Raw genomic sequence first — 43,889 nt, forward strand, 5'->3', positions numbered from 1 at the left:
TTGTTTTTCGAACCAGCTGCATAACCCACTGCGGTATTATTGTCGCCATTACTGGCTTCGAGCGCCAGGCTTCCTATAGCCGTGTTTGAAATGCCTGTTCCATTAGCCATTAGTGTATGAGTACCCACAGCTGTATTGTTTGATCCTACCGTATTAATGGCCAGGGCCTGCGAACCAAAACCACTGTTGTTGATCGCACTAAAACTGCGCTGTAAAACCTGGTAACCAAAAGCACTGTTTTCGTAACCTGAAATGTTTACAGATAATGCTTCGCGCCCGAATGCACTGTTGTAAAAGCCCGATACATTGGCGGTAAGTGTTTTATAACCGTAAGAAATATTGTTTTCGGATGAGTTGCCTAAACGGCCAGATTTTAAACCGTTAACCAAAAAGTTAATGGCTACATCATCTGTATTGCCTAAAAAATTATTGACTTGATCGGTATTACCCGTATTCCCTTTTAATGCCCATGCATTAGCATTTGCAAATAATGTCCTGCTGATTAATTCGGGTTTACCTGTTGTTGCGTTGGTGATGTACACTTTGTTGGCATCGCTCAGGCCATCGGTAGTTAGTTTAGCTAGGGTAACCGAAGCATCCGCCAGCTTTGGGCTGGTTACCGATCCATCGGCTAGTTGAAGCGTATTGACGGCCAAATCGTCGATATTAATATTTTTAACTTCTTTATTCCCGATTTTTATAGAGGTTACAGCAGCATCAGCCAGTTTTGGCGTGCTTACCGAAGCATCTGCAAGCTGCAGTGTGTTAACAGCTGCATCGTTTATATTGATATTTTTAACTTCTTTGTTTCCAATTTTTACCGAGGTTACGGCAGCATCGGCTAATTTTGGCGTTGTTACTGATCCATCTGCCAGTTTAAGGGTATTAACCGCTCCGGCATTGATATCAATGACCACATCTTTCAATAAAGCCGTAGCGCCATTAGCGCTAATGCTTAAATCGGTTGAGCTTAATGCCTTAGCACCTGATAATTGACTCACATCCAATGTTACGGGTTTCCAGGCTGCCCCATCAAATAGCAACACCTGATTATTAACTGGTGAAGCGGCATTTAATGTTTTTCCCTGAAGATTAGCTAATGTAGGGTTTGGGTAATTGCCTGTTAAGTCGCCTCCGGCTACGCCTGTAGATGGACCAACCGGGCCGATGTCCCCCTTATCTCCCTTATCGCCTTTTATTCCGGGTATCCCCTGCAAACCTTGTAATCCCGTAGCTCCAGTTGCCCCTGTATCTCCTTTTGCTCCCTGCGAGCCTGTTGCACCTACTGCCCCCTGTGCTCCCGCCGCTCCAGTTAAACCAATTGGCCCCTGAACACCAGCGGCGCCAGCAATACCGGCAGGCCCCTGTGGACCAGCAATACCTTGTGCACCGGCAGGGCCAGCTACACCCGGATCTCCTTTGGGTCCGACAGGCCCGTTGGCAGCATAAAGTGCATACGGAACACTTAGCAATTGTGCGGTTCCGGCCAGGCTAAAATTTGTACCATTATCCGGATCGATTTCAACCTTAACAAACTTTAATCCGCTTGCCCAGGTTACCCCAGCTATTGTACCATTAACCGAACTTGCACCCGAAGCGCCAATTACTAAGGTATATAAACCTAAAGCATTGGTCGTTATATTTCTTACTTCCGAATATTGAACGGTCCCTGTTGAAGAGGCATCCAAAATACTAATCCGCAAGGCTATATTTTTATTGGCCAATGGAGTACCGTTGGCATTTCTTGCCGCTCCCTGATAGTTAAATTGTTGTGGTGCCTGCGCTTTAACAGCCAAGGTCAAGCCCATGCTTAACAAAGCAATTAGTAAAAGTTTTTTCATGAATCGGGATGAGATCTAAAGTATCAGGCCTAAAAAATAAGGAGCCCAACGATCAAATCTAACAATTAGTACAAGTTACTGCATTCGCTTTACACGAAAGGCGAATTACAAATACTAAAACGATTTTAAACAACTACAAATCAACAACTTAAATAAAATTTAATTTTATAATTTTACACAAACACCGAATTTAAGGCTTGCTTAAGCCTCGAAATCAGAAGAAAAACAGCGCCTGACTGCGATTAATCGTAGGTAAAAAGCAAAATCAGATTTCTTAGGTTTCTGAAGGAAAGGATATCCCTTTAATATTGCGGTATAAATCAACTGCATACAAATCTGTCATACCCGAAACAAAATCCAGTACACTCTGTATGATCGAATAAATATCGGTCAAATCAGTATGGTATTGTTTGGGTATAAGTTTAACCAGTTTTTTGTAATAGTGTGTATTGTTATGAATAAGTGCTGGGACAAACTCTTCCAATAAACCAGCCATAATTTTATAACCGGCAACCTCTTTTTGTATCACTGATGAGAAATTGTAGATCCGCTCGACTGAAATTTTTTCAACAGCTTTCCAGGCCGAGATATAGGGTTCGGGCAGTAAATCGGTTAAACTATGGTTCAGCTCTCCCTTTAATAATTTTTCTTGCTCTCTAAAAAATATGGCCGCGCATTGGTTTGTTAAAGTATTAATCGCTTTGGCCCGCAACAAACCAATTTTAGCATCATCGTCTTCATAGTCGTGCTTTAACCGGTCTTCTATGGTGGTAGAATTGGCAAATGGTAACAGATAACTTTTTACTTCTTCGTAGGAAAGGATCTTTAAGCGGTGTGCATCTTCCAAATCAATGATGCTGTAACAGATATCATCGGCAGCTTCGACCAGATAAACCAAAGGATGGCGTTTATAAATGAGGTATTCGCCTTCTTCTTTCTCCAGCTGAAGTTCGGCTGCGATCTTTTTAAAAGTTTCTTCTTCAGACTGAAAGAAACCGTATTTTTTGCGATGCAACAATCCTTTTTGTTTACCAGCAATGGAGGCGCAGGGATATTTTGCAATCGAAGCTAAGGTTGAATAGGTTAAGGCATAAGCATCATTCCCTTTTCCTTTTAAAGGGTGGGTAAGAATCCGGATGGCATTGGCATTACCTTCAAAATTAATTAAATCATGCCACTGCGATTTGTTCATTTCTTTCTGATAAACCTTTCCGTCACCATCGGTAAAATATCTTGAAATGGCGGCTTCACCAGAATGCCCAAAGGCTGGGTTTCCCAAATCGTGCGCCAGTGCAGCGGCAGCTACAATATTACCCACTTCATTAATTAATGGAACATCTTTAATCAGTTGGGGCTGGTGTTCTTCCACGCTTTTTAAAAATATATTGGCCATGGAGCGGGCTACACTGGCCACCTCTAAACTATGCGTTAAACGGTTATGTACAAAAACACTTCCCGGTAATGGAAAAACCTGGGTTTTATTCTGCAACCTTCTGAAAGGAGACGAAAAAATCAACCGGTCGTAATCGCGCTGAAAATCTGAACGTGCCCGATCTGTGCTGGCACCGTATTGCTCTTGTCCGTATCTCTTATTCGAAAGTAAATATTTCCACTCCATTATCGCGTTGGCATTTAAAATTTGGCGCAAGTTAAACAAAACGCGAAAATGGTTAAGCATAAAAACATAGGTAAATTTTACCATTAAAATTGTGCTTCAAACTATTTCTAAGCTCATCTGTTTAATGTAAATAGACAATACTATGAAAACGAACATATATAACAAGGAAGAGCATATTGAAGGTTATGTAGGATCAGGCGATGAGCAATCAGAAAAGTCTGATGTACAAAAGGCTTATGAAGCTGCTAATGATACCGATGTCGTAACCAGTTATGGTAAAGAACCTAGCGAATTGATTAAGGGAAATCCTTTAGCAAAAGATGGCCTGGATAATTCAGGTACACAAGGTAAAGATTCCCTTAGTGACGATGCCTACAACAGTTCAGATAAGAACCCAAGCATCCAGAGTGCCGCAAGCCATACCGGAAGTTCATCTGACGATTTCAAAACGAATAACGGCATTAACGAAGCTGATGAAAATCATGCCTTAAATACAGGAATATAAACAAATAATTATGGGACTATTAAAATATGCCATTTTAGGCGCAGCAGCCGTATATGGTTTTAAATATGCTACAAAAAAGCGGGCAACTGACGGAAAATCGTTAATTGATGACTTTAAGGAAAAAGCTCCAGGGTATGTGGATAAGGTTAAAAATTATTCTGAACAAATAAGGCAGGACTATCGCCAGACAAGCGATTTATACTGACAATTAATCGGGTACAGAAAGACATCCGTAATTGACATATATCAATATGTTAATGCCCTACGGTTTGTAAATTGACAATAAGTTCTTGAAATTTGCAGGGCTGTAGGATTCGCGACAAAGATTAATAAAATCAGAGACTAAACTATTTAAGGGCATTTGCTACTTGATTAACGCATTTCAGTTGTGGAATCCTAATTAATTTCCATCTACCGGAAAATGCATAGATCTTATAAAGGGATTATTCTACATGAATAGTCTCTTTATAAATAGATCATAAATCTTTCCCACTCAAACCTTTTTCATTATTCTTGTTTCTATTCCCAATGTCTTCACCCTGGCTTAAATTCGAATTATTTAAATTTTCATTTACGGCATGTTTAGGATCATTTTCTGTTTTCAATAAGTGCGACTCTTCAGGTTGATCTTTGCGTTTAAAATCGGCGCGTTTATGTCCATAAGTAGCCTCTCCATTATCCCATTCAATATCTTCCTCATTCCGGTTAATCTCCGAATTAGGGTCTATATTTTTATTCTCATTCATTTCCATAGCCATCATTTTTTGTAGATACTATAACAACAATTTGTACGATAAAAAAGTTTACTTCAAGTATTAATAACCTGAGTTAGATTGGATAATGTCCTTTTATTTAACCCTGTATGAACATTTTGTATGAACAGGCGTCACCTTACAATCCATTCTCAGCTACTTTACACCTTTACTCTGCTCTAGCTGCGTTCCACTATCTAAATCGTCTTTAGACGATCCATTTTCATCGCGGTGTTTTGGTGGATTTTCCATTCTACTTTCTTCCAGTTCAGAAAAATCACCATCTTTTTGATTGCCCACTTCGCCATGTGAAGAGGGTTTTTCTTTCCGTTCTTCTTTAGGATCAGCAAAATCCTGACCTTCAACCGGTAATCCTTCGTGCTTTTTATCTTCCTTAGTCATATCAGTACAACCAGCCAGGCCTGCTTTTGTTTTGGAATTTAGGTGCATAAAAAAAAGGCCCCGATTTGCATCGAGACCTTTTCTGTTCTTTTAAAATCAATTAAACTTTGATTTCAACTTCCACACCACTAGGTAATTCAAGTTTCATTAAAGCATCAACTGTTTTAGAGTTAGAGCTATAAATATCCAATAAACGTTTGTAAGCGCACAATTGGAACTGCTCTCTAGCTTTTTTGTTTACGTGTGGAGAACGTAAAACAGTAAAGATTTTTTTCTCTGTAGGAAGTGGAATTGGTCCACTTACAACTGCACCCGTAGGTTTAACAGTTTTTACGATTTTCTCAGCAGATTTATCTACCAAGTTGTAATCGTAAGATTTTAATTTAATTCTGATTCTTTGGCTCATCTTATTTTTAATTATGGTTTCCTGTTAGAGCTATTAACAACAGAAACCGGATTTATTTTTAAAAAGGTGGAGGGTTTAGGGTGTAAGGCTTAGGGTTTAAAACCTTTAACCTTACGCCTTTTACCTCATTCCTTATTTAGTCTTCAGATTTTACTCTTCCTTTAGATTTAGCAACTACTTCATCCTGTACGTTTTTAGGCGCAGCTTCATAGTGGTCAAATTCCATTGTAGAAGTTGCACGACCTGAAGTGATTGTACGTAACTGCGTTACATAACCAAACATTTCAGAAAGTGGCACAGTAGCTTTAATTACCTGAGATCCGTTACGGGTATCCATACCTAATAATTGACCACGACGACGGTTCATGTCACCGATTACATCACCCATGTTTTCTTCAGGGGTTAAGATTTCGATTTTCATGATTGGCTCCATCAAAGTAGGTTTACATTTCGGTAAAGCCTCACGATATGCCATACGGGCAGCAAGCTCGAATGATAAAGCATCTGAATCGACTGCGTGGAATGAACCATCAATCAAACGTACTTTCATATCAGGAAGCGGATAACCAGCTAATACACCGTTAGCCATTGCAGCAGCAAATCCTTTTTCTACTGAAGGGATAAACTCACGTGGAATAGAACCACCTGTAATTTCGTTTACGAACTGTAAACCACCTTTTTCGAAATCAGCATCAATTGGTGAAATAACCACCTGGATATCGGCAAATTTACCACGACCACCAGATTGTTTTTTATAAGTTTCACGGTGTTGAGTACTACCAAAAATTGCTTCTTTGTAAGCTACTTGTGGCGCACCCTGGTTAACCTCAACTTTAAATTCGCGTTTTAAACGGTCAATTAAAATATCTAAGTGTAACTCACCCATACCAGAGATAACGGTTTGGCCAGTTTCCTGATCAGTTTGCACTCTGAATGTAGGATCTTCTTCAGCTAATTTAGCCAAGCCCATACCTAATTTATCAACGTCAGCTTGAGTTTTAGGCTCAATAGCTAAACCGATAACCGGCTCAGGGAAGTTCATAGACTCAAGAACGATTGGGTTTTTCTCTTCACAAAGGGTATCACCAGTTTTGATATCTTTAAATCCTACTACTGCAGCAATATCACCAGCAGCCACATTAGGCACAGGGTTTTGCTTGTTAGCGTGCATTTGGAAGATACGGGAAATACGCTCTTTACTTTCTGAACGGGTGTTGTACACGTAAGAACCAGCTTCTAAGTTACCCGAGTAAACACGGATAAAACATAAACGGCCTACGAATGGGTCAGTTGCAATTTTAAATGCTAAAGCTGCAAATGGCTCATTGATACTTGGTTTTAATAAAACTTCAGCACCTGTATCTGGATTAGTACCAGTTACACCTTCTGAATCAAGAGGTGAAGGCAATAATTCCATCACATAATCCAACATGGTTTGAACACCTTTGTTTTTGAAAGATGAACCACAAACCATAGGAACGATTTTAGCATCTAAAACAGCTGCACGTAAAGCATCTAAAATTTCGCGCTCAGTGATTGAGTTTGGATCTTCAAAGAATTTCTCCATTAAAGACTCATCATAATCAGCAACTGATTCTAGTAATTTCTCTCTCCACTCCGCAACCTCATCTAACATATCTTCAGGGATTGGCACTTCAGTAAAGGTCATACCTTTATCATGCTCATTCCAAACGATACCACGGTTGTTGATCAAATCAACCACACCTTTAAAGTTATCTTCAGAACCGATAGGTAATTGTAATGGAACTGCATTACTACCTAACATATCTTTAACTTGTTTAACAACTTTTAAGAAGTCAGCTCCAGAACGGTCCATTTTGTTAACGAAACCGATACGGGCAACATTGTAGTTGTTAGCCAAACGCCAGTTGGTTTCTGATTGAGGCTCAACACCATCAACTGCAGAAAACAAGAACACTAAACCATCTAATACACGTAACGAACGGTTTACCTCTACGGTAAAATCCACGTGTCCTGGTGTATCGATAATGTTCATGTGGTAAGCCTGACCTCTGTATTTCCACTCAACCGTAGTTGCAGCAGAAGTGATCGTGATACCACGCTCTTGCTCTTGTGCCATCCAGTCCATTGTTGCAGCACCTTCGTGCACTTCACCAATTTTATGACTTACACCAGCATAATAAAGAATACGCTCAGTTGTTGTAGTTTTACCCGCATCAATGTGAGCCGCGATTCCAATATTTCTTGTAAATTTTAAATCTCTTGCCATTATGTTTTTAGTATTGATTTCACCGATTTAAAAGATTTCACCGATCATTTTACATAATCGGTGAAATCAATTTTATCTGTGTAATCCTATAATATCTGTGTAATCTTACTAATCTGTTAATCCTAAATTAGAATCTGAAGTGAGAGAACGCTTTGTTAGCCTCAGCCATTTTGTGCGTATCTTCTTTCTTCTTAACAGCAGCACCTTCACCTTTAGCAGCAGCTACGATTTCACCAGCTAATTTCTCTTTCATGGTTTTTTCGCCACGTTTACGAGCATATAAAATTAACCATTTCATACCTAAAGCTGTTTTACGCTCTGGTCTAACCTCAGTTGGAACCTGGAAGTTAGCACCACCAACACGACGAGATTTAACCTCTACAGCTGGCATAATGTTAGTTAAAGCACGTTTAAAGATCTCTAAACCGTTTTCGCCTGCTTTTTTCTCAGCAATTTCAACAGCATCGTAAAAAATTGAATAAGCGATAGATTTTTTTCCATCGTACATCATATTGTTTACAAAACGAGTTACCTGAACATCATTAAATTTTGGATCAGGAAGAATAATTCTCTTTTTTGGTTTTGACTTTCTCATTTCTTATTTCCTCCCGATTATTTCTTTTTACCTTTTGTTGGTGCCGCAACTACCTGTCCTGGTTTAGGACGTTTAGTACCATATTTAGAACGACGTTGGTTACGACCAGCTACACCTGATGTATCTAATGCACCACGGATGATGTGGTAACGTACACCTGGTAAATCTTTAACACGACCACCACGGATCAATACGATTGAGTGCTCCTGTAAGTTGTGACCTTCTCCAGGAATGTAAGCATTCACCTCTTTACCGTTCGTTAAACGAACACGGGCTACTTTACGCATTGCTGAGTTTGGTTTTTTAGGGGTAGTGGTGTACACACGTGTACATACACCTCTTCGCTGTGGACAGCTGTCCAACGCTGGAGACTTACTCTTGAACTCCAGTGCTACTCTACCTTTTCTAACTAATTGTTGAATGGTTGGCATTGTGCTTTTTTATGTTTTTTATTTAAAAAATTTACCGCTCCCCCGGCATCCTTGCAGATAGCCCATAAAACGGACTGCAAAAGTAGAACAATTCTTTTTAAAAATCAAGGGGTTAGCGTAAAAAGTTTTGAGTTTGCAATTATCAGTTTTCAGTTGAAGATTAAGGCGTTGCAGTTCCGTTTTCAGTTTTGAGTTTTCAGTCAACGGTTCTCGCTCTAAATCCCCTGGCGTGATCGTCATGCTGAACTTGTTTCAGCATCTGATTGAGCTGTTCAAATAATTTTTGGAAAGCAGTTTCAGTCATCCTTAGGCTGGCTTCGGCCCTGCTAATGTTACAAGCTCGCGAAAAACTCGCTTTCCACGTATATCAGGTTTAGTTAGCAAGGTAAACCGAGCGTGTTAACGGACTGATTTTCCGAAGCTAATTTCCATATACTCAAAACCACACCTGCCTTAATTCATAAAAGATTGTAGTAAATACTTTATCTTTAATAAAAATCTAAATTATATGTTCTTAAGTATTGTTGGAATTATTATCATTTTTATCGGCTTTGCCGTATCAAGCCAAAATAACCTTATTGGTCGTTATAGCAGTATCACTAAAATTATTGGTGTAGTGTTCGTGATCATTGGCTTATCATTTTCTATGTTTAAAGTTATCGATGCAGGCGAGGTTGGGGTTAAAACCGTTTTCGGAAAGGTTGATAACGAAGTTTTATATAGCGGCTTAAACGTAATTAATCCCATTGCCGTAATTACCCCTTTTGATGTTAAAACCCAAAACTACACCATGTCTGGCGTGCATGATGAGGGCAATAAGCAAACTGATGATGCTTTACGTGTTTTATCGGCAGATGGCCTGGAGGTGATCATCGATCTCTCCGTACTCTTCAGGGTAAAGGGAAGTGCTGCTCCAAATATCTTAAGGGAAATAGGCACCGATTATCTGGAAAAGATTGTTCGCCCGGTTTCCCGTACCGCCATACGCGATAACGCCGTTGCTTATGATGCCGTTGCATTGTACTCGAGTAAACGGGATGAATTTCAATCTAAAATATTTAACACCATAGAAAAGAGTTTTGCGAAAAGAGGTTTAGAGCTAGAACAACTTCTGGTGCGTAACATTACCTTGCCAGCATCAGTAAAAGCCAGTATCGAATCTAAGATAAATGCCGAACAGGATGCACAAAAGATGACGTTTGTGCTTCAAAAGGAACGCCAGGAAGCAGAACGGAAAAGAGTAGAAGCACAAGGTATTGCTGATTATCAGCGCATCCTTTCTACCGGATTAAGCGATCGCCAGCTCCAGTACGAATCGATTCTGGCTCAAAAAGAAATTGCGAAATCGGCCAATACCAAAGTGATTATTATGGGTAATGGCAAAACCGCACCGATTATTTTAGGTGGCAATTAATTCATGAAAATTCAAAAAAAAATCGACTATAGACTAAAAGTCCATAGGTTTAATGATGAATGAAATTAGTTGTTAAAAAAAGCCACAGATTCGCAGATTGTAGTTAATCTGTGTCAAAAAAATAAAATTTGCAGAAAAGAAAGTCTTGCACTAAGAGTGCATAGTTTCAACTAATGGATAAGACCAATGAAAACAAAAATCATCACCATCATATTTTGTAGCATCGCATATCTGTGTAATGCGCAAACATCATCAGCTACCAAAAGAAAGGCCAATGTAGATTTTGATGCTTACGAGAAACTCATCCCCGAGGTTAAAGCCCATCGCAAAAGTAAGCTCATTGATTTACCAACGTTTTTAAAAATGGCGCAAGAGAAAGGCACTGTTATTTTAGATACCCGTTCTGACAGTCTATTTAAACGGAAACATGTTAAAGGCGCCATTCATTTAAATTTTGCTGATTTCACGCAACAAAATCTGTTAAGGATTATCCCCAATGCGGATACCAAAATATTAATTTATTGCAATAATAATTTTATTGATGACCAGGTAAATTTCGCCAGTAAAGTAGTTATGCCTGTTTTAATAAAGAAAAAAATAGCCCCTATTTCGTTGGCCTTAAATATCCCTACTTACATTAACCTATATGGCTATGGATATAGAAATGTATATGAACTTTCTGAATTAGTAAGTACACAGGATAAACGAATAACCTTTGAAGGAACCATCGTTAAAGCTGTTATTAATTACAATCCTTAAAGTTATCCTTAAGTACTTTTAACCGCGCTACTGCTGCCTCTAGTTCTTTAGGTGCTTTACCATACTCGTAGGTAATTTTGTATTGTTTACCATCGGCATTGATGGCAATCCATTCTGCTCCTCCGTCTGCGCAATCAGGGCAGCCAATTACTTCTGGCAAAGCTGAAATCTTCTCCAGATTTAATTCGTTTTTAATGGCATTTACATCAGCCTCAGAAATTGTTTTGCTGCAAGTTTTGGTATCAGCTGTCTGCCCGTTTTTCGATTTAGAAAAAGTAAGTTTCAAATCGCTGATAAGTAAATTATTGGAACAATAGCCCACACACATCCCAAACGACGATCCATAACCAATGCTGTTTAAGTTTTTAATTTCGCCTTTTTTACATGCCGAAAAAGACAGGGTTATTAAAATTGCAAAAATGAGTGGTAAAGTTTTATTCATATGGTTAAGGTTTTAAATAAGGGCTTAATTGCTCCGAAGTTACAAATATCCCCCTATATGCAGGCACAGATGCTTCCATTGTCCATAACAATATACCTTTTCTATCCGTGAGTACAACAATGTGTCTTTTTGAGCTGCAGCACAATATATTGTCCTTATTAATCATGTAAGCGCTTCCCATGCGATCGTTATAGATTTGTGGGGGCAGCTGAATATGCATATCTAAACTTGCGCTTTGCGTCTGCTCGTTTAATTTAAAAGCATAAGCTCCTGATCGGTGTTTTTCTATTCCATTATCAAAAAACATTAAATTACCTTCAGCATTAATATGCACTGCATGGGCCTGGGAGAAATCTGTATGAGCTGGCATTTTAATGTTACCACCTTTGCCAAATTTCCAGATTACTTTGCCTGTTTTGGCATCAACTTTCCAAATTTGCCCATTATTGTAAAAGGAAATGATGTAGTTCCCGTCTTTATCATAGTTTAAGCTATTGGCATGCATCCAGTCTTTTTTGGTTTTAAGTAAAGACTTGTCACTAAAAGGATCAAGGCTATCAAACACACTCCATTTCCAGATCTGTTTACCTTTTTTATCCATCACTAAGATACCATCACCATTTATTGTATCCTGTTTGCTACCGCCGATATGGCTTAAATCGGTTATTTTCTGATCAACAAAAAGTGTAACCAACTCTCCCTTTTGATTTTTTAAAATCTCGTGGTGGATGGTCTGCTTAAAATCGCCCTGGCCTTTTTTTAAGTTTAAAACCGTATCTCCATCTAAGTTAATTTCCAATATCTGGCTACCGTAGCTTGTTGGTTCATCATTGCCGCCCAAAATAGAAAGCAAGGTTTTATCTTTTGTAAAATTAATTACTTTGAAACCTACATTATCAATCATATGGTACCACCGCAGCCTCCCTTTATAATCGACCAGATAGGCCATCCCAGGCGAATATCGTTTGTTAACCAGGATTAATCCGTTCTTAAGTTCTTTGGGAATTAGTTTATCATCGGCACTTTTTGCTTTAAACTGGTCTTTAAGCCATTCAGGCAAATCGTTAGAAACGAAAGTGTAAGTCTTACTTGTTTTTTTTGCCCCGTTTTTTACGGTAATAATCTGATAAGCATAACTTGTTTTGGGAATAATATTGCATAGCACAAATTTGTGACTGCTTTTATCTTTAGATAGCGCAGTACTTTCCTTTTGTGCGTTTGCAATTTTATCTGGCCAATATTCTACATAGGCATCTACGGCAGTATTGGCCGTTACATCAATCTGTATTTTTAATACATTGTTATTATGTAGTCCTACCTTTATTTCTTCGATGCCATCGCTCGTGTAACATCCATAAAAAGCAAATATTAACAGTAAAGCAACAAGTTTTAAAAAGTATCTCATAAATTGAAAATATTAAAATGCAGGAGCGTTTGTAAATAAAAAAGAATATGCAGTAAAAACTACATATTCTTTTTCATTAATAATAATTTCTGTCTTAATTTCTTCGGCCAGCATTATTCAAATTAGGGTTAATGCTAACCTGACTCGTAGGATAAGGGAAAAATTGATCTCTTGGCATTTGTATAGACGGGCTTTTACCTATTCTAGCCAGATAGGCATTAACGACTTGCTCGTATTTGCCCATTCTTACTAAATCAGCCCTGCGTTTACCTTCATAAAATAGTTCCCAGCCTCTTTCCTGTAAAATTGCATCTCTAAATGTGCTTTGATTCAAGTTAGCTAAAACCAGTTCAGTTGCATGAGAACGGCGTTTAACTTTATTCACCAACTCTATACTTTCAGTTGAAGGGCCTCCATTAATTTCATTTAATGCTTCTGCTCTACTCAACAAAATGTCTGCATAACGAAGGATATTAACACTGTGACCATCGTAATATGTGTTGGCTCCGTTCGGATCAGCATATTTTGATGTAGCAACATTAGGCATATATAACACTCCAGCCGGAGCAATAGCGCCTAAAGTAGGGGCTTGTTTGTGAATCAAATTATCGGTACCCGTATATTCTGCAAAAAACATTTTTTTCCTATCGTCGGCATTATTGAAACTATTATAGAAATCCCATGTAACGGCATAATATTGCCACCTTTCGGTAAGCACTGGGTGCTCTAATGGCCCAAAGTGATTTAATAGCTCTGTTCCGTTTACATTTGCATCGCTTAATACAGAAAAAATATTTTCTACGCACCAGGTATTGCTTTCCGCGAATAATCCAGCGTAGGTTGGGTATAAATCATACACTTTTAAATCAATCACCTGCTGGCAATAATCTGCTGCTTTTTGCCATTGATGATCGCGTAAATATAATTTTGCCAACATTCCAAGAGCCGCTCCTTTGGTTGCCCTTCCCACATCATTATTTGGATAAATAGGATTATTTACATAGTTCAATGGTAAATTGGCAGCTGCATATTCTAACTCGCCGATTAAATACTTGTTCATGTCGGCTAAGGAAGTTAGCTGTGGTTTGGCGCTATAATCTTTAGCAGCCATTTCTTTTTCAGTTATTAATACAGAAGGACCCCATATATCTGTTATATCCATGTAAGCAATAGCCCTTAAAAACCTAATTTCCGCTAAAAATTTACTTTTTTCAGCATCCGTAATGCTTTTCATAGGTGTAATATTTGAAATTGCCACATTTGCATTTGCAATTAACTTATAAATCTGCCTCCAATCTTCTAAAATTAACCCATTTGATGAGTTCCATTGGATGTTTGAAAGTTGACCTGGATCACCCCCATAATCGCAATGACCAAGATCTGTGGTTAAATCTGTTAAGGCAAAATGACGAACCGTCCAATAGTCATAATTATCGCCAACTGAAGGTCCTTTTAATCTCGCATAAACCGCATTTACACCAGCAATGGCATCCGATTTCGTGACGAAAGCATTTTTTTCAGTTAGAATACTGTACACTTTTGGCTCTAAACTCTTTTTACAAGAAAATTGTATAACAAGTGCAATTGTCAGTAAAAGAATGATATTATATTTTTTCATGATGTTAAATTTAAGGTGTTCCTGTACAAAATACATTAATTAAAAGAGGCTTTAATTCCAAATGTTACTGTTTTAAAGGCAGGGAAAGCATTAAAATCCAATCCACCACCAGTGTTCGAGCCAGAATGCGTATTTACTTCAGGGTCTGTTCCAGTATATTTTGTAATGGTAAACAAGTTTTGAGCCTGCACATATACATTTAATCCGCTGATTAACTTAGTTTTTGAAAATAAAGATGCCGGTATTGAATATCCCAGCGAGACAGATTTCAATCTTACATATGCGGCATTTTCTACAAACCGGGAGTTTACATAACCGCCATACTGACTTAGAAAGTAACCTTCTCTGGGAATATCGGTATTTTCATTTTTACCTGCTACAAATCTATTTAACGCATCAGCACCGGTTGTTGATTCTAATACCAAACGATTCATATTATATAAGTAATACCCAAATGCGCCCTGAAAAAAAACATTAAGGTTAAAACCTTTAAAGCTGAAATCATTTGCCAAACCTGTACTAAAACGAGGAGTGGTATTTCCTAGATATTGTTGGTCATCAGGAGTAATTGCACCATCGCCATTAATATCAGCATATTTCGGGTCTCCAGGTTTTGCTGCTGGTTGTGGTGCATAAACTTCGCCCGATTTAATTACACCTGCATATACATATCCTCGTAATTCACCCAATTCTCTGCCCGGCAATACCCGGGTAAACTCTCTTCCGGAAACCGTACCACTTGGATTGGCTGTATTTACCGGGATATTATCGATTTGATCGCCTAAAGAAAGTACTTTCTGTCTGTTGTAAGAAATATTGAATGTAGAGTTCCAGTTAAATGCCGGGCTGGCAATGTTTGTTGTATTTACAGCTAACTCAATACCTTGATTTCGTAACGAACCGGCATTTGCCAATTGAATCGTTTGGCCATAATAGTTTCCAACAGGTACATTCAAAAGCAGGTCGGTTGTTTTTTTATTATAATAATCAATCGAAACATTCAATCGGCCATTAAAAAAGCCCATATCTACACCAGCATTCAGTTGTGCAGTGCTTTCCCATTTCAAATCAGGATTGGCTAAATTTTTAGCTTCAATTCCTGAGACTAAGCCGCCATCGGCATCTATTGCGGTATTATAACTACCAAATTGAGCTAAGTAGGCATAATCTAGAATCCTGTCATTACCAGTTACACCATAACTAACCCTTGCTTTTAAATTAGAAAAAGTATTAAGATTTTTAATGAAATCCTCATCAGTAAACTTATAGGCTAAAGACCCTGAAGGAAAATAACCCCGGCGGTTATTCTCTCCAAATTTAGAGGAAGCATCGCCCCTGAAAGTAAATGCAGCTAACAACTTATCTTTAAAAGCATAGTTTAACCTTGCAAAGTAAGAATTAAAACTGGTTTGGGTTTTATTACTACCATATCCATTTGGCAATGCACCAGCAGTTAGGTTATAATACAGAAATTGATCCGTTGAAAAACCTTTTGAACCCACGTTTACCGACTGTGCAACATCTTTTTGGGCAGAAACCCCGCCTAATAACGTAAAATCATGATCATTAAATTTATATTTATAGGTTAAATAGTTCTCGATTAACCATCTAAAAGTTGATGAGCTCGTAATACTAGCTAAACCCTTATTGGCAACGCCAGCAGGTATGGTTTGTGGAGTATAAGTTCCTAAATCAGTCTGCGAAAACTCACCTCCTGCACCTAAATGATAAGTTAGATTTTTTATTACCTCATAATCAAGTCCAACATTAGCGTTAGCCAATTTATTGTCTCTATTATTAGTTGGCTCCAATAAGTTCGCTATTGCATTACTCTTACCGAGATAATTGTAATATGAACCATCTGCATTATAAACCGGTAAATTAGGTAATGAAGTTATAATACCAAAAAGTGGTGGTGTAATCCCGTCGCCATACGATTGTTGCTTTGACTTGGAACTGGCACCATAAAAATTGGCATTCAACCTTACCCTTTCGTTTAGTTTTTTATCAGCCCCGATTCTCGCCGTGTATCGGGTAAATCCAGTGCTTTTTAATACACCAACCTGATCAATATAATTACCAGATACATAGAGCTTTGAATTTGCATCTCCACTGCTAATACTTACATTCATATTATCAACTATCGAATTTTGGGTAGCCTCGCTTAACCAATTGGTGTTTGTAGGTATAAAGCTGGCAGGGAAAAGTGGCGATTTGCCATTTTCAGCATAAGTTGCATTCTGTATATCTGTATATTGCTGACCTGTTAGAAGCTCCGGTTTGTAGGTCAAAAATTGACGACCAGTTGAGTAATCGGCATCAATACTTACTTTACCCATCTTTCCTTTTTTGGTCGTGATTAATACCACACCGTTCCCCCCTCTGGCACCATAAATGGCTGCCGAAGAGGCATCTTTTAAGATTTGAATATCTTCAATGTCATTTGGATTAATGGTACTTCCGTTTTCAGAAATAAAACCATCGACTACATATAGTGGGCTGTTGCTGGATTGAATGGAATTCCCACCTCTGATGGTAATTTGAATCCCGGCACCTGGAGCAAAACTGGTTTGCTGCACCTGTACACCCGCAGCCTTACCTTGTATGGCCTGGCCAATGTTACTTGTACTTCCGCCAAGGTTCATTTCGCTTGCCTTAACTGTACTTATGGAGGCAGAAATGTCGCCTCTTCGTTGTGTACCATAGCCCACAACCACAACTTCATTCAGTTTATTTAGGTCTTCTTCTAAGTTTACATTTACCACATTTGAAGCACCTACGGTAACCCGCTGGGTTTTATAACCTACAAGTGTAAAGTTTAAAACCTTTAAATTACCTTTCAAGGTGATGGTAAACTTACCGTTAGCATCAACCGATGTTCCGTTTTTCACATCAGTTTCTGTTACTGATGTTCCAACAGCCGGCAGTCCTTTTTCATCTTTCACCGTCCCGGTTACAACCGTCTGCGCACTGGCTGCAATAGGGATTAAAATAAATAAAGAACAATAAAAAAATTTAAAAAGAGCATTAAAAAATGAGCGGTTTAGTATAGGAACAGTTGTCCTACAATCCCCATTTGTTGGTTTGTAAATTGTAATCATAGCGGTTTTGGTTATAGCTGATTGTTGCTAAAAGGATAAAATGACTTTTAATTCTTAGTAGTATAATATTAGGAATTAAAAGGTGCATTTATATATAAAAACACTGCGCAATCGATTGACTAAACCTCTTAAATGCGATAAACTGGATAAATTAGAATTAAACCGATATAAATTAAGCCAATACTGCTTAATAATTAGGTAATTAAGCCTGGGTTTTGATTTTAGAAATGATCTCCAGAAATAGCTTATCCCTACTCTGAACAGGGCTTTCTGTATTGGTTTTGATAATGAGATGGGCGTTTAAGGCAGGCTCGAACCTGGCACTCACGCCTGTAAAATTTGAGATCAGGTTTCGGTCTGCGTCTTTGTATAAACCTTTTACATCTCTTTCTTTGCATACAGCCAGCGGGCAATCTAAAAAGACTTCAAAATACTGTTCTCCAATAATCTGAGCAGCCAATGCCCGATGTTCTTCAAGAGGGGTGATAAATGAACATATGGTAATCACATTGTTCATCATCATCAGTCTGGCTATTTCTGCAGCCCTTCTGATATTTTCTGCCCGATCGGCTTCGCTAAAGCCCAAATCTTTATTGATACCTTCCCGAAGTACATCTCCGTCTAATGTTATCGCGAAAAACCCTTCTTCTTCGAGCTTTTCCTTTAATAAAGTCGAAATGGTGGTTTTTCCGGAACCCGACAATCCAAATAGCCAAACCACTATTCCCTTTTGATCTGGAATAACAAAACCATTTTTAGCTGTAGTTTGAAGCGACATAATTTATTGTTATGATCATTAATCTACCTTACACAAAAAGCCTTCGTTTAGCAACGATTCTTTATTGTATAACATTTCGCGACCAGTTAATGTACGGATATTACAGCCGCTAAATAAAATAATGGCATGACCGGCAGCGGTATCCCATTCCATGGTTGGTCCGGTGCGTAAATAAATCTGAGCCTTACCTTCTGCTAACAAACAGAATTTAAGCGAACTCCCTACCGAAATAAAATTTACTATCGGATATTTGCTAAGAATGGCTTTTTCTTCACCATCCGCATGCGATCTGCTTACTGCTGCTGTCCATTCGTCGTTCTTCTTAATGGCTTTAATTTGAATAGGATCTTCTCCAGGGATTTGTTTCCAGCTTCCAGAATGCTCATCACCAAAATATAACAGGTTTTGTACCGGAATGTAAATGACGCCCAGCACCGGCACCCCATTACGGATTAAAGCAATATTTACCGTAAATTCACCATTTCGCTTGATAAACTCTTTGGTTCCATCCAGCGGGTCGACGCACCAGTATAGCGCCCAGTTTTTCCGCTCTTCATAAGGAATATTTTTCCCTTCTTCAGATATAATTGGAATGGCCGGGTATAACTGTTTTAAATCGCGACAAATAATATCATTTGCTATTTTATCTGCCTTAGTTAAAGGAGAAGAATCGCTTTTGGTTGATACCTCAAAATCATCCCCATCATAAACGGTTAAAATTGCTTTCCCCGCCTCAACAGCTGTTTGCAGTATGGCATTTATATCAATGGTATCTATCATTTCATTCTATACTTTTGTGGCTAAATGCCTGGCCTTTATTTCTTTTAATATCTCCAGCTGAGGGCCCCGGTTGTCGAGGTCAGATTGACGGGCACTTAACAGGATATTTTTCTTGAGCAAATCGTTTTCAAGGTTATATTCTTCTATATCCTGGGCAGAAATTAATTTATCCTTATTCTCCGGGCGATCTAAAGCATAACCCAAATCAGTTAAGGTCTGGTGGTTAATACATTCGAAGATATCAATTTCTGCTGCGCTCAATTCTTTACGGAATTTACCGCTATTGTCTTTAATGATTGGCTTGGCCAGATTTTCCCACATTTCGCCTGCATTGGCCGTAGCCAGCGATTCTTTTGAGTTATGAAAATCGAGCATGGTTTCAGCATAATCAATGGCCAGAAACCTGCATAAACTTTGAATAAGCTTTGCCGGATCTGCAATTAATTCCTCATAATTTAAAGAGAAAAAACGATCACTACCGATTCTTTTCGACAGTTCGATACAGGCACTTTGATCTTTATACCACTGTTTAGCTAAATGATAAATATGCTTTTCGCCAACAATTGCTTTTTTAAAAGAGAGCGCAACATCTCTCCCGTCACGGTATAAATAAATATATTTCAGATTGGGCGAATGCGCTTCCAAATCAGCAGCATAATGCACATTAGCCATACTCTTGCAGCACCAGTATTTAGCTTTTTTTGCTATTGCTGCAGTTTCGTATACCAATCGGTTAATTTCGAAAAGGCTGTAGCTTTTTGAGTTTTCATAAATCCAGGCCTCATCCAGCTCAACGCCATCCCATGGTACAGGGTTAGCCCTTAAATAATTTACAACATCGCTAATTAAGGTTTTATATTTTGCTTCTGTTAAAAAACCATACAAACCCAACAATGGCACAAAAGTGACCAAAATATGAGGTGGGTGCGGAGAGGCAATCTGATTAGATTGATCTAATATTACCCTTAGCAGATTGGAACCAGATCTTTGCGTTCCGATAATCTGAATACCGTCTGGTTTAAAAAAACTTTCCATTATAAAAAATTGATACTGTTCCCAAAAAAATAGCACCGAGGATTAAATATACCGGGCTGAGTTTATACTTATAGCTTAATATTAAAGAAACAACACATATAGCACCTACCAAAAGTGTTCTTGGTTGCAATAATAATATTTTTAAGGCTGATGATATAATTAACCCGACAACGACCACCTTAATTCCTGATATCATGCTTTTGATAAGGGGATGATCTTTTGTTTTATTGAAGATTTTAGAAACAACAATCATTAAAATAGCCGATGGTATAAACATACTGCAGGTAGCAACCAAAGCGCCTAAAAAACCAGCTAACTTAAAACCAATAAAGGTTGAACTCACTAGAATCGGCCCGGGTGTAACCTGACTAAAAGCAATCGCATCTATCAATTCTTTCGCACTCAACCATTGCATATCTTTGACCAGTAGCGACTGCATAATGGGGATAACGAGGTACCCACCACCAAATAAGGAAATACTAATGCCCGAAAAAACGGTTCCGATCTTAAAAAAGATGTTCTGATAAGACTTAAATGCTCCCGTAATAAATAAAATCTGATTGATGAATAAAATGGCAACCGCAATAAACGAAAATGAATTTAACCTAAGTTTAAACTTCTGCTTAAAACTAGTTACCACTTCAGCATAATTATTTTTTTTCTGGTCAAACATCAGCCCGGCAATGGCTCCTATGGCAATAAGAATGATTGTTATCAGGTAGTTCCCTTTAATCAGATCGAGTGTGATGGCGATCAAAAAAACAAAGATTTTGCCATAATGAAGCGAAATTTCTTTTTTAAACAACTGTAATCCTGTCGATAAAATGATCATACTTACAATTGCGCCTACATATTGCATCATTAAGCTCCAGGATATATTGAGCCCGTTTGAAAAATAAACATAAGCCAGGCAAAGCATTAAAATACTTGCCGGCAGTAAAACGGCGAACATACTCACCGCAGCACCTAATTTACCCTTTAAAGCATAACCTATATTGGCAACAACATTTACCGCCATGGGGCCAGGCATAAAAGAAGCTACAGTTACACTATTTAATACATCCTCATTATCAATGGTTTTATCCTGCTCAACCATAATGCGCTGAATCAGCGAAACCAAAGCCATATGTCCACCAAAGCTTACACAGCCAATTTTAAGGAAGGTGAAGAAAAGATATTTTATTGACACCTTTTCTTTGGCTATATCGCTTGGTACTGATAACTCCATTTGTTACGCTTAAAGATCAATTTGAATAATAAAAACAATATAACACTAATTTTCGCTGCTTATCAAGAAATATTGCCTGTTGTTTGCGGTTTAAAAAAGACCTGGTTTAAAAACCTAATTTATGCCATTTAACAGGCATAAACATGGCAAACACTACGCAAACGTTTGTTTAAATCCATCAATCATCTAATTTCATATACGCTAGCCAACGGAGATATAATCTATATATACATCCAGATTATTAATTTGATTAATTAAAAAATTAGTCCATTAATTGGAAAGTGTTTACTTAGACAAAACCTTAACAACGTTTCTGTTAAAATTTTTGGTAATCAGGAAAAGAAAATTCCTTAACATTTACTGCTAAGAAACAAATGCCAAGGACTTGATTAAAATTTTAAACATTTTTTTAATTAACCGTACTGCGGGGATTGCTTCTCTCGTTGTTCGCTCCTACTTTGGTTAATTTGTAATTTAGGGATAGGTAAAAATAACGGGTAATGTTATTGTACCGCACATCTTCAATCCGGCTGCTGTTTACAATCCTATCGATATTGGTATTTTGATTCAAAATATCAAATCCTTTTAAACTTAAAGTTACCCTGCGTTTCATTAAATATTTATTTATCCCGGCATTAAGCAAGAAATAATTGTTATTAAATCCATCCGCACGGCCCGCTGAGCCGATATGATCCAAATCAGCTTCCACCCTTAAATCTTTAATGAATTCGTAACTCAGATTTAAAGAATTGTTTAGCGTAAAATATTTATTGTCAATCGCCGATTCATCTGTATTATTTACTTTGGTATAAGCTACATAAGCATAAATCCCTGCGTTAAATTTATCATCAATATCGTAGCTCCAATTGATGTTTGGCCCAATTTCGAACCTGTTGGTGATGTTTTTATTGCTGCTGATAAAATTTGTTCTATGCTCGGTAAAAAAGTTCATCCCATAATTCATCCTCAAACCTTTAAGTTTTGAGGGCATTCCAAAAAATGTTCCGGCACGCAGGTAATAGTTGCCGTTTACATTAATGGGTTTAACGGTCTGGATCCCGTTATTATAGGTAATATCATTTCCGGTATCATCAAAAGACAAGTTATATAAGAAATAACCATTCCAATACCGGTTATTATCCGGGCTAAACGTATTGAAATTTACCGATAACCGGTGGTTTTTTCTAGCCTCGAGATCTGGATTTCCGATTCGTTGATATAACGGGTTGGTATTGTTCTGCACAGGCTGTAAATCGGTTACCGACGGCAGGTTAACGCTCGCCCTATAGTTTATAGCGATGGTTTGATTGGCCTTATTCTTAAAATTGACCGTTAACCGGGGTAATAAATTGTAGTATGATTTTTCAATATTGCCGATGTTAGCCCCCACATTATTAAATACTTGTGCATTTAATAAACTTTGCTGTCCATTCAGTCCGAAATTATAGGTCCAATCTTTTCCAGTGTAGATAAAACCCAATCCGGCTGTTTGCAAACTGTTACGGTTATCGAAAGTATTGGTTAACGATGGAACAACGGTCTCGTAACGGTCGGTAGTTGGGTTATAATCAAAAGTGATCTGCTGCGCATCAACCAAGCTCCGTGTAAAACCATAAGCAATATTGGCGCTCCATTTTTGATTTAATGGGCGGGCATAATTTCCATTGATGGTGTATGTTGTCGAGGCATTTTCCTGATTGGCCTGTTGGTTGATTTTGGTAACAGTATTACTCCCGTTTGCATATTGGTTGAGCAATGATTGATTTAGCCAGTCAGAATTATAGGTATTTTGCGTACCATTTAAACGGAGCGAAACCGAACCTTTCTTATTTGGTAATCTTCTGAGCACAGTAAACTCTCCAAATAAAGAAGGCGTAAAATTATGCTGATTGTAATACTGGTTTCCATCATTGGCCTTTCCTGTGGCATCAAAATTAGCATTGAAAGTGCGGTTATTAATATTGGTGGTATTGTTCAGGATCACATTCGGGCGCAGTACAATATCGGTTAACGAATCGGGATGATATTCTGCCTTGAAGTTAAAACGATGTGCCTGATTATTGCTGTTTCGATCGGTATTGTCTAAAGTGCGCAAAATATCACCTGAGCTTAAATCCTGGATATTGGATAGTTTATTACCTAAACCAGAAGAGAAATAGGTAAAATAACTTCCACTAATGGCCAGTTTATTGTTTTTGCCCCAGGAGTTACTGTAGTTTACCCCTCCACTATGTGTAGTATAAAGTCCTATGGCACTATTATCAAAAACACCGCTCCCACCTATCGTTGTTTTGCCATTATTGCTATTGATAGAGAAACTTCCTCCGGCAGGCGGGGCAAAAATATTCCCGATGTTTCCGCCACTGAAGCTGCTCAGGTCATCATAGCCAAAACTGGCATCGTTGGTATTATTGCTCATGCCCAAAACTGCAAATTGCAGGTTTTTATTAAAGTGGTTAGCACTTAAATAACTTCCGTATTTATCGGTTGTTCCGCCCGCGAGGTTGGCATTTCCGAACCAACCTTTTTTCTTGTCTTCTTTAATCGTTAGGTTTAAAACCTTCTCCCTCTGCCCGTCATCAATTCCGGTGGCTTTAGCTTCCTGTGTTTTACTATCAATTAACTGCACTTTTGCAATGGCATCAGCGGGCAGGTTTTTGGTTGCCGTTTTTGGATCAGTGCCAAAAAAGTCTTTACCATCAACCGTTAACCGGGTCACTTTCTGCCCCTGCACCAAAATACTTCCATCCTTATCAACCGTAACACCAGGTAGTTTTTTCAAAAGATCTTCTACTGCTGCATTAGGCCTGGTTTTATAAGCATCGGCATTAAATTCTACGGTATCTTTTTTAACCATTGCGGTAGCATAACGGCCACTCACGGCAACATCTTTAAGTGCAATGGCATCTTCTTCTATTTTTAATGTCCCCAGGTTAATGGCCTTTCCGTTTACATTTATATTTTTAGTGATGGAATGATAACCCATTGCGGAAATCCTGATTTTATAATTGCCGATGGCCACAACATTAAAAGAAAATTCTCCGGCTTTATTGGTTACTACACCTACTTTTTTGGTCGAATCAGACTTACCTGACAAAACGATACCCACATATTCAATTGGCTGGTTTGTTTTACCATCGATAATTTTTCCATTAATACTACCGCTCTGTTGTGCGAAGACTTTCGTAGATAATATGAACAGCAACATCAATAAGTAAGTTTTCATAGCTGAAATTTTGATTTTTAGTTTGGTTTTTATTCAACCTTTTCTTCAAAGGATTCAGCTATAAGACACAAAAAGAACCAAAGTGTGACAGAAAAAGATATTTTTTTTTAATAAGCCTAGTCGAAGACCGACTTATGAAATCTCAAAGGCAAGTGCAGGGGCAAACTTCGGAAGTCTGAGTACTTTGATGATCAACAAAAAAGTCTTTCAGTTTTACCTGAAAGACTTTCTATTTTTAAGCTTTAGCAACTTTTTTGTGCTTTTTATGATGTTTTTTATGACCTTTTTTAGTCTGAGATTTTTCTGTACCTGTTTTTGCCGGAACAGTGGTTTGAGCGCTTACGGTATTAATGGTAAAAGCGGCTACTAATGCGATTACTAAAACTTTAATTGCTTTCATTTTCAAATTGATTAATGATGAATAAACCTGGTTATTTTGTTTATTAAATCTCAAAAATCAAGATGAAGATTTTATGAATTTAAGGCAAGTCGAAAGCGTAAGTATACTTTAACTTTTTTCCGCTCAGCACATACTCAGAAACGACCTTTCCGTCAACCCATATCTTATATTCACCTTTAGATTTTGTCTTAGCAATGGCAAAAGTTGTAAACTGAACGTGGGTTCCTGATTTTAAGGTAACGCTTTTTTCCCAGGCGCCATTTACTTCTTTTAGCTCAGTTTCTTTTCCACTTTCATTGGAGTAAGTTACATCTGCTTTTAAACCATCGCCAAAGCTGGCCTGATAAACAACCTCGTAACTTTCTTTTTTAGGAACATTTAATTTGCCTTTCGACATGGAATAGAATGTCGTCATGGTCTGAATCGAACAACTGCCCAGCATAAGCATGAACAAAAAACAAAAGGAAATATTTTTCATTTGATAGGGTTTAGATCGAGATGACGACTGCGCTTAGATAAAGGTTGCAAGGAGGCTGGAAATTATTGAATAAGCGAATTAGAGAATGGTTAAATCCTGGAATTGATTGCTAGGATATTCACTCATTCAAAACTCACTCATTCTCATTTATGAAAGGTATCCAGGTATAATTCCTCTACTTTTTTACGTGCCCAGGGCATTCTTCTTAAAAACTTCAAGCTCGATTTTATCGTCTGGTTATTATTAAAGCAATCGATCCTGATGAGTGATCCCAGTTTTTCCCAACCATAGTGCACCTGCAGATCGGTTACAATTTTCTCTAAGGTAATACCGTGTAAAGGGTTATTTTTTTGCTGTTCGGCCATGCCGCAAAGTTAAGGCAAAATTATCGGGGTTTATATTGTGCCATCCAAACATTTGCGCCACCACAAACAGGATCGTTTATTTTATGGACAAGCACTTCAAAATGATTAGATTTAAGCAATGACAGATATTCATCAATACCTAAAGAAGCATGAAATAAGTTTTCACCATTGTTCAGTCCCCAAACCTCTCCTCTACCGGTTCCTGAGGTAAACAACAAAACGCCGTTTGGTTTAAGATGGCGACTAAAAATACCGAACATACCAGGCTGATCGGCTGCCGGGAGGTGAAAAAAACTATGCCAGGCAATGATCGCATCGAATTTTTCATCCAGGTCTAGTTTACGCATATCTTTCAGCATAAACGGCGTACCGGGAAAATTTAGTCTGGCCATTTCGAGCATCTGCTCACTGGCATCAACCCCCAGCACTTTTACATTTTGACTGATCAGATATTCGAGTATGGGTTTTCCACTACCGCAGCCCAAATCTAAAACACTTGCATTTGGAGGCAGTTGCTTAAGTAAATCGTCCAGATAGGTTTTCTCCCCTAAAAAAGAATAGCGGTTTTCGGCGAACCACTTTCCGATTTTATTGTAAACTTTATATACGTTTTTGCGTTCTCCTTTTTCCATATTAGAGTCTTTTAATTAGCCGATAGCTGTGGCATCAATTTCAATCAGCATGCCGTTTAAAGCTAATCGCTGTACAGGAATGAGTGTATTCACCGGAAATTTCAGATCCGGCCATATTTTCGTAGATTCTTCTATTAAGATATGGTGTTTCTCCTCATCATAATCTACCACCAGGGTCGTGAGCTTAGCTATACTGGCCATGGTTAAACCTTTGCTTTTTAAAGCCAAAGCTATATTTTCGAATACAATACTTACCTGTGTCCGAAAATCGGCACTGAGTACACCATCCATCCTGCTACCACCCTGGCCGGCAACAAATACCAGCAGGCTTTCGGCCGGAACAGAGGCTAAATGAGAATAACCATGCGGACGGGGATCGTATATACCTTCGGGATTAGTGATTTCTAAATTTGGTTTTTCCATCTGCTGTAAATTTAACAGGTGCTAAATTATTCGATAAGAAATAGTAAACCGTCGGTTGTTTGCAATAAAAAACCTCCTGATCTTTTAAAATCAGGAGGCTATAATTATGGTGCCCAGGCTAAACTAATTACCTGTAGCGGTCCAGGTATTATTATCTGTATTCGAATCTGGTAATACTTTATTTGGATCTAAAGTAACTGATTCGATCTCTTCGCTAGTTGGATAACGTACCAACCAGGTTGCGTTTTTCATCCAAACATCAACCGGAACTTTTACGATCTCTGTTTTACCGCTTTTGGTTTTAACCTGCAGGATGATTGGCATTGGCATTTTTTCCAGGTTTACTACTTTAATCGCGTAACCCACCAATTTATCATCTTGCTTAACAGCTTCAACACCAGCAATACCCTGGTCCATTTTCCAGTTGTTTAACCACCAGCTTCTCCAAAACCAGGCTAAATCTTCACCCGCACCATTCTCCATCGAACGGAAGAAATCGAAAGGTGTTGGATGTTTAAATGCCCAGTTTTTAATGTATTGACGGAAAGCATAATCAAAACGGTCTTCACCTAAAATCTGATTTCTCAAGATGTCTAAGCCCCATCCTGGTTTATAGTATAAATTCACACCAATATTACGCTCTGCCATACCATCGGGCATTAACATCATGTTTTCATAAACCGGGTTTCCAATATTCGTTTTACCAACTTTATTCATATCGGTTGGCGCTGCAGCATACTCGCCTTTATTAAAACTACTTTTAGAAATACCATTGATAAAGGTATTAAAGCCCTCATCCATCCAGCCATATTTACGTTCATTAGAACCTACAATCATAGGAAACCAGGTATGGCCAAATTCGTGATCGATTACGCCCCATGCACTTCCTTTTTTAGCTTTCCAGCCACAAAATACAATGCCAGGATATTCCATACCACCAACATTGGTAGCCACGTTAACAGCCATGGGATATGGATATTCGAACCATTTTGTAGAATAATGCTCAATGGTTGATTTTACATATTCTACTCCACGGCCATAGGCATCTTCACCATTGCTTTCTACTGGTTGTGCAGAAACGGCTAAAGCTTTTTTACCACTTGGCAAATTAATTTTTGCGGCATCTAACACAAAAGATTTAGATGAGGCCCAGGCCGCATCGCGTGCATTTAGGATTTTAAATTTCCATGTTAGCTTGTCTTTAGCCGGACGTGACTGAGGGTTGGTAACCTCTGCTTCGGTCCGGATATGAACAGTAGCATCGCTGGTTTTAGCTGCATTCCATCTTTGTAACTGCTCTGGTGTAAAGACTTCGGCCGGATTTAATAATTCACCTGAACCCATTACGATGTGGCTTGCCGGTGCAGTGATGGCAAAGTTAATATCGCCATACTCGCAATAAAACTCACCACCGCCCCAGTATGGCAAAGTATTCCATCCTATCACATCATCATACACACACATGCGTGGAAACCACTGTGCCACGGCAAAAATTTCACCGTTTTTTGTAGTTAAATGTCCGGTTCTGTCTGATCCTTCTTTTGGTAAAACAAAAGAATAATCCATTTTAACTGTTACAATATCGCCATTAGCGGCCAGTGGCTGGTCTAAACGGATCTGCATACGTGTATCTTCTACCAGAGAAGTAAATTTTACTGCTGCAGCTTTTTGCGAAACACTGATGTTCTGGATTTTATAACCACCATCAAATTTTTCGCCCTGGGCACCATAACGGCTTTTCGACGGCGTAATGGCATAACCCCGTGAAGTTTCTTTAAAGGTATTCTGATCTAATTGCAGCCATAAATACGGCAATTTATCGGGACTGTTATTTTTGTAAGTAATGGTAACGGTACCAGTAACCGTATTTTTGGTTTCGTCGAGACTAGCTGTAATGTTATAATCAACGCGGTTTTGCCAATATTTTGGTCCTGGTGCACCAATGGCAGAACGGAATTCATTCCCGTTTTGCGTATAAAATAGTGGTCCAAAGGCTTCAGCAGGGTTATAATTGTTAGCTGGTGCCGGTGTTGTAGCTTGTTGAGCCGATGCAGAAAAGGCAAAAGCGCAACCAACCAAACAAAAAGTGATTAGTTTAGTCAATTTCATGATAATAATAAGGTTGTAATCAGGCGGTAAAGATAAAAAATAACCACATATGGATTTATATGTGGTTAGAATGTTACCAATAATGGTTATAATACAGTTAAAAATGCTTTTTTAAAATTTAATTCGATCAATACATATTCTTATTTATCAATATAATTGACTTTCCTAACGCGAGCCGTCATGCTGGCCTGTAACGAAGTGGAAAGCTTCGAAGTAAACCGAGCTTTAAGCGAGCTCACCGAAGGTAATTTATTTTACAGTAGAAATAGTATTTGTAATTATCTAGTAGCTACTATGTGGTCGGCATCTTTCCTGTAATAGACCTTGATCCAGAAGTTTCGGGACAGGGTGACGAGTCTTTGTTAATTCGCTTTCAATTTGGGTAAATCCTGCAGTTTTCTTTCCTGTGGCGTTAGTTTTTTCCAGGCTACAAAGGCGCGTGAAATATAATAAGCATAACGGTATGGCCTTTCTGCCTTTACTGCCTCTACCGAAGGGCGATATATAATCATGAAGTTTTTAAGTTCTTCACCCTCTAGTTTGGTCATATCTGTAATGGCCTTTGCGGTAAAGTTCTCATCAATTTCTTCGAGATACATTTCCTTTTCCTCTAAATCGGCCTCTTTTCGCTGTTGTCTTCTGTATTTACCATAGCCAAGGTTTAAGTTTAAGCCGCCAACCTTATCGGTCATGCGTTTACGGTTTAGATTTCCGCCCGTACTCAATAGCGTATATTTTTCGGCCAGTGGATCCTTCGCATCTGTAACCTGACTATTCATTCTTACAGCTGTAATATCGACATCTTTTAAACTATTCGTTTTAACCGGAAGATAAATTGTTCTATTTAATAAATTGGTTAGATACAAAGTATCGGTATGATAACCAATGGCTGAGAATTCAATCAGATCACCAATATTGGCGCCTATAGTGTACTTGCCTTCTTTGTTTGTACTGGTTGTTTTTTTACTGTTCAGATTTCTGATGGTAACACCAGGCAGAGAAAGCGTTTTTTTCGAATAATCGAAAACTGTACCTGTAGTTACCGTTTGTGCAAAAACGCCAATAGGTAAGGCAAGCAATAGAAAAATGATCAGTTTGTACATACTCAAAAGTAACTTAGTTCGACATTTAAAAGCTGCATTTAACAAACTTTAACATTAGAACAATCGAATCAGGCGAGTGTTTTTAAATAATTGTCATCATCAAACCCAATTAATATGGCTTTGCTGTTTTGCTCGATAATCGGGCGTTTTATGGCACTGGTATTTTCTTTTAAGTAAGCAATTGCCGAATCCTGGTTATCAATTTTAGCCTGCTCCTCTTTAGTTAGTTTTTTCCAGGTTAAACCTTTTCGGTTTAATACGGTTTCCCAACCGAAGGTATTACACCATTCATTTAGCTTTTCTGTGGTAATGCCTTTTTTCTTGAAATCGTGAAATTCAAAATCAACCTGATGTGCTTTTAACCAATCGAGCGATTTTTTAACTGTATTGCAATTTGGAATTCCGTAAACGGTCATATAAATTATTGAATTTTGAATGAGTGTTGAACGCAAGAAGCAAAGTTAATAAACTGTTTAGCTTTATACTTAATATTTTGAAGATCGTTGTTTTTATTGTGGAGCGTATCAAAAAGGCGATTTCAACTGAGATGCTGTCTTGTTGAGCCTGCCGAAACACCTTATAGCGTATTTAAATGAAATGAAACCTTCAACAGGCTCAGGATGACAAATCTATATTTATGATACAACCTCTAATAGTAATCATTAACTCCAGTGATGAGAACACCTGTACACATTATCCAAGCGTTGTCAACATTTTAGCGAGGGGGCTATGAAAGTTGACAACTCTAAAATCCCACAATTCTAAAAATCTTATTCGTTCGTCACATTTTTAAGCTCATCCATCACATTTTAATTACCGATGTAAATTCTCTTCGTAAAATTGTGGCATAAACAAAACACTATGGTAATTCTTTCAGGTAACCCATCCGCAACAAAAACCAAAAACATCAACCAGCTTGAGTTTTGGATCTCCACAACGCTATATATCCTGGCATTGATCAGTATTTGTTCCTCTACCGTTTACAGCAGGGGTAATTCTTATCGTTTTGAAGAAAGCCAAATTGTTTATAGTGTAATATCAAATTTCTTTGTACCCGAAGTATTTAAGATCAGCATATTATATGTCAGCTTTTTATTGTTCAATTTTTGCTTCATGCCTCAGCTGGCAAACAGAAAAAATATCGCACTCAATCTTATTCTTACCATTTTAGTTACATCGTTTTCTGTTGTAGCATGGATGGTTTTTAATACTTATTCTCAAGCTTACCGATTGTTAGAATATGATAACATGGATAACGCTTATGGTATCTTTTTTGGAGAGGCCTTTACCTATATCTTTTTTCTCTATCTGCTTTTTAATGCCTACGCATATTTTAATGAGCGGGGTTTAGAATTACTCAAAAGAATTCCCTTTTTAAAGCATTATAATAACAACATCATTCCAGAAATTTTTATTTCAACTAGAGTCTGGTTGATTTCGCTCATGGTATTTGCCGCAATACTTTCATTAAAGATCGATCACGAAATATTAATTATCTGGCTCATTGTACCACCCGTAAATATTTTCTTTGCCTTTTGTGCTATTTATTACATCATTCCAAATCTCAGAAAGAATTTTAAAGGTTTTGGCCGGTATTTTTGGGGAAATGTAGGTTTAACCATTATCATTTCACTGCTGCTGATGATGATACTCATTCCTTTTATGCGCAACGGCGAAGCTGTACCCATTGCCTTAATTTTAAATGCCATATGTTTAATGTGCATTACCACGCCGTCTGCCTGGTACATTTACAAGCATAAATTTGAAAAACTCAGCGAAATCCAGATGCTTAAAACGGAGTTGGGTAAATCGGATGCGAACCTCAATTTCTTAAAATCGCAAATCAACCCGCACTTCCTGTTCAATGCTTTAAATACATTATTTGGAACAGCTTTGCAGGAAAATGCAGAAAGAACAGGCGAAGGCATCCAAAAACTGGGCGATATGATGCGTTTTATGCTCCACGAAAATACACAGGACAAAATTTCGTTAACCCGCGAGGTAGAATACCTGAATAATTATATCGATTTACAAAAGCTCCGCACCTCCCGCTCTGCAGAAATCAGGATTGATACCCATATCGAAGAACAGCTAAATAACCTGCAGATTACGCCGATGTTGCTGATTCCATTTATCGAAAATGCATTTAAACACGGTATCAGCTTGCAACAACCTTCGTACATCAAGATTACCTTGCAAACCAAAGAAAAAACCTTATATTTTGATGTAAGCAATAGCATTTACATTAAGGCAGATAACGACCCTGAGAAATTAAAAAGTGGTATCGGACTTGAAAATGTTAAACAACGCTTATCATTGCTGTATTACGGAAAACACGAATTAATTATCCGCGAAAGTGCTAACGAGTTTTTTGTTCATTTAACTTTGCAGTTGGATTAAGGCGATAAGTTCCCCAAGAGAACAATTGATAAACGAATATTGGCCTAACCAGAAATTTGTTTGTAAAAATCCCTATTATTGATCTTGAGATGTCGTCATTCGAGCGCAGTGCAACGAAGCGGAGAAATCTATATTAGCAGATCTCTCCATTTCATTTCACTTCAGTCGAGATGACGATTGCATGTTACTTTGGAAATGCTTCCTTTGTTAGCATCACAAAAAGAAAAAAACGTAAAGAAAAGAACAAACTCAAAATGATTGCCATTGCTATAGATGATGAACCGATTGCATTAGAGATTATAAAGTCGCATGCCTCAAAAGTTCCATTTGTAACCTTACAGCAAACTTTTACGGATGCTTTTGCGGCCATCAGTTACCTCCAGCATAACAAGGTTGACCTCATTTTTCTGGATATCAAAATGCCAGATATCAGCGGTATCGATTTTTTAAAAAGTTTGAGCAAACCGCCCATGGTTATTTTTACCACTGCTTATACGGAACATGCAGTACAAAGTTTTGAACTCGATGCTGTCGACTACCTGTTAAAACCCTTTTCTCTTTCGCGTTTCTTAAAAGCCTGCAATAAAGCACAAGAGTTGTTTAACCTGCGCAACCAGAAGCAGGAAACAAAAACGGAATACATTTTTATAAAAGATGGCTACGAACAAATTAAGGTGGAGTTAGGTGAAATTCTTTACGTGGAGGCCTCTGGCAACTATACCCAGATACAACTCAAAGACAAACTTTTAAGCTCGAGGATTACCATTAACGATTTGGCTGAACTGTTGCCAAAAGCAGATTTCATCCGCTGTCACCGGGCATTTATTGTCGCTAAAAATAAAATATCCAAATTCGACCGCAGCCAAATTTGGATCGGAGAAAAAATTATTCCTATTGGTGCAACGTATATCAATATTAAACTTACTTAATTCGATTTAAAAAGTTACATCATAAAGGCGATTCAGCTCAGATGATGTCATGATGAGCCTGCCGAAACACCTTAAAGATTTGGGCAGGTTCTTCGACAAGCTCAGGGTGACAAATCTATTTTATGATATAACCACTTGCACTTTGTTCATTTAGACCCTGAAATAAATTACCTTCGGTGAGCTCGCTTAAAGCTCGGGCCACTGCGTAGCTTTCCACTGCGCTACAGGTCAGGGTGATGGCAATATACTAGGGTTTTACATTTACCCTTATTCCTGCGGAGTGGGTGGTAAACTCTGGCGCATACATACTTTGCAAGCTGGTAATTCCATTCGAAAAATTCCCGGCATGTGTAACCCGCAACGGATACTCGAATACATAGGTTCCTTTTGGCATATAACTGATGAAGAAATTAGTGGAAGCATCTTTTGTACTTTCATAATAACCCAATCCATCCTGATATTTGTAGCGTGAGATGACATTTACAGGTTCAAAACCCGATGACCGCATATCTTTCAAATGAAGATATTCCATATTTCGATCACAATAAATCTCTATGCGCACCTTTAATAAATCGCCCGGCGCTAAAATATTTGTTGCTGTTAATGGCGTTAAAACATCTCCTTTAGTGCTGGTTTTTTGAATAAACAACTGCTTTTTGATCTTAATACCAGTACTGGCCGTGGTTATTTTATCCAATTGCTCAAAATACTGCCAGTAAAGTGCTCCCCAGGCAATTGTTTGGTTGTTATTTTTAACCTGTACTTTACCCATCTCTGGTTTTACGTCAGTACCTGCAATGCTTACCTTTTGATAACCTGTTCCGGCTTCTTTTGTGGCGTTTGGCTCCTGTAAATCGGCTAGTTTTTGATTTCCGATCATAATTTCAGGCGCATTACTTTCACTTAACAGATCGGTACCTTTCATTAACAATGCATAACAGGCGGCGGCAGTAGCTTTGGTTGTTTGCCAATCATTGGTTTGTTTGTTTTTCAGCAGCCAGATTTTCATTTCTTCTACCGCTTTGGTATCATTAGCCACTTCGTCAAATGCCTCAATCAATAAGGCTTGTGTTTCAACCGGACTTTGGTACCACCACCAGCCGGCTCTATTCGTAGCCCAGTACATACCCATTTCATCATTCTGCTGGGCAGTTTGATTTAACAATGTAATGATCTTCTTTGCTTCCCCATGATTACCATTTCTATTTAAAACCAGGGCAGCCTGAGCCAACTGATAGGTATCAAGGGTTTTCCAGGTGGCAGCTAATTTTTTAAGGTAAAAATCTTTGGCTTTGGTAAAATCGGCAGTTGTATTCTTTTGATTGGTATAACTTCTGGCAAAAAGGTAGTGGAGCGGCAAGTATCCAAAACGTTTGCCTTCAACTTCATCCTTATAGTCTTTTACCAATCGCCCGTCAGAATAAATAATGGCTTTATTTAACATGGCATTAAAATTTGGATAAGCTTTTTCGTCGATCAGTTTTAGTTTTTTTAGCTGCCCCATCCCCAAAACGATGTGTTGGGTAATGTATCGATCTTCCTGCATACCATTAAACCATGGAAAAGCCCCGTTATTAAATTGCATTTTCTCCAGCTTTTCGAAATTGTCCTTCAATTCGTAAGTCATTCTGTTTAAATCGAAAAGCACAGCCAAACGTTTTTTACGTTCGTTTTCGTTATCCGCTTGGCGTACCCATGGTGTTTCTTCTAACAAAATTGATTTAAACGCTTGATTTTTTTCCAGGTTAGATAAAAGTGCCTCGCCGTTATTGGTATTTTGCCATTGCTCAAAAACAGTTTTAATTTTTGGTGATGAATTAATGATACCCGTTGCAAAACTATTGGCGTAAAACCGGCTAAACGTTTGTTCAGCACACTCATAAGGGTATTCCATTAAATAGGGTAAGGCCTGTACGGCATACCAAATTGGATTTGAAGTAAACTCGAAAGTTAAACTTTGGTTCCGTAAGGTTTTTGATGCTCCTGATTTCTCCAGTTTCTCAAAATCGAAAGTTTTACTCGTGTTACCACGCACATTTATAGGCATACTTTCTGTAACCAGCATGGCATTTGCCAAAACCGGAATGGTATTTTCCTCCCCATCGCTAAATTTGCCGCTTTGGGCTAAAACTTTATAAGTAATGGCACTAAGGCCTGATGGGATAATTAATGTCCATTTTAAAACGGTATTGCCTGCATCATCAACTTCGAAAGTTTTTTCTGTTTTTTCGTTTGCTCCAAAAATCCGGATGGGTTTTGCCGTTAAGGCATCAGTAAGTTCTAAACTGGCATTGCCAATGAGTTTTTTGCCTGCCAGATTATTCAGTTTGGCACTTAATAGAATAGTATCTCCTTCCCTAAAAAAACGTGGGGCATTGATGGCAATGGCTAACTGTTTTTGCGTAACCAATTCATTGGTGATGTAGGCGGTTTTTAAATCTTTGGTGTGTGCAAAGCCCATCATCTTATATCGGGTTAAACTTTGCGGTATGGTAAATTCAATTTTAATTTCGCCTTTGGCATTGGTTAACAATTGTGGATAGAAAAACGCCAGTTCATTAAAATTGGTACGGGCTGTGATGTTACTGGTTTTTATTTTTCCGCCAACCAACACTTCGCTTAAATTATTACCCTGGTTAGTCGTTCCTGAAACATTAATGTTGCTTATTCCTCTAATCATGACACTACCTCTTGCACCTGGTACACCAGTATTGTTTTGGATATTTAAACCTGCTACTTTACCCTCTAAAGGCGCACTAGCAAGTTGAGTAACAGATCCCGCCAACATTTTCTTTTGCTGTACGGCAGAACCTACAACAACCACTTCATTCAAAGCATTTCCATCTTCTTTCAGGGTTACATCAATCCGCTTTTTATCGCCTATTTTTATAGAATGGCCCTTAAAACCTAAATAAGCAAAACTCAATGTCTCTCCTGCTTTAGCATCAATAGTATAAATCCCCAAAACATTGGTAGTGCTTACCTTTTTGCCAGATTTTACCTGTACACCCGGCAATATTTCACCATAACTGTCGAATACCACACCATAGGTTAATTTGCCATTGGCCAACTCCGCTAATTTCTCAACAGCCTCAGGAGACAGACCTCTTTTTTTGGGTCTTTTCAAATTGTTTATGTAATTGTGGTAACTATAGTTGTAGCCGCCATAATAATTGTAACCGAATAAATTAAGGTTCTCATAAGCCCGTGTAACCACTGCATAATTCCGGTTAGGTCTTAAAAACCATAAATAACTTTGATTTGTGATATCGTTGGCATTATAATTCCAGTTGTAATAATAGTAGTTAAAACCTGTTTGTAAATGCGTATTCCAATCCATTCTTTTCAGATCATCTAAACTTGCATCGTAAAGCGTAGCCACCATTTCGGCCATCTGCTTTTCACCATTTTTATTACTGATCTGCAGTTTCCAGCTTTCTTTTTCGCCAGGTTGCAGTTTATCTCTAAAAGTTAAAAACTTAATATTCAATTCTTTTTCAGGGTCAATAATTTTAACCTGCTGCATCGAATTGTAAACCATACCCTGATGTATCATGGTAAACTGTACCGCGAAACCATCTTCGTAATTTGTCTTTGGCTTAATTTTAACGATGTTTTGTTTAGGAGATAAATCGACCCACACCTTTTCGGCAATGCTGTCCCGGTAATAAACTTCATAATAAGCTTTACTGTTATTGGCCAAACCAGCCAGGCGAAAAACAGCACTTTCAGTTGGTTTAATTACATTTAATTCAGGCGAAATCCATTCGACATTCGATTGTATTACAGCAGGCTGGTCGTTATAAACCACTAAATACTTGTCGACTTTAATGGTATCCTTCTGCTCATTTACAGCCAGCAGGCTTATTTTATAGTAACCTGGTTTTAGGTTCTTTTGACTAAAGGTTAAGTTCCCACGACCATCAATAATCGATAGGTTTTGTTTCAGTTCTACCGATTTTACCGGCCACTTAGCCACTTCGAGTTCGTTGTTATAATCTTCATCAGGAAAATTTTTGATAAACTCATCTTTATTCATGGTATAACCCTCCGCATAAAAAGGGCTTTTATTCATCAACCTGGATGGCGACTGCAATAAACTCCATTTTGCCTGGATGTTGGCTTTTATAGGTTCGTTATTTAAATTGCTTACCCAAAACGCGATGCTATCTGTTTTATTGCTGGTATAAATAACCTGTTCGGTACTGATATTAAGGTTAATATCTTTTTGTCCGACATTAATGCTGGTACTTTTTGTTCGGGTTTCGCCGTTCAAATCCGTTACCTCAATTTCAATATCGTAGCTATAATTTTGTTTGGTATCAGTCGCTTTTGCAAAAAAGGTGATATCAAACTTACCACCTGCTTTGGTACTTGTTTTACCAATGGCAATTTGCTTCCTATCGAAACTACCTGAACCATAAACAGCAATACGCTGTGCATAGTTTAACCGATAATCGTAGATTGCCTTGCGGAAAACCTTATAATTTATTTTCGCATTGTTTATTGAATATCCCGAAAAAGCACTGGCCCTACCTTCTACTTTAATACTATCGTTTAACTTGTATTTTTGAATAGGTTTATCAAAAACAACCTCAAAAGTCGGGCGTTTATATTCCTCAACCTGTACATAAATACTTCCATAATCAGTTTCGATCTGCATATTGCCGTTAAGCTTTCCCATTGGGATACTAAACGAGCCCTGGAAAGTCCCGTAATCGTTACTGGTAACCTTAGCTGTTGCTATTTCTTTTCCATTCGTATCATTTAAAATAACCTCCAGTTCCTTATTTACCTCAATTTTATTTTTGCCCTTTTCAAATTTCATATAGAGGCCTTTGTAATAAATGGTTTGGCCAGGGCGATATATCGGCCTGTCGGTAAAAAGAATCACGCGCTCTTTATCCTCATCATCCTGATAGCCATTGTAATTATTGATGTTGAGTTTCAATTCATCTTTTCCGTGGGTAACCACTACGGAAGACACATTCCTGTCCGTTTCGTTTGTACTCGCATAACCTTTGTCGTTCGTCGTAATTAAATCACCCTCAATAAATTTCCGTGTATTGTAATCGTATCTCCGTTGTTGAATTTTAACATTTTTTAGAGGGGCTCCATCGCTAAGCTGATTCACAAAATATTCTTGTTTTTCAATATTTCGCCTGTTAATCACCGCTATTCCCGTAACCTTAAAGTTAACGTTGCTATAAACGCTATCTTTTTGTTTCCGGTTAATGGTTTGGGCAATTAAGGTATAAGCACCAAATGGCAAACCCTCTATTTTATCAATTAAAGTATGGCCTTGGTAGTCGCCTGTTTTTGGCGTAATTACAGTCCATTGTTTGATTATTTTATTTTTATTGAAAAAAGTCAAAAAATCTGCCTTGTTTTTAAATTGCTCGTACTCAAATTGAGACTCAGGGGTTTTAAATAACCTAAACTGTATGGTATCTGCATTTTTATACGATAGGTGCAGCTGGATTGGTTTATCAGGCAAAACATATCCTTTGGTTTTAGTTGATAATTCACTGCTCTCTATTTGCTGTATTAAATTTCTGGCGTTTTGTGCACCGATACTTTTTGGGTAAGCCTTAACGGCTTTTTCAGCTAAGGCTATCGCTTTAATCAGGTGCTGTTTATTGGTATCAATTGGTAAACCTGCATTTTTCCGCATATTGGCCTGTTCATATAAAATGTCAGCATAAACTTCCGTTTGAATGCTTTGTTCTGCTAACGCGCTTAATGCATTGTAATACAATTCCTGGTTATCGCCTCCGAAATTTTGCTGTACAAACTTTAAACGTTTTAAATCAACATCGGCCAATGCCGATAAATTATTGTTGCCCTGATGAAATGTGATCAGGTTTCTAAACAACAACAGATTCTGCAGTTTAAACGAAGTGCTGTCTGAGGGCAATTCAGCGGTAAGAAAATGCTGTCTATCGCCAAACCAAGTTATATTGTCCGCATCAAACAGTTCATCATCATGTTGAGTGATGTTAATTTGTGAGTTGCTAAAAACTTCGATGGCCCGGTGTGCCAATAGATCGTATAAGGTAGGCCTGAAAACCCGGTTGTTTTGATCACCTGCTAAAACAGCGTCCAAAACATCAACTTTAGTTTGTTGCAAAAGTTGAACTTCCTTTAACGATAAGAGATAGTATTTTACGGTTTCATCGCTCAGTTTTTTAATATTCCAGGTTTTAATATCATCACCAATATCGCCCTGCACCGATGTACGCTGGCTAATTTGCCACCTGTTTTGCTGCAAATAATTCCAATAGGTTTCGGCTAAAAGAGATTGTAAAATACTTTTTTCGGGCTGTTTGGCCGTGCTAATGTCTTCACGAAGATTAATCAGGATTTTATCAAAGGCATTCTCTACCAAATAACCCTGAAACATCATCCTATAAATAACCGATTTAATCAGCAATGGGGTATTACGCTCCTGGCGTGCCTGTTGATTTATTTTTTCAATCAAAGCCAGCGCATCCTTGGGTTTGCCCTGGTTGGCGATAGAATCAATCCGATAAAAATCTGCCTGGGTATACTGGTGCTGTGCTGCCGCCTCGAATGAAAACCAAATGATAAAAAGCAATAAAGCGGAAAAGCGTAAAGATGGGTTCATAAAATAACGTTGAGTTTTAATAGAGATGGGGCAAATACTAAAATTCCATAAAAGATTAATATTTTAAGTGATTATTTACGAATCTAATTATTAATACATTAAATGTTACAAGCCGCAAACATTAACGTTTTTAACATTCGCAGCATAACATTATCTTTGCCCCATGTCAACACAATTAAAAAATCTATCTGATTTCTCTCATACCACCGTTCCGAGTGGAGCAAAGTATAAATTCGGGATTATTGTAGCCGAGTGGAATGCCGAAATTACCGGCGCTTTATACAATGGTGCATTAAAAACGCTTTTAGCCAATGGGGTTAAGGAGGAAAATATAATTTCTTTACCCGTGCCAGGAAGTTTCGAATTAACAGGTGGTGCAGAAATTTTATTGAGCAAAAGAAATGATATCGATGCGGTAATCTGTTTAGGTTGCGTAATTCAGGGCGACACCAAACATTTCGATTTTATTTGCGATGCAGTAGCTCAAGGGGTAACCAATGTTGGCATTAAATACAGTAAACCGGTTATTTTCGGGGTTTTAACCACCAATAACCTGGAGCAGGCGCAAGATCGTGCTGGCGGCAAACATGGCAACAAAGGCGATGAAGCAGCCATTACGGCCATTAAAATGGCTGATTTTTCAGCTCAAATTTAAACTTGCGTTTTAATAATTATTTGTAACTTAGAAGTTTAAAAATTATCAGATCCGATGAAACCATCATGACTAACATGATCGCTTCATCACCATTGAAATAACAAATATATACGGATGAAAAAAGTAGCCATCTTACTATTGGCGGTGTTTTGCACCATTACCATATTAGAATCTTGTTCTTCTAAACTTTGTCCTGCTTATGGATCTTACCCGGAAGGAAAACGCAGAAGGAATTAATCTACCTTATTTGTAATCTCATATTCAGGTCATTTGCAGAACTTTATTTAACTGCAATTGTTGTCCTGTAAACAATACTTATAATAGCATGACTTGGGTTAACTTAACTTCAATGGAACAGCTTGATGAAATCAAAAATGCAAGCGGTTTTAGTCTTATTTTTAAACACAGCACACGTTGCTCCATTAGTTTAATGGCTAAAAAGAATTTCGAATTTGACTGGGACATTATTCCGGCAGATACAAAACTTTACTTTTTAGATTTAATTAGCTACCGTGATATTTCGAACCAGATTGCCGAAGTTTTTCAGGTAGCACATCAATCGCCACAGATTTTATTGATTAAAGATGGCGATTGTGTATTGGAAGCCTCACATAGTGATATTTCCGCTGATGAAGTTGCAGAAGTGATTGCTGCTTAATTAAATACAATAAGAGAAATCATCCTGATCTGATAGCAATCGGATTTATTTCAGGGTTTAAAGCGCTTAAAAACATTTTTAGGCGCTTTTTTTTATTTTAAGGGCTCAAGTTTAAAAATAATTTTATTTCTTTTTGAAAAGCAATGTCCAGTTTGCTATCGGCTACTGTAGTCCTGCTGTGCACTATAGTCCCGGTTGAAAAAACCGGGAGCTGCCGTTCCCATCAGGTTTATTAAGGTAAAGCCTGTGAAGAGAAAAACACCAAACGTTCCTACGGAACGAAAAAAAACATTTTACCACCTTGTTACCCATGAAACGTTCCTAACGGAACGGGATTATTATTAACTTTCGATCTCTTGGCTCAGCGCAAGGATGGCAGGTTTATGAAAACAATGCCTTCGAACAAAGCATCAAACATTCCGGTGGAACGAGAAAACTCGTTTCCACATCTTATCCATCAGCCGTCCATAATGCAACGGGAAGTGATTATTATTGACTTTCGATCTCTTGGCTCAGCGCAAGGATGCAGGTTTATGAAAACAATGCCTTCGAACAAAGCATCAAACATTCCGGTGGAACGAGAAAACTCGTTTTCACACCTTATCCATCAGCCGTCCCTTCGGGACGAATGGTAGGTAGCAAATAACATTTGTTATTTGTGTTCGTTCCGTAGGAACGTTTGGTGATGTAAATGATTAATACCCGATCCCATTACGGTCTGTAAGAACACATACCATGGAAATGCCAAAACAAAAAAGGTCCCGATTTATGTCGGGACCTTGTATATTCTTATTGTGGTTGCAATTAAGCAACTACAACATTTTCTATTTTTAACACTTTTGAGGTTCTGTTTCTGGTTTCTTTGCAAAGATCTGCATCCTGCGCAAGCGATTTTCCATAAGTAGGAATCATCTCCTTAATTTTGGCCTGCCATTCTTCAGTAGCCAAATCATCAGCAAAACAACGGTTTAATAAATCGAGCATAATAGAAACGGCTGTTGAAGCTCCGGGAGATGCACCCAGCAAAGCTGCAATAGAACCATCGGCGGCACTTACCACCTCTGTTCCAAATTCTAAAATACCACCTTGTTTTTCGTCTTTTTTAATTACCTGCACACGCTGACCTGCATATTCCAGTTCCCAATCTTTAAGCTCGGCAGTTGGTAAATATTCTTTCAATGCTTCCAATCTGTCTTCCGGCGACTGCCTAACCTGCTCAATCAGATACTTTGTTAAATCAAGGTTATGCAATCCTGCCGACAGCATCGGGCGGATATTATTAAATTTTATCGATTTTGGTAAATCTAAGAATGAACCATTTTTAAGGAATTTGGTAGAGAAACCAGCATAAGGGCCAAACAATAGCGCCTGCTTACCATTAATCATTCTGGTATCCAGGTGTGGAACCGACATTGGTGGGGCACCAACAGCCGCTTTTCCATACACCTTAGCATGGTGTTTTTTAATAATTTCTTCGTTGGTACATTTTAACCATTGTCCGCTTACAGGGAAACCGCCAAAACCTTTTCCTTCAGGAATGTCTGATTTTTCCAGTAGTGGCAAAGAACCACCACCTGCACCGATAAATACAAACTTAGCTACACGTTTGCGTTTGTCTCCGCTTTCTAAATCCTTAACTTTTACAATCCAGTTGCCGTCTTTATTCTTTTTAAGGTCGCGGATTTCGTGGTTGAAATACAGATTAACGTTACTTTGTTCCTTTAAGTTGTTAAACATGTCGCGGGTTAACGTACCAAAGTTAACATCGGTACCTAAATCCATTTTAGTAGCCGCAACTTTTTCGCTTTTTTTACGGCCATCCATAATCAAAGGTGCCCAGTTTTTGACCAACTCGGTATCTTCGGTATATTGCATATCGCTAAACAAATCGCATTGGGTTAATGCGTCGTAGCGTTTTTTAAGATATTCTACATTCTTTTTTCCCCAAACAAAACTCATGTGAGGAATATTGCGAATAAAATTACAAGGATCTGAAACCAATCCCTTGTTCACTAAATATGACCAGAACTGCTTAGAAACCTCAAAATGTTCTGCAATCTGAACCGCTTTTTTTATTTCAACTGTACCATCCTTCTTTTCGGGTGTATAGTTTAATTCGCAAAAAGCAGAGTGTCCCGTTCCGGCATTATTCCAGGCATCAGAGCTTTCTGCCGCCGCAATATCTAAACGTTCGTAAATTTCTATGCTTAAATTGGGTTCTAATTGTTTTAACAAAACACCCAGGGTTGCACTCATGATGCCAGCCCCTATTAAAATTACATCAGCGTCAGTTTTACCAACTGTCTTTTTCTTTTTTGTCATCTTAGCTTAAAGGAGTTACAAATTTAGGATGATTTTAAACATCCCACGAATTTTAAGGCATTAATTCTGAAAAAATTGCCAAAAAATTAGAAATACTTTCTGTTTTTTGACAACTTCTAATCAAATTTTAATCCAAAAAACTGTCCGGCCAGGAACAAACATCAAAAGACATGAACGCACTATTAAAAGCTCATTATTAA

General features: G+C 38.1%; 37 protein-coding genes (1 of these 37 running past the window's edge). 9 read left to right on the forward strand and 28 right to left on the reverse strand.

Features of this window, described 5'->3' with window-relative positions; genetic code table 11:
- Positions 1–1,841, reverse strand: the 5' portion of a protein-coding gene (locus tag AC07YT_RS16595; RefSeq protein WP_086547751.1) for a DUF8740 domain-containing protein. Its footprint begins 499 nt before the window's first position; only the first 1,841 of its 2,340 coding nucleotides appear in the window; the start codon lies at positions 1,839–1,841; its stop codon lies beyond the left edge, outside the window.
- A gap of 274 nt (positions 1,842–2,115) precedes the next feature.
- Positions 2,116–3,459, reverse strand: coding sequence for a deoxyguanosinetriphosphate triphosphohydrolase (locus AC07YT_RS16600; RefSeq protein ID WP_478359266.1), 1,344 nt, complete (start codon positions 3,457–3,459; stop codon positions 2,116–2,118).
- A 142-nt stretch (positions 3,460–3,601) separates the two neighbouring features.
- Between AC07YT_RS16600 and AC07YT_RS16605 the strand changes: the two genes are divergently transcribed.
- Positions 3,602–3,964, forward strand: a complete 363-nt coding sequence (locus AC07YT_RS16605; RefSeq protein ID WP_086547752.1) for a hypothetical protein — start codon at positions 3,602–3,604, stop codon at positions 3,962–3,964.
- Positions 3,965–3,974: 10 nt separating this feature from the next.
- Positions 3,975–4,169, forward strand: a complete 195-nt coding sequence (locus AC07YT_RS16610; RefSeq protein WP_086547753.1) for a hypothetical protein — start codon at positions 3,975–3,977, stop codon at positions 4,167–4,169.
- 271 nt (positions 4,170–4,440) lie between these two features.
- Here AC07YT_RS16610 and AC07YT_RS16615 read toward each other — a convergent pair whose 3' ends face one another.
- The 7 genes from AC07YT_RS16615 to AC07YT_RS16645 all read right to left on the reverse strand — a co-directional run bounded on the left by AC07YT_RS16615 (position 4,441) and on the right by AC07YT_RS16645 (position 9,041).
- Entirely contained in the window at positions 4,441–4,725 is a 285-nt protein-coding gene (locus tag AC07YT_RS16615) for a hypothetical protein (protein WP_086547754.1), read from the reverse strand.
- A gap of 147 nt (positions 4,726–4,872) precedes the next feature.
- Positions 4,873–5,166, reverse strand: coding sequence for a hypothetical protein (locus tag AC07YT_RS16620; RefSeq protein ID WP_086547755.1), 294 nt, complete (start codon positions 5,164–5,166; stop codon positions 4,873–4,875).
- Between the two features lie 52 nt (positions 5,167–5,218).
- The gene (gene rpsJ, locus AC07YT_RS16625; protein ID WP_008244591.1) at positions 5,219–5,524 is read right to left on the reverse strand and encodes a 30S ribosomal protein S10; all 306 of its coding nucleotides are present in this window, start codon (positions 5,522–5,524) and stop codon (positions 5,219–5,221) included.
- 136 nt (positions 5,525–5,660) lie between these two features.
- Positions 5,661–7,775, reverse strand: coding sequence for an elongation factor G (fusA, locus tag AC07YT_RS16630; RefSeq protein ID WP_086547756.1), 2,115 nt, complete (start codon positions 7,773–7,775; stop codon positions 5,661–5,663).
- A 127-nt stretch (positions 7,776–7,902) separates the two neighbouring features.
- Positions 7,903–8,370 (reverse strand): 30S ribosomal protein S7, encoded by a 468-nt coding sequence (gene rpsG, locus AC07YT_RS16635; RefSeq protein WP_029278632.1) that lies wholly within the window; start codon positions 8,368–8,370, stop codon positions 7,903–7,905.
- A 17-nt stretch (positions 8,371–8,387) separates the two neighbouring features.
- Entirely contained in the window at positions 8,388–8,801 is a 414-nt protein-coding gene (gene rpsL / locus AC07YT_RS16640) for a 30S ribosomal protein S12 (protein WP_029278631.1), read from the reverse strand.
- An 18-nt stretch (positions 8,802–8,819) separates the two neighbouring features.
- A complete protein-coding gene (locus AC07YT_RS16645) occupies positions 8,820–9,041 on the reverse strand; it encodes a hypothetical protein (RefSeq protein WP_086547757.1) in 222 nt (73 codons plus the stop codon).
- A 268-nt stretch (positions 9,042–9,309) separates the two neighbouring features.
- Between AC07YT_RS16645 and AC07YT_RS16650 the strand changes: the two genes are divergently transcribed.
- Together AC07YT_RS16650 and AC07YT_RS16655 are read left to right on the forward strand one after the other, a co-directional pair.
- Positions 9,310–10,215: a prohibitin family protein gene (locus AC07YT_RS16650; protein WP_086547758.1), complete on the forward strand. Its 906-nt coding sequence runs from the start codon at positions 9,310–9,312 to the stop codon at positions 10,213–10,215.
- 186 nt (positions 10,216–10,401) lie between these two features.
- Positions 10,402–10,974, forward strand: coding sequence for a rhodanese-like domain-containing protein (locus AC07YT_RS16655; RefSeq protein WP_086547759.1), 573 nt, complete (start codon positions 10,402–10,404; stop codon positions 10,972–10,974).
- Here AC07YT_RS16655 and AC07YT_RS16660 read toward each other — a convergent pair.
- The 17 genes from AC07YT_RS16660 to AC07YT_RS16740 all read right to left on the reverse strand — a co-directional run bounded on the left by AC07YT_RS16660 (position 10,958) and on the right by AC07YT_RS16740 (position 30,513).
- The gene (locus tag AC07YT_RS16660) at positions 10,958–11,416 is read right to left on the reverse strand and encodes a hypothetical protein (RefSeq protein ID WP_086547760.1); all 459 of its coding nucleotides are present in this window, start codon (positions 11,414–11,416) and stop codon (positions 10,958–10,960) included. The two genes, AC07YT_RS16655 and AC07YT_RS16660, sit on opposite strands and share 17 nt — an antisense overlap.
- A gap of 4 nt (positions 11,417–11,420) precedes the next feature.
- The gene (locus AC07YT_RS16665; protein ID WP_086547761.1) at positions 11,421–12,821 is read right to left on the reverse strand and encodes an aryl-sulfate sulfotransferase; all 1,401 of its coding nucleotides are present in this window, start codon (positions 12,819–12,821) and stop codon (positions 11,421–11,423) included.
- 94 nt (positions 12,822–12,915) lie between these two features.
- The gene (locus AC07YT_RS16670; protein WP_086549416.1) at positions 12,916–14,439 is read right to left on the reverse strand and encodes a RagB/SusD family nutrient uptake outer membrane protein; all 1,524 of its coding nucleotides are present in this window, start codon (positions 14,437–14,439) and stop codon (positions 12,916–12,918) included.
- A 35-nt stretch (positions 14,440–14,474) separates the two neighbouring features.
- A complete protein-coding gene (locus tag AC07YT_RS16675; protein WP_086547762.1) occupies positions 14,475–17,540 on the reverse strand; it encodes a SusC/RagA family TonB-linked outer membrane protein in 3,066 nt (1,021 codons plus the stop codon).
- Between the two features lie 202 nt (positions 17,541–17,742).
- Positions 17,743–18,318, reverse strand: coding sequence for an adenylyl-sulfate kinase (gene cysC / locus AC07YT_RS16680; RefSeq protein ID WP_086547763.1), 576 nt, complete (start codon positions 18,316–18,318; stop codon positions 17,743–17,745).
- Positions 18,319–18,336: 18 nt separating this feature from the next.
- Positions 18,337–19,098 (reverse strand): 3'(2'),5'-bisphosphate nucleotidase CysQ, encoded by a 762-nt coding sequence (cysQ, locus tag AC07YT_RS16685; protein ID WP_086547764.1) that lies wholly within the window; start codon positions 19,096–19,098, stop codon positions 18,337–18,339.
- A 6-nt stretch (positions 19,099–19,104) separates the two neighbouring features.
- On the reverse strand, positions 19,105–20,133 hold the full coding sequence (locus AC07YT_RS16690; protein WP_086547765.1) for a sulfotransferase family protein: 1,029 nt from the start codon (positions 20,131–20,133) through the stop codon (positions 19,105–19,107).
- Positions 20,117–21,361: a chromate efflux transporter gene (gene chrA / locus AC07YT_RS16695; protein WP_086547766.1), complete on the reverse strand. Its 1,245-nt coding sequence runs from the start codon at positions 21,359–21,361 to the stop codon at positions 20,117–20,119. The genes AC07YT_RS16690 and chrA overlap by 17 nt, the downstream gene beginning before the upstream one ends.
- Before the next feature lie 409 nt (positions 21,362–21,770).
- Positions 21,771–24,587, reverse strand: coding sequence for a TonB-dependent receptor (locus AC07YT_RS16700; RefSeq protein ID WP_086547767.1), 2,817 nt, complete (start codon positions 24,585–24,587; stop codon positions 21,771–21,773).
- Between the two features lie 235 nt (positions 24,588–24,822).
- Positions 24,823–24,987, reverse strand: coding sequence for a hypothetical protein (locus AC07YT_RS16705; protein WP_494945417.1), 165 nt, complete (start codon positions 24,985–24,987; stop codon positions 24,823–24,825).
- 79 nt (positions 24,988–25,066) lie between these two features.
- The gene (locus tag AC07YT_RS16710; protein WP_145954274.1) at positions 25,067–25,465 is read right to left on the reverse strand and encodes a hypothetical protein; all 399 of its coding nucleotides are present in this window, start codon (positions 25,463–25,465) and stop codon (positions 25,067–25,069) included.
- Between the two features lie 143 nt (positions 25,466–25,608).
- Positions 25,609–25,830 carry a VF530 family protein gene (locus AC07YT_RS16715; RefSeq protein ID WP_055910152.1) on the reverse strand — a complete coding sequence of 74 codons (222 nt, stop codon included), beginning with the start codon at positions 25,828–25,830 and terminating at the stop codon, positions 25,609–25,611.
- Between the two features lie 20 nt (positions 25,831–25,850).
- The gene (locus AC07YT_RS16720) at positions 25,851–26,462 is read right to left on the reverse strand and encodes a class I SAM-dependent methyltransferase (protein ID WP_086547769.1); all 612 of its coding nucleotides are present in this window, start codon (positions 26,460–26,462) and stop codon (positions 25,851–25,853) included.
- A 15-nt stretch (positions 26,463–26,477) separates the two neighbouring features.
- Positions 26,478–26,885, reverse strand: a complete 408-nt coding sequence (locus tag AC07YT_RS16725; RefSeq protein ID WP_086547770.1) for a RidA family protein — start codon at positions 26,883–26,885, stop codon at positions 26,478–26,480.
- 123 nt (positions 26,886–27,008) lie between these two features.
- The gene (locus AC07YT_RS16730; RefSeq protein ID WP_086547771.1) at positions 27,009–28,994 is read right to left on the reverse strand and encodes a M1 family metallopeptidase; all 1,986 of its coding nucleotides are present in this window, start codon (positions 28,992–28,994) and stop codon (positions 27,009–27,011) included.
- Positions 28,995–29,356: 362 nt separating this feature from the next.
- Positions 29,357–30,097, reverse strand: a complete 741-nt coding sequence (locus tag AC07YT_RS16735; protein ID WP_086547772.1) for a carboxypeptidase-like regulatory domain-containing protein — start codon at positions 30,095–30,097, stop codon at positions 29,357–29,359.
- A gap of 68 nt (positions 30,098–30,165) precedes the next feature.
- Positions 30,166–30,513, reverse strand: coding sequence for a Spx/MgsR family RNA polymerase-binding regulatory protein (locus tag AC07YT_RS16740; protein ID WP_086547773.1), 348 nt, complete (start codon positions 30,511–30,513; stop codon positions 30,166–30,168).
- Between the two features lie 445 nt (positions 30,514–30,958).
- Between AC07YT_RS16740 and AC07YT_RS16745 the strand changes: the two genes are divergently transcribed.
- Together AC07YT_RS16745 and AC07YT_RS16750 are read left to right on the forward strand one after the other, a co-directional pair.
- On the forward strand, positions 30,959–32,497 hold the full coding sequence (locus tag AC07YT_RS16745) for a sensor histidine kinase (RefSeq protein WP_494945418.1): 1,539 nt from the start codon (positions 30,959–30,961) through the stop codon (positions 32,495–32,497).
- Between the two features lie 170 nt (positions 32,498–32,667).
- The gene (locus tag AC07YT_RS16750) at positions 32,668–33,426 is read left to right on the forward strand and encodes a LytR/AlgR family response regulator transcription factor (RefSeq protein WP_494945419.1); all 759 of its coding nucleotides are present in this window, start codon (positions 32,668–32,670) and stop codon (positions 33,424–33,426) included.
- 247 nt (positions 33,427–33,673) lie between these two features.
- Here AC07YT_RS16750 and AC07YT_RS16755 read toward each other — a convergent pair whose 3' ends face one another.
- Positions 33,674–40,054: an alpha-2-macroglobulin family protein gene (locus AC07YT_RS16755; protein ID WP_086547774.1), complete on the reverse strand. Its 6,381-nt coding sequence runs from the start codon at positions 40,052–40,054 to the stop codon at positions 33,674–33,676.
- A gap of 163 nt (positions 40,055–40,217) precedes the next feature.
- Here AC07YT_RS16755 and ribH point away from each other — a divergent pair, with 163 nt between their 5' ends.
- The 3 genes from ribH to ytxJ all read left to right on the forward strand — a co-directional run bounded on the left by ribH (position 40,218) and on the right by ytxJ (position 41,367).
- Positions 40,218–40,709 (forward strand): 6,7-dimethyl-8-ribityllumazine synthase, encoded by a 492-nt coding sequence (ribH, locus tag AC07YT_RS16760; RefSeq protein WP_086547775.1) that lies wholly within the window; start codon positions 40,218–40,220, stop codon positions 40,707–40,709.
- 114 nt (positions 40,710–40,823) lie between these two features.
- Positions 40,824–40,946 carry a hypothetical protein gene (locus AC07YT_RS16765; protein WP_255420130.1) on the forward strand — a complete coding sequence of 41 codons (123 nt, stop codon included), beginning with the start codon at positions 40,824–40,826 and terminating at the stop codon, positions 40,944–40,946.
- Between the two features lie 88 nt (positions 40,947–41,034).
- Complete coding sequence (gene ytxJ / locus AC07YT_RS16770) at positions 41,035–41,367, forward strand: bacillithiol system redox-active protein YtxJ (RefSeq protein WP_086547776.1); 333 nt, start codon at positions 41,035–41,037, stop codon at positions 41,365–41,367.
- A gap of 804 nt (positions 41,368–42,171) precedes the next feature.
- Here ytxJ and AC07YT_RS16775 read toward each other — a convergent pair.
- Complete coding sequence (locus AC07YT_RS16775; RefSeq protein WP_086547777.1) at positions 42,172–43,689, reverse strand: malate:quinone oxidoreductase; 1,518 nt, start codon at positions 43,687–43,689, stop codon at positions 42,172–42,174.
- Between the last annotated feature and the right edge of the window lie 200 nt (positions 43,690–43,889).

The organism is Pedobacter sp. GW460-11-11-14-TSB4, assembly GCF_059423705.1.

Coding starts and splice junctions, on each gene's coding strand:
- AC07YT_RS16670 (WP_086549416.1), bottom strand. CDS start 14,439: ATGAAAAAATATAATATCATTCTTTTACTGACAATTGCACTTGTTATA.
- chrA (WP_086547766.1), bottom strand. CDS start 21,361: ATGGAGTTATCAGTACCAAGCGATATAGCCAAAGAAAAGGTGTCAATA.
- AC07YT_RS16710 (WP_145954274.1), bottom strand. CDS start 25,465: ATGAAAAATATTTCCTTTTGTTTTTTGTTCATGCTTATGCTGGGCAGT.
- AC07YT_RS16665 (WP_086547761.1), bottom strand. CDS start 12,821: ATGAGATACTTTTTAAAACTTGTTGCTTTACTGTTAATATTTGCTTTT.
- AC07YT_RS16720 (WP_086547769.1), bottom strand. CDS start 26,462: ATGGAAAAAGGAGAACGCAAAAACGTATATAAAGTTTACAATAAAATC.
- AC07YT_RS16740 (WP_086547773.1), bottom strand. CDS start 30,513: ATGACCGTTTACGGAATTCCAAATTGCAATACAGTTAAAAAATCGCTC.
- AC07YT_RS16675 (WP_086547762.1), bottom strand. CDS start 17,540: ATGATTACAATTTACAAACCAACAAATGGGGATTGTAGGACAACTGTT.
- AC07YT_RS16690 (WP_086547765.1), bottom strand. CDS start 20,133: ATGGAAAGTTTTTTTAAACCAGACGGTATTCAGATTATCGGAACGCAA.
- AC07YT_RS16745 (WP_494945418.1), top strand. CDS start 30,959: ATGGTAATTCTTTCAGGTAACCCATCCGCAACAAAAACCAAAAACATC.
- ribH (WP_086547775.1), top strand. CDS start 40,218: ATGTCAACACAATTAAAAAATCTATCTGATTTCTCTCATACCACCGTT.
- AC07YT_RS16705 (WP_494945417.1), bottom strand. CDS start 24,987: ATGAAAGCAATTAAAGTTTTAGTAATCGCATTAGTAGCCGCTTTTACC.
- AC07YT_RS16735 (WP_086547772.1), bottom strand. CDS start 30,097: ATGTACAAACTGATCATTTTTCTATTGCTTGCCTTACCTATTGGCGTT.
- AC07YT_RS16610 (WP_086547753.1), top strand. CDS start 3,975: ATGGGACTATTAAAATATGCCATTTTAGGCGCAGCAGCCGTATATGGT.
- AC07YT_RS16650 (WP_086547758.1), top strand. CDS start 9,310: ATGTTCTTAAGTATTGTTGGAATTATTATCATTTTTATCGGCTTTGCC.
- ytxJ (WP_086547776.1), top strand. CDS start 41,035: ATGACTTGGGTTAACTTAACTTCAATGGAACAGCTTGATGAAATCAAA.
- fusA (WP_086547756.1), bottom strand. CDS start 7,775: ATGGCAAGAGATTTAAAATTTACAAGAAATATTGGAATCGCGGCTCAC.
- AC07YT_RS16655 (WP_086547759.1), top strand. CDS start 10,402: ATGAAAACAAAAATCATCACCATCATATTTTGTAGCATCGCATATCTG.
- AC07YT_RS16765 (WP_255420130.1), top strand. CDS start 40,824: ATGAAAAAAGTAGCCATCTTACTATTGGCGGTGTTTTGCACCATTACC.
- AC07YT_RS16755 (WP_086547774.1), bottom strand. CDS start 40,054: ATGAACCCATCTTTACGCTTTTCCGCTTTATTGCTTTTTATCATTTGG.
- cysQ (WP_086547764.1), bottom strand. CDS start 19,098: ATGATAGATACCATTGATATAAATGCCATACTGCAAACAGCTGTTGAG.
- AC07YT_RS16715 (WP_055910152.1), bottom strand. CDS start 25,830: ATGGCCGAACAGCAAAAAAATAACCCTTTACACGGTATTACCTTAGAG.
- rpsJ (WP_008244591.1), bottom strand. CDS start 5,524: ATGAGCCAAAGAATCAGAATTAAATTAAAATCTTACGATTACAACTTG.
- AC07YT_RS16615 (WP_086547754.1), bottom strand. CDS start 4,725: ATGATGGCTATGGAAATGAATGAGAATAAAAATATAGACCCTAATTCG.
- AC07YT_RS16730 (WP_086547771.1), bottom strand. CDS start 28,994: ATGAAATTGACTAAACTAATCACTTTTTGTTTGGTTGGTTGCGCTTTT.
- AC07YT_RS16645 (WP_086547757.1), bottom strand. CDS start 9,041: ATGACGATCACGCCAGGGGATTTAGAGCGAGAACCGTTGACTGAAAAC.
- AC07YT_RS16660 (WP_086547760.1), bottom strand. CDS start 11,416: ATGAATAAAACTTTACCACTCATTTTTGCAATTTTAATAACCCTGTCT.
- AC07YT_RS16750 (WP_494945419.1), top strand. CDS start 32,668: ATGACGATTGCATGTTACTTTGGAAATGCTTCCTTTGTTAGCATCACA.
- AC07YT_RS16700 (WP_086547767.1), bottom strand. CDS start 24,587: ATGAAAACTTACTTATTGATGTTGCTGTTCATATTATCTACGAAAGTC.
- cysC (WP_086547763.1), bottom strand. CDS start 18,318: ATGTCGCTTCAAACTACAGCTAAAAATGGTTTTGTTATTCCAGATCAA.
- AC07YT_RS16725 (WP_086547770.1), bottom strand. CDS start 26,885: ATGGAAAAACCAAATTTAGAAATCACTAATCCCGAAGGTATATACGAT.
- AC07YT_RS16600 (WP_478359266.1), bottom strand. CDS start 3,459: ATGGAGTGGAAATATTTACTTTCGAATAAGAGATACGGACAAGAGCAA.
- AC07YT_RS16605 (WP_086547752.1), top strand. CDS start 3,602: ATGAAAACGAACATATATAACAAGGAAGAGCATATTGAAGGTTATGTA.
- rpsL (WP_029278631.1), bottom strand. CDS start 8,801: ATGCCAACCATTCAACAATTAGTTAGAAAAGGTAGAGTAGCACTGGAG.
- AC07YT_RS16620 (WP_086547755.1), bottom strand. CDS start 5,166: ATGCACCTAAATTCCAAAACAAAAGCAGGCCTGGCTGGTTGTACTGAT.
- AC07YT_RS16775 (WP_086547777.1), bottom strand. CDS start 43,689: ATGACAAAAAAGAAAAAGACAGTTGGTAAAACTGACGCTGATGTAATT.
- rpsG (WP_029278632.1), bottom strand. CDS start 8,370: ATGAGAAAGTCAAAACCAAAAAAGAGAATTATTCTTCCTGATCCAAAA.